Origin of the sequence: Curtobacterium poinsettiae (genome assembly GCF_047226435.1) — a bacterium.
In the GTDB taxonomy this organism is placed as follows: Bacteria; Actinomycetota; Actinomycetes; order Actinomycetales; family Microbacteriaceae; genus Curtobacterium; species Curtobacterium poinsettiae.
Genome location: NZ_CP178434.1, coordinates 114,818 through 169,084, shown reverse-complemented (window position 1 = coordinate 169,084; position 54,267 = coordinate 114,818). Strand labels below are relative to the sequence as shown.

58 protein-coding genes, 3 tRNA genes and 1 pseudogene (2 of these 62 only partly in view) are annotated in these 54,267 nt (G+C 71.0%); 28 read left to right on the top strand and 34 right to left on the bottom strand.

Annotated elements, in window-relative coordinates:
• Positions 1-264: the 5' portion of an SseB family protein gene (locus ACL00U_RS00825; protein WP_017887661.1), read on the bottom strand. Its footprint begins 120 nt before the window's first position; 264 of the gene's 384 nt are visible here — the first part of the coding sequence; it begins with the start codon at positions 262-264; its stop codon lies beyond the left edge, outside the window.
• A 280-nt stretch (positions 265-544) separates the two neighbouring features.
• On the opposite strand from ACL00U_RS00825, the gene ACL00U_RS00820 reads away from it, so the two are divergent.
• Positions 545-754, top strand: a complete 210-nt coding sequence (locus tag ACL00U_RS00820) for a transcription antiterminator/RNA stability regulator CspE (RefSeq protein ID WP_017887662.1) — start codon at positions 545-547, stop codon at positions 752-754.
• A gap of 147 nt (positions 755-901) precedes the next feature.
• Here ACL00U_RS00820 and ACL00U_RS00815 read toward each other — a convergent pair whose 3' ends face one another.
• Together ACL00U_RS00815 and ACL00U_RS00810 are read right to left on the bottom strand one after the other, a co-directional pair.
• A complete protein-coding gene (locus ACL00U_RS00815) occupies positions 902-1,603 on the bottom strand; it encodes a hypothetical protein (RefSeq protein ID WP_262118254.1) in 702 nt (233 codons plus the stop codon).
• Between the two features lie 64 nt (positions 1,604-1,667).
• Positions 1,668-2,210 carry an amino-acid N-acetyltransferase gene (locus ACL00U_RS00810; protein WP_042536938.1) on the bottom strand — a complete coding sequence of 181 codons (543 nt, stop codon included), beginning with the start codon at positions 2,208-2,210 and terminating at the stop codon, positions 1,668-1,670.
• A 77-nt stretch (positions 2,211-2,287) separates the two neighbouring features.
• Between ACL00U_RS00810 and ACL00U_RS00805 the strand changes: the two genes are divergently transcribed.
• From ACL00U_RS00805 to ACL00U_RS00785, 5 genes are all read left to right on the top strand, one after another.
• Positions 2,288-2,740, top strand: coding sequence for an SRPBCC family protein (locus ACL00U_RS00805; RefSeq protein ID WP_071249837.1), 453 nt, complete (start codon positions 2,288-2,290; stop codon positions 2,738-2,740).
• 191 nt (positions 2,741-2,931) lie between these two features.
• Positions 2,932-3,375, top strand: a complete 444-nt coding sequence (locus ACL00U_RS00800) for a hypothetical protein (protein ID WP_017887666.1) — start codon at positions 2,932-2,934, stop codon at positions 3,373-3,375.
• The gene (locus ACL00U_RS00795; protein WP_259576418.1) at positions 3,372-3,827 is read left to right on the top strand and encodes a hypothetical protein; all 456 of its coding nucleotides are present in this window, start codon (positions 3,372-3,374) and stop codon (positions 3,825-3,827) included. Before ACL00U_RS00800 ends, ACL00U_RS00795 begins: the two co-directional genes overlap by 4 nt.
• A 4-nt stretch (positions 3,828-3,831) precedes the next feature.
• Positions 3,832-4,782: a hypothetical protein gene (locus tag ACL00U_RS00790; protein WP_071249840.1), complete on the top strand. Its 951-nt coding sequence runs from the start codon at positions 3,832-3,834 to the stop codon at positions 4,780-4,782.
• Complete coding sequence (locus ACL00U_RS00785; protein ID WP_262118253.1) at positions 4,779-5,801, top strand: hypothetical protein; 1,023 nt, start codon at positions 4,779-4,781, stop codon at positions 5,799-5,801. Before ACL00U_RS00790 ends, ACL00U_RS00785 begins: the two co-directional genes overlap by 4 nt.
• Before the next feature lie 300 nt (positions 5,802-6,101).
• Here ACL00U_RS00785 and ACL00U_RS00780 read toward each other — a convergent pair whose 3' ends face one another.
• Both ACL00U_RS00780 and ACL00U_RS00775 read right to left on the bottom strand, forming a co-directional pair.
• A complete protein-coding gene (locus ACL00U_RS00780) occupies positions 6,102-8,621 on the bottom strand; it encodes an ATP-dependent Clp protease ATP-binding subunit (RefSeq protein ID WP_027467068.1) in 2,520 nt (839 codons plus the stop codon).
• A gap of 280 nt (positions 8,622-8,901) precedes the next feature.
• Entirely contained in the window at positions 8,902-9,378 is a 477-nt protein-coding gene (locus tag ACL00U_RS00775; protein ID WP_194589853.1) for a Clp protease N-terminal domain-containing protein, read from the bottom strand.
• A gap of 70 nt (positions 9,379-9,448) precedes the next feature.
• Here ACL00U_RS00775 and ACL00U_RS00770 point away from each other — a divergent pair, with 70 nt between their 5' ends.
• Positions 9,449-10,381, top strand: a complete 933-nt coding sequence (locus ACL00U_RS00770; protein WP_017887672.1) for an NAD(+)/NADH kinase — start codon at positions 9,449-9,451, stop codon at positions 10,379-10,381.
• Positions 10,382-10,531: 150 nt separating this feature from the next.
• Here the strand turns inward: ACL00U_RS00770 and ACL00U_RS00765 are convergent, their stop codons facing one another.
• The 15 genes from ACL00U_RS00765 to tilS all read right to left on the bottom strand — a co-directional run bounded on the left by ACL00U_RS00765 (position 10,532) and on the right by tilS (position 23,564).
• On the bottom strand, positions 10,532-11,590 hold the full coding sequence (locus ACL00U_RS00765) for a sigma-70 family RNA polymerase sigma factor (protein WP_017887673.1): 1,059 nt from the start codon (positions 11,588-11,590) through the stop codon (positions 10,532-10,534).
• 353 nt (positions 11,591-11,943) lie between these two features.
• The gene (locus ACL00U_RS00760; protein WP_258320880.1) at positions 11,944-12,078 is read right to left on the bottom strand and encodes a hypothetical protein; all 135 of its coding nucleotides are present in this window, start codon (positions 12,076-12,078) and stop codon (positions 11,944-11,946) included.
• 63 nt (positions 12,079-12,141) lie between these two features.
• Positions 12,142-12,330 carry a hypothetical protein gene (locus ACL00U_RS00755; protein WP_214562669.1) on the bottom strand — a complete coding sequence of 63 codons (189 nt, stop codon included), beginning with the start codon at positions 12,328-12,330 and terminating at the stop codon, positions 12,142-12,144.
• 58 nt (positions 12,331-12,388) lie between these two features.
• Positions 12,389-12,592 carry a hypothetical protein gene (locus ACL00U_RS00750; protein ID WP_042536929.1) on the bottom strand — a complete coding sequence of 68 codons (204 nt, stop codon included), beginning with the start codon at positions 12,590-12,592 and terminating at the stop codon, positions 12,389-12,391.
• 29 nt (positions 12,593-12,621) lie between these two features.
• A complete protein-coding gene (lysS, locus tag ACL00U_RS00745) occupies positions 12,622-14,148 on the bottom strand; it encodes a lysine--tRNA ligase (protein WP_071249845.1) in 1,527 nt (508 codons plus the stop codon).
• 265 nt (positions 14,149-14,413) lie between these two features.
• On the bottom strand, positions 14,414-15,106 hold the full coding sequence (locus ACL00U_RS00740; protein ID WP_031260037.1) for a Rossmann-like and DUF2520 domain-containing protein: 693 nt from the start codon (positions 15,104-15,106) through the stop codon (positions 14,414-14,416).
• Positions 15,103-16,878, bottom strand: a complete 1,776-nt coding sequence (locus tag ACL00U_RS00735; protein WP_214585185.1) for a PH domain-containing protein — start codon at positions 16,876-16,878, stop codon at positions 15,103-15,105. Before ACL00U_RS00735 ends, ACL00U_RS00740 begins: the two co-directional genes overlap by 4 nt.
• A gap of 9 nt (positions 16,879-16,887) precedes the next feature.
• Positions 16,888-17,409 carry a PH domain-containing protein gene (locus ACL00U_RS00730; protein WP_056072434.1) on the bottom strand — a complete coding sequence of 174 codons (522 nt, stop codon included), beginning with the start codon at positions 17,407-17,409 and terminating at the stop codon, positions 16,888-16,890.
• A 23-nt stretch (positions 17,410-17,432) separates the two neighbouring features.
• A complete protein-coding gene (locus ACL00U_RS00725) occupies positions 17,433-17,924 on the bottom strand; it encodes a DUF3180 domain-containing protein (RefSeq protein WP_017887681.1) in 492 nt (163 codons plus the stop codon).
• Positions 17,921-18,475, bottom strand: coding sequence for a 2-amino-4-hydroxy-6-hydroxymethyldihydropteridine diphosphokinase (folK, locus tag ACL00U_RS00720; RefSeq protein WP_159557095.1), 555 nt, complete (start codon positions 18,473-18,475; stop codon positions 17,921-17,923). Before folK ends, ACL00U_RS00725 begins: the two co-directional genes overlap by 4 nt.
• On the bottom strand, positions 18,472-18,861 hold the full coding sequence (gene folB / locus ACL00U_RS00715; RefSeq protein WP_042537938.1) for a dihydroneopterin aldolase: 390 nt from the start codon (positions 18,859-18,861) through the stop codon (positions 18,472-18,474). Before folB ends, folK begins: the two co-directional genes overlap by 4 nt.
• Complete coding sequence (gene folP / locus ACL00U_RS00710; protein WP_197068627.1) at positions 18,858-19,826, bottom strand: dihydropteroate synthase; 969 nt, start codon at positions 19,824-19,826, stop codon at positions 18,858-18,860. The genes folB and folP overlap by 4 nt, the downstream gene beginning before the upstream one ends.
• A gap of 6 nt (positions 19,827-19,832) precedes the next feature.
• Positions 19,833-21,821 (bottom strand): ATP-dependent zinc metalloprotease FtsH, encoded by a 1,989-nt coding sequence (gene ftsH / locus ACL00U_RS00705; protein WP_214585183.1) that lies wholly within the window; start codon positions 21,819-21,821, stop codon positions 19,833-19,835.
• 162 nt (positions 21,822-21,983) lie between these two features.
• A complete protein-coding gene (gene hpt, locus ACL00U_RS00700; protein ID WP_017887686.1) occupies positions 21,984-22,535 on the bottom strand; it encodes a hypoxanthine phosphoribosyltransferase in 552 nt (183 codons plus the stop codon).
• 9 nt (positions 22,536-22,544) lie between these two features.
• Positions 22,545-23,564 (bottom strand): tRNA lysidine(34) synthetase TilS, encoded by a 1,020-nt coding sequence (gene tilS, locus ACL00U_RS00695; RefSeq protein WP_056072440.1) that lies wholly within the window; start codon positions 23,562-23,564, stop codon positions 22,545-22,547.
• Between the two features lie 64 nt (positions 23,565-23,628).
• On the opposite strand from tilS, the gene ACL00U_RS00690 reads away from it, so the two are divergent.
• On the top strand, positions 23,629-24,120 hold the full coding sequence (locus tag ACL00U_RS00690) for an inorganic diphosphatase (RefSeq protein ID WP_017887688.1): 492 nt from the start codon (positions 23,629-23,631) through the stop codon (positions 24,118-24,120).
• Positions 24,121-24,233: 113 nt separating this feature from the next.
• Here ACL00U_RS00690 and ACL00U_RS00685 read toward each other — a convergent pair whose 3' ends face one another.
• Together ACL00U_RS00685 and ACL00U_RS00680 are read right to left on the bottom strand one after the other, a co-directional pair.
• A complete protein-coding gene (locus ACL00U_RS00685) occupies positions 24,234-25,700 on the bottom strand; it encodes an NlpC/P60 family protein (RefSeq protein WP_412873709.1) in 1,467 nt (488 codons plus the stop codon).
• Between the two features lie 34 nt (positions 25,701-25,734).
• The gene (locus tag ACL00U_RS00680) at positions 25,735-27,012 is read right to left on the bottom strand and encodes a M23 family metallopeptidase (RefSeq protein WP_412873708.1); all 1,278 of its coding nucleotides are present in this window, start codon (positions 27,010-27,012) and stop codon (positions 25,735-25,737) included.
• A gap of 258 nt (positions 27,013-27,270) precedes the next feature.
• On the opposite strand from ACL00U_RS00680, the gene ACL00U_RS00675 reads away from it, so the two are divergent.
• The 3 genes from ACL00U_RS00675 (at position 27,271) to ACL00U_RS00665 (ending at position 27,554) form a co-directional block, all read left to right on the top strand.
• Positions 27,271-27,343 (top strand) — tRNA-Glu (locus tag ACL00U_RS00675).
• A 60-nt stretch (positions 27,344-27,403) separates the two neighbouring features.
• Positions 27,404-27,480, top strand: a tRNA-Asp gene (locus ACL00U_RS00670).
• Between the two features lies 1 nt (position 27,481).
• Positions 27,482-27,554: transfer RNA gene (locus ACL00U_RS00665), tRNA-Phe, on the top strand.
• A gap of 140 nt (positions 27,555-27,694) precedes the next feature.
• Here ACL00U_RS00665 and ACL00U_RS00660 read toward each other — a convergent pair.
• The gene (locus tag ACL00U_RS00660; protein WP_214562662.1) at positions 27,695-28,705 is read right to left on the bottom strand and encodes an aldo/keto reductase family protein; all 1,011 of its coding nucleotides are present in this window, start codon (positions 28,703-28,705) and stop codon (positions 27,695-27,697) included.
• Between the two features lie 127 nt (positions 28,706-28,832).
• Between ACL00U_RS00660 and ACL00U_RS00655 the strand changes: the two genes are divergently transcribed.
• Positions 28,833-29,825 carry an NAD-dependent epimerase/dehydratase family protein gene (locus ACL00U_RS00655; protein ID WP_056072451.1) on the top strand — a complete coding sequence of 331 codons (993 nt, stop codon included), beginning with the start codon at positions 28,833-28,835 and terminating at the stop codon, positions 29,823-29,825.
• 107 nt (positions 29,826-29,932) lie between these two features.
• Here ACL00U_RS00655 and rocD read toward each other — a convergent pair whose 3' ends face one another.
• Both rocD and ddaH read right to left on the bottom strand, forming a co-directional pair.
• On the bottom strand, positions 29,933-31,162 hold the full coding sequence (gene rocD / locus ACL00U_RS00650) for an ornithine--oxo-acid transaminase (RefSeq protein WP_412873707.1): 1,230 nt from the start codon (positions 31,160-31,162) through the stop codon (positions 29,933-29,935).
• Positions 31,162-32,070, bottom strand: coding sequence for a dimethylargininase (gene ddaH, locus ACL00U_RS00645; protein WP_017887693.1), 909 nt, complete (start codon positions 32,068-32,070; stop codon positions 31,162-31,164). The genes rocD and ddaH overlap by 1 nt, the downstream gene beginning before the upstream one ends.
• 304 nt (positions 32,071-32,374) lie before the next feature.
• Between ddaH and ACL00U_RS00640 the strand changes: the two genes are divergently transcribed.
• From ACL00U_RS00640 to ACL00U_RS00605, 8 genes and pseudogenes are all read left to right on the top strand, one after another.
• Positions 32,375-32,812 (top strand): Lrp/AsnC family transcriptional regulator, encoded by a 438-nt coding sequence (locus ACL00U_RS00640; RefSeq protein ID WP_017887694.1) that lies wholly within the window; start codon positions 32,375-32,377, stop codon positions 32,810-32,812.
• Between the two features lie 10 nt (positions 32,813-32,822).
• A complete protein-coding gene (locus ACL00U_RS00635; protein WP_214519295.1) occupies positions 32,823-33,203 on the top strand; it encodes a hypothetical protein in 381 nt (126 codons plus the stop codon).
• Positions 33,204-33,206: 3 nt separating this feature from the next.
• A pseudogene (locus ACL00U_RS00630) lies at positions 33,207-34,039 on the top strand (nitroreductase family protein).
• Complete coding sequence (locus ACL00U_RS00625) at positions 34,036-34,797, top strand: YqjF family protein (RefSeq protein ID WP_017887697.1); 762 nt, start codon at positions 34,036-34,038, stop codon at positions 34,795-34,797. The pseudogene ACL00U_RS00630 and the gene ACL00U_RS00625 overlap by 4 nt, the downstream one beginning before the upstream one ends.
• A 69-nt stretch (positions 34,798-34,866) precedes the next feature.
• Positions 34,867-35,862, top strand: coding sequence for an SDR family oxidoreductase (locus tag ACL00U_RS00620; RefSeq protein ID WP_071249863.1), 996 nt, complete (start codon positions 34,867-34,869; stop codon positions 35,860-35,862).
• On the top strand, positions 35,859-36,203 hold the full coding sequence (locus ACL00U_RS00615; RefSeq protein WP_412873706.1) for a hypothetical protein: 345 nt from the start codon (positions 35,859-35,861) through the stop codon (positions 36,201-36,203). Before ACL00U_RS00620 ends, ACL00U_RS00615 begins: the two co-directional genes overlap by 4 nt.
• A gap of 33 nt (positions 36,204-36,236) precedes the next feature.
• A complete protein-coding gene (locus ACL00U_RS00610) occupies positions 36,237-36,779 on the top strand; it encodes a dihydrofolate reductase family protein (RefSeq protein ID WP_056072716.1) in 543 nt (180 codons plus the stop codon).
• A 10-nt stretch (positions 36,780-36,789) separates the two neighbouring features.
• Positions 36,790-36,987 carry a hypothetical protein gene (locus ACL00U_RS00605; RefSeq protein ID WP_042537971.1) on the top strand — a complete coding sequence of 66 codons (198 nt, stop codon included), beginning with the start codon at positions 36,790-36,792 and terminating at the stop codon, positions 36,985-36,987.
• Between the two features lie 98 nt (positions 36,988-37,085).
• Here ACL00U_RS00605 and ACL00U_RS00600 read toward each other — a convergent pair whose 3' ends face one another.
• Positions 37,086-40,655 (bottom strand): proline dehydrogenase family protein, encoded by a 3,570-nt coding sequence (locus ACL00U_RS00600; RefSeq protein ID WP_412873705.1) that lies wholly within the window; start codon positions 40,653-40,655, stop codon positions 37,086-37,088.
• 128 nt (positions 40,656-40,783) lie between these two features.
• Between ACL00U_RS00600 and ACL00U_RS00595 the strand changes: the two genes are divergently transcribed.
• Positions 40,784-41,263 (top strand): MarR family winged helix-turn-helix transcriptional regulator, encoded by a 480-nt coding sequence (locus tag ACL00U_RS00595; protein ID WP_017887703.1) that lies wholly within the window; start codon positions 40,784-40,786, stop codon positions 41,261-41,263.
• Here ACL00U_RS00595 and ACL00U_RS00590 read toward each other — a convergent pair.
• Genes ACL00U_RS00590 through ACL00U_RS00575 form a run of 4 tightly spaced genes read right to left on the bottom strand, consistent with a single transcriptional unit; the run spans position 41,260 to position 44,249 of the window.
• A complete protein-coding gene (locus ACL00U_RS00590) occupies positions 41,260-41,967 on the bottom strand; it encodes an anti-sigma factor (RefSeq protein WP_214562655.1) in 708 nt (235 codons plus the stop codon). The two genes, ACL00U_RS00595 and ACL00U_RS00590, sit on opposite strands and share 4 nt — an antisense overlap.
• A complete protein-coding gene (locus ACL00U_RS00585; RefSeq protein WP_017887705.1) occupies positions 41,964-42,479 on the bottom strand; it encodes a sigma-70 family RNA polymerase sigma factor in 516 nt (171 codons plus the stop codon). The genes ACL00U_RS00590 and ACL00U_RS00585 overlap by 4 nt, the downstream gene beginning before the upstream one ends.
• The gene (locus tag ACL00U_RS00580; RefSeq protein WP_017887706.1) at positions 42,476-43,165 is read right to left on the bottom strand and encodes a YceI family protein; all 690 of its coding nucleotides are present in this window, start codon (positions 43,163-43,165) and stop codon (positions 42,476-42,478) included. The genes ACL00U_RS00585 and ACL00U_RS00580 overlap by 4 nt, the downstream gene beginning before the upstream one ends.
• Before the next feature lie 43 nt (positions 43,166-43,208).
• Positions 43,209-44,249, bottom strand: a complete 1,041-nt coding sequence (locus ACL00U_RS00575) for a TerC family protein (RefSeq protein WP_017887707.1) — start codon at positions 44,247-44,249, stop codon at positions 43,209-43,211.
• A gap of 188 nt (positions 44,250-44,437) precedes the next feature.
• Here ACL00U_RS00575 and ACL00U_RS00570 point away from each other — a divergent pair, with 188 nt between their 5' ends.
• Positions 44,438-45,109: an HAD family hydrolase gene (locus ACL00U_RS00570; protein ID WP_259576446.1), complete on the top strand. Its 672-nt coding sequence runs from the start codon at positions 44,438-44,440 to the stop codon at positions 45,107-45,109.
• 12 nt (positions 45,110-45,121) lie between these two features.
• Here ACL00U_RS00570 and ACL00U_RS00565 read toward each other — a convergent pair whose 3' ends face one another.
• The 3 genes from ACL00U_RS00565 to ACL00U_RS00555 form a co-directional block, all read right to left on the bottom strand.
• Entirely contained in the window at positions 45,122-45,673 is a 552-nt protein-coding gene (locus ACL00U_RS00565; protein WP_412873704.1) for an AAA family ATPase, read from the bottom strand.
• Between the two features lie 61 nt (positions 45,674-45,734).
• Positions 45,735-47,099 (bottom strand): hypothetical protein, encoded by a 1,365-nt coding sequence (locus ACL00U_RS00560; RefSeq protein ID WP_412873703.1) that lies wholly within the window; start codon positions 47,097-47,099, stop codon positions 45,735-45,737.
• 50 nt (positions 47,100-47,149) lie between these two features.
• On the bottom strand, positions 47,150-47,482 hold the full coding sequence (locus ACL00U_RS00555) for a hypothetical protein (protein WP_412873702.1): 333 nt from the start codon (positions 47,480-47,482) through the stop codon (positions 47,150-47,152).
• A gap of 72 nt (positions 47,483-47,554) precedes the next feature.
• On the opposite strand from ACL00U_RS00555, the gene ACL00U_RS00550 reads away from it, so the two are divergent.
• Positions 47,555-48,412 carry an NAD-dependent epimerase/dehydratase family protein gene (locus ACL00U_RS00550; protein WP_412873701.1) on the top strand — a complete coding sequence of 286 codons (858 nt, stop codon included), beginning with the start codon at positions 47,555-47,557 and terminating at the stop codon, positions 48,410-48,412.
• Positions 48,413-48,498: 86 nt separating this feature from the next.
• Here the strand turns inward: ACL00U_RS00550 and ACL00U_RS00545 are convergent, their stop codons facing one another.
• Positions 48,499-49,467 carry a DNA-3-methyladenine glycosylase family protein gene (locus tag ACL00U_RS00545; protein WP_412873700.1) on the bottom strand — a complete coding sequence of 323 codons (969 nt, stop codon included), beginning with the start codon at positions 49,465-49,467 and terminating at the stop codon, positions 48,499-48,501.
• Between the two features lie 74 nt (positions 49,468-49,541).
• On the opposite strand from ACL00U_RS00545, the gene ACL00U_RS00540 reads away from it, so the two are divergent.
• The 5 genes from ACL00U_RS00540 to ACL00U_RS00520 all read left to right on the top strand — a co-directional run.
• Positions 49,542-50,570: a 6-phosphofructokinase gene (locus tag ACL00U_RS00540; protein ID WP_031260061.1), complete on the top strand. Its 1,029-nt coding sequence runs from the start codon at positions 49,542-49,544 to the stop codon at positions 50,568-50,570.
• Positions 50,571-50,797: 227 nt separating this feature from the next.
• A complete protein-coding gene (locus ACL00U_RS00535) occupies positions 50,798-51,775 on the top strand; it encodes an MDR family oxidoreductase (protein WP_042537980.1) in 978 nt (325 codons plus the stop codon).
• Positions 51,776-51,854: 79 nt separating this feature from the next.
• On the top strand, positions 51,855-52,523 hold the full coding sequence (locus ACL00U_RS00530) for a GntR family transcriptional regulator (RefSeq protein WP_017887715.1): 669 nt from the start codon (positions 51,855-51,857) through the stop codon (positions 52,521-52,523).
• A 3-nt stretch (positions 52,524-52,526) separates the two neighbouring features.
• The gene (locus tag ACL00U_RS00525) at positions 52,527-53,849 is read left to right on the top strand and encodes a hypothetical protein (RefSeq protein WP_214585270.1); all 1,323 of its coding nucleotides are present in this window, start codon (positions 52,527-52,529) and stop codon (positions 53,847-53,849) included.
• On the top strand, positions 53,846-54,267 hold the 5' portion of the coding sequence (locus ACL00U_RS00520) for an ABC transporter ATP-binding protein (protein WP_017887717.1). Its footprint extends 376 nt past the window's final position; the window shows 422 of its 798 coding nt (coding positions 1-422); it begins with the start codon at positions 53,846-53,848; its stop codon lies beyond the right edge, outside the window. Before ACL00U_RS00525 ends, ACL00U_RS00520 begins: the two co-directional genes overlap by 4 nt.

The window sequence follows — 54,267 nt, the reverse complement described above, 5'->3', positions numbered from 1 at the left end:
CGGTCCGTCGTAGACCATCACCTGCCGGATCTTCTCGTCCGGCACCATCGCCGTGTAGGCGTCCGCCGACGAGAACAGCAGCAGGATGCGCTTGTCCGACCCCTCACGGCCGAACACCCGCACCTGCATGTCCTTCTTGCCGGTGACGAGCCGGGGGACGATCACGATGTCGTGGCGGAGCGCGAACGCCACCGCGGCGACGTCCTGCTTCGCGAGGGCTTCCTCGAGCTGTTCGCTGCGGAAGCGCTGTTCCTTGTCTGCCATCAGCTCAATTCCACCAGATTTTCGACGTTCCGGGACGCACGGGTAGCCAGTCGGCCCAGAGCACGCTAGCCTGATGGAACCGCTTCGGCGGCGCTCAACGTCCGGGCGAGGTGGTTTGCCCCTCAACCCGGGCCCCAGGGTCACTGGCCGACAGGCCTGACCCCGAACCCGTCCCGCCGGCACCTGCCCGCGTGGCGCATTACCCCCGTCGACGTACGTCGGGGTCTCCGTCGGTGCATCTGCACCTTGGCGGAAGCAAGAAAGCTAAGGAAACGCCATCATGGCATCTACCGGTACCGTCAAGTGGTTCAACAACGAAAAGGGCTTCGGCTTCATCGCCCCGGACGACGGCAGCGCTGACGTCTTCGCGCACTTCTCTGCGATTGCTGGCAACGGCTACAAGTCGCTCGAGGAGAACCAGAAGGTGGAGTTCGACATCACCGAGGGCCGCAAGGGCCCGCAGGCGGAGAACATCACCGTCCTCGGCTGATCACATCAGCTTGAACAGGCCCCGTCGTCTTCGGACGACGGGGCCTGTTGCTGTTCCCGGCGCCCCTGATCGGCACAGCGCAGCCGGAAGGGAACGGATCGGAATCGCGAACCGCGAACCGCGAACCGCGAACCGCGAACCCGCCGCCTACTGCAGGATGAACTGCACCGAGGTCTTCGACTCGAGGTTCCCGACGGCGACCTGCAGGTGGTAGCTCGCTCCCCCGGCGGTGACGGCCGGCCGTGACGAGTCGCACGTCGACGTGGACGAGCGGGTGCGGTCCCACGCGATCGCGGGGGTCGTGAGCGTCTGCCCGGACTTGATCGTGACGTCCTGGTTCGTGCCGCCGGTCTGGCAGTCCTTCGACGACCAGTACTGCTCCTGGCCGGAGCTGATCGTCAGCACCTGCTGCGCCGACCCGAGGTCCAGGTGGCAGGAGTTCGTGCCCGAGTTCTTGATCGACATCGCGATCTTCGGGTCCTCGGTGGGGCCGTACGCCGACTTGTCGAGCACCGGGGTCAGGACGATCTGGTCCTTCGTGCAGGTCGAGCCGTCGGCAGCAGCGGGCTTCGTCGCAGCAGCCGAGGCGGACGGCTTCGGCGCCGCAGACCGCGAGGACCCAGAACCGGAACCGGCAGACCCGGCAGACGACGCACCGGCACCAGACCCGGCGCCGGCGCCGGCAGAGGCCGACGCGCTCGGCGCCGCCGACGTGGCCCCGCTCCCCCGCCCGACGACGATGAGCACCACGACCAGGACGACGACCAGCAGCGCCCCGAGCACGAGCGCCCGGCGACGCCAGTAGACGACCGGCTTCTCGGGTCCGACGGGGTGACGCAACGACGACATGCGCACAGGGTAGACAACGGCGCGGGCCACGCACGGCCACCCCGCCGGGCGGCACGAGAAAGCGTCAGAGGTTCTTCAGCATGCGGGTGTTGCCGAGGGTGTTCGGCTTGACCCGGGCGAGGTCGAGGAACTCCGCAACCCCTTCGTCCGACGAGCGGACCAGTTCGGCGTAGACCTCGGGCGGGACGACGCTCTCGCCGATCTCCAGGTACCCGTGCTTCGTGAAGAAGTCGACCTCGAAGGTCAGGCAGAAGATCCGGGCGACGCCGAGTTCGCGGGCGTCGTGTTCGAGCGCCTCGAGCATCCGGTGCCCGACGCGCTTGTGGATCCACTGCTCGTCGAGGGCCAGGGTGCGGACCTCGGCGATGTCGTCCCAGAAGACGGCGAGCGCGCCGCACCCGATGGGGGTGCCGTCGGGACCCTCGGCGATCCGGAACTGCTGGATCGAGCCGTACAGGGCGACGTTCTCCTTGCCGAGCAGGATGCGCCGGTCGACGTAGGGGGCGATGAGCCGCTGGATGTGCGGGACGTCCGACGCGAGCGCCGGACGCACGAGGATCCCGTGGTCGTCGCGCTCGTGGAACGCGTGCTTCCCGTGCTCTGTCATCCGCCCCACACTACTGGTGTCGCAGGGGGACAGCGCTGCTGAGTGCCGCCCAGGTCGATCGGCCTACCGTCCGGTACATGCCTCAGATCATCGAAACCGTCGACGTCAACGTCCCCGTCCGCCCGGCCTACGACCAGTGGACCCGCTTCGAGGAGTTCCCGCACTTCCTCGACGAGGTCGAGAAGATCGTCCAGGTGGACGACAAGACCACCGACTGGACCGTGAAGGTCGCCGGCCAGGAGCGCGAGTTCCGTGCCGTGATCACCGAGCAGCACCCCGACGAGCGTGTCGCGTGGACCGTGAAGGACGGCGAGACCGACCACGCCGGTGTCGTCACCTTCCACAAGCTCTCGGACGACGAGACGCGCGTCACCGTGCAGATCGACTGGGAGCCGTCCGGCTTCCTCGAGAAGCTCGGCTCCGCCGTGGGCGTCGGCGGCCACGCCGTCAAGAAGGACCTGCAGAACTACAAGGAGCGCGTCGAGAACGCGCCGACCCAGCCGGGCTGGCGCGGCGACGTGCAGGCGTAGTCCGCACCACACGACGAACGGGAGGCGCGGTGCCAGCTGGCACCGCGCCTCCCGTTCGTCGTCCCCCGTTCGGCATCCCCCCATCGAAATGCCGACCTGACGAGCGAGCGCGAGCCTGGCAGAGTGGTGACACCGGCTGACGCGCTGGATCAGTTTTATCATGTCTGAGACAGATGTGAGAGTGGGTACACGTGATCGAGTACAACGACGACGACGCACACCGTCGGGAACTGTCGCGCAAACTGCAGCTCCTGATGGACGTCGTCGAGGCCAACTCGGGTCAGCGACCCCCGTACAAGGAGATCGCCGCCGAGATCGAGGCGCAGGGTGCGTCGATGAGCCGACCGCGCTGGGGCTACATGCTCGGCGGCAACGGTCCGGCCGTCCGTGACCAGCGACTCCTGGCGGCCCTGGCGGCCTACTTCGGCGTCCCGGCGGAGTACCTGACCGACGCCGCCGGCAACACGGACGTGCCCGAGCGGGTGCAGGCGCAGCTCGAGCTCGTGCTCGAACTGCGCAAGCGCGAGGTCGTGGCGTTCGCCACCCGGCGTCTGGGCGAGTTCGCCTCGGCGGACGAGATCCGCGACTTCACCGACCACCTGCGTCGGCTCGACGAGTCGGGCGGCACCCCGTGAGCGGGAACCGCGACCGGTTCGGCGCCCTGCGCCGGCAGACCGAGGCCCGTCGTCGCGTGCAGCGTCTCGGGCTCCCCCGCCGGCTGACCCTGCCGGAACTGACCGCGCGGGCCGAGGCGGCGCTCGGCAAGCCCATCCACGTGCGCACCACCGAGCTGCCGGGCGACCTGTCCGCGCGGCTCATCCAGCGCACCGACCACGCCCTGCTCGAGACGCGCCCCGGGCTGTCCGAGCGCTCCCGGGTCGCCTGCGTGCTGCACGAGCTCGCCCACGTGTTCATGGACGACACCGGCTGCGACCACCAGGCGTACACGGGGCTGCTCACCGGCCGGACGGCGTTCACCCGTTCGCTGGACACCCCGCACGAGCAGGCCGTCGAACTCGTCGCCGACCAGCTCGCGCTGCGGATCGGGCTGCTCGACCCCGAGGGTCACCCCGGGATCTTCCGGTGATGCGATGACACTGCACGTCTGGGGATCGATCCCGGTCTGGCTCATCCTGGCGGTCCTGGTCGTCCGGCTGTTCCTCGTGCGCACCCAGTCGGCCAGCGTCACCTGGCTGATGGTCTGCTGCAGCTGTGTCGCGGTGGGGCTCACGATCAACCAGCCCGACGTCACCACGTTCCTCGCCGGCGTGACGAACGTGCCGAACATCGCCGACCTGATCGGCCGCTGCCTGATGGTGTGCGGCATGTTCGCCCTCGCGCAGTCGGTCGAGGCAGCGGCGCGCTCCGCCAAGCTCCTGCGCGCCAGCCGCATCATCGGCTGCGTGCTCGTGCTCGTCGCCCTCGTCGTGCTGTTCAGTCGCATCGACGCACCGACCCCGACGGCACAGTTCATGGTGGTCTACGGCGACCAGCTGCCGACCGCGCTGTACTCCGCCGTCGAGATGACCTACATCGCCATCGTCATCGCCCGGTCCGCCGTCGCCGTGCTGCGCGGGTTCCGGAGCGGGGACGGACTCGGCCGCCTGTACTGGCTCTTCGTCGTCGGCGCCGCCGGGCTGGTGCTGCTCGCCGGCATCGCGATCGCCCTGGACGCCGTGCACGTCGCCGGTGCCGACGGCGCGGTGGGGGTGCTGTCGAAGCTCTACACCCCGGTGTTCCTCGGCTCGATGGTCCTGCTCGCCATCGGTGCGGCCGGCGGTGTGCTGCCCGACGCCGCTCGTGAGTTCCGCGACTGGCGGGCCGCCCGACGCCGGTTCCGCGCCCTCGAGCCGGAACTCCGTCGGCTCGAGACGGCTTCGGGCAACACCGGGCTCTACTTCACGATCGTGTGGCAGCGTCGCCAGTGGCGGAGCCGGCAGCACCGGCTCTCCGTCGAGATCGAAGACCGCGCGCGCGAGGCCGGGCAGGCAGTGCCGGCCGCTGCGACGCTCACCACGGCACGACTCAGGGAGATCACATGACCGGCGCACGCATCACGGCACTCGGCACCGCAGCGGGGGCGGTCGGCACGCTCGGCCTCAGCGCCTTCGTCGCACGGCGGCTGCTGTTCCCCACGCCCTACACGGCGACCGCCACGGTCCGCCGTGCCACGGACACCGAGGTCGAGCTCACCGCCACCCGCGACACCCGCCTGCCGGGCACCTACGACCTGCAGCGGGACGGTACCCGGGTGCAGGTCGGCGCGATCACCACCGCGAGCGCCGAGGACGGGGCCAGCGGCGACGGCGACACCGTCCGACGCAGTGCGACCGGCCCCGTACCGACCGGCGAGTGGGCCTGGGACGCCATGCGGTACGACGGACCGGACGACGTGCCCGGCACCGAGCCCGAGGCCGCCACAACGCACGTGATCCACGTACACGGACAGTCCCTCGGCCCGCGCCAGGTGCTGCGGGGCGTCGGGGTCTGGCGTTCGCTCGGTGCGTCGTCCCAGGTCATCGACACCACCGACCTGCCGCTCCGCTCCCTCGATGCCGGGGCCGCGGAGCGCATCGTCGCCGCCGTCCGCGCCGCCCGTGCCCGCGGTGCCCGGCGCGTCGTCCTGCAGGGCTGGTCCGCCGGAGCCCTCGCCTGCTCCGTCGCCGCCGGCCGGGTGGACGTCGACGGGATCGTCGCCGTCTCCCCGCTGCTCGACGTCGCCTCGGCACTCCGCGGCGCCGTCCGTGGTGCACGCCTGCCCGCCTTCGTCGGGACCGTCGCCGGCCGCATCGCGACCACGAACGTGCTGTCCCGTCTCGCCGGGGCCTCGATGCCCGTCACGACGACGACCTGGCAGGACTCCGCGACGCCGACGCTGCTGATCCACTCCGAGGCGGACGCCCTGGTCGCCGCCGACGACGTCGCCACGGTGGCTGCACGGTCGGGTGCCACCGCCCTCGCCTTCCGCACGGCTCCGCACACGCTGGAGTGGAACGAGGACCCGGAGCGCTGGGAGCGCGCCGTCCGCGACTTCGCCGCACAGCTGCCGGACGCCGCCTGACGCGGCGGACGCCCGCCCGCACGGCCGACCGGCGGCACCACCCCTGAAACGTGCAACGGCCCCGGTCTGCGAACAGACCGGGGCCAGCTGCGTCTCGACCCGTTGGGGGGAACCGGTCGAGCGCGACGCGCGAGGAGTTGGGGGGAACGTCTCGCGCGTTGCCACAACAGTACCCCCGGACGGGGGCCGATGGGCGCACGACGCGCAGATCGGCGGGTGGAGATCTGGACGCGACCCGAGAACGGACAGGAGGCCCGGTGCCAGCTGGCACCGAGCCTCCTGTTCGTGGAGTGTCAGGTCCTAGGACTCGATCTCACCCTGGGGCGTGTCGGTCGCGGCCTCGACCGCGGCTGCACCGGCGAGGACCTCTTCGCGGCCCGGCTGACGCCCGGTCTCGAAGTGGAACGCACCGTCGACGAAGTCGACCTTCACGTGGTCACCGGCGTTGAGCTCACCCTGCAGGATGTGCTCGGACAGCTGGTCCTCGACCTCGTGCTGCATCGCGCGACGCAGGGGCCGAGCACCGAGGGACGGGTCGAACCCGACCTTGATGAGCTGCTCCTTGGCCGGCAGCGTGAGCTCGACGGTCATGTCGCGGTCGAGCAGACGGTCGGCCAGACGCTTCACGAACAGGTCCACGATCTGCAGCAGCTCGGGCTGCGACAGCTGCGGGAACACGATCGTGTCGTCGACACGGTTCAGGAACTCGGGCTTGAAGTGCTTCTTGAGCTCCTCGTTGACCTTGCCGCGCATGCGGTCGTAGCCGACGGCCGAGTCACCCTCGACCTGGAAGCCCACCGGGCCACCGGCGATGCCCTGCGAACCGAGGTTCGTGGTCATGATGATGACGGTGTTCTTGAAGTCGACCACGCGGCCCTGACCGTCGGTGAGACGGCCTTCCTCGAGCACCTGCAGCAGCGAGTTGAAGATGTCCGGGTGGGCCTTCTCGATCTCGTCGAACAGGACCACGGAGAACGGCTTGCGGCGCACCTTCTCGGTGAGCTGGCCGCCCTCCTCGAACCCGACGAACCCGGGAGGGGCGCCGAACAGGCGGGACACGGTGTGCTTCTCACCGAACTCCGACATGTCGAGGGAGATCAGCGCACCCTCGTCGTCGAACAGGAACTCGGCGAGTGCCTTGGCGAGCTCGGTCTTCCCGACGCCCGTGGGGCCGGCGAAGATGAACGAGCCGGAAGGACGGTTCGGGTCCTTCAGGCCGGCACGGGTGCGGCGGATCGTCTTGGACAGGGCCGAGATGGCCTCTTCCTGACCGATGACGCGCTCGTGCAGTGCCTTCTCCATGAAGACGAGACGCGACGTCTCCTCTTCGGTGAGCTTGAACACCGGGATGCCCGTGGCCTGCGCCAGGACCTCGGCGATGATGCCCTCGTCGACGGTGCCGGACGCGGCCACGTCACCGGCACGCCACTGCTTCTCGAGGCGGAGACGCTCGCCGAGGAGCTTCTTCTCCTCGTCGCGCAGGCTCGCGGCCTTCTCGAAGTCCTGCTCCTCGATGGCGGCTTCCTTCGACCCGCGGACCGTCGAGATCTTCTCGTCGAACTCACGGAGCTCCGGCGGCGCCGACAGGATCGACAGGCGCAGGCGGGCACCGGCCTCGTCGATCAGGTCGATGGCCTTGTCGGGCAGGAAGCGGTCCTGCACGTAGCGGTCCGCCAGGTTCGCCGCGGCGACGATCGCACCGTCGGTGATGGACACCTTGTGGAACGCCTCGTACTTGTCGCGCAGACCCTTGAGGATGTTGATCGCGTGGGGCAGCGACGGCTCGTTGACCTGCACCGGCTGGAAGCGACGCTCGAGTGCGGCGTCCTTCTCGAAGTGCTTGCGGTACTCGTCGAGCGTGGTGGCACCGATGGTCTGGAGCTCTCCGCGGGCGAGGAGCGGCTTGAGGATCGACGCGGCGTCGATCGCGCCCTCGGCTGCACCGGCACCGACGAGCGTGTGGATCTCGTCGATGAAGACGATGATGTCGCCGCGGGTGCGGATCTCCTTCGTGACCTTCTTCAGGCGCTCCTCGAAGTCGCCGCGGTAGCGGGACCCGGCGATGAGCGACCCGAGGTCGAGCGAGTAGAGCTGCTTGTCCTTCAGCGTCTCGGGCACGTCGCCCTTGACGATCGCCTGGGCGAGGCCCTCGACGACGGCGGTCTTGCCGACGCCGGGCTCACCGATCAGGACGGGGTTGTTCTTGGAGCGGCGGGAGAGGATCTGCATGACCCGCTCCATCTCCTTCTCGCGCCCGATGACGGGGTCGAGCTTGCCGTCGCGCGCGGCCTGGGTGAGGTTGCGACCGAACTGGTCGAGGACCTGCGAACCCTGCTGCGCGTTCTGCTGCTGCTCGCCGCCGACGGCGACCGCTTCCTTGCCCTGGTAGCCGGACAGGAGCTGGATGACCTGCTGGCGCACCCGGTTCAGGTCGGCGCCGAGCTTCACGAGGACCTGAGCTGCGACACCCTCGCCCTCGCGGATCAGACCGAGCAGGATGTGCTCCGTGCCGATGTAGTTGTGGCCGAGCTGCAGCGCCTCACGCAGGGACAGCTCGAGCACCTTCTTGGCGCGCGGCGTGAACGGGATGTGCCCGGTCGGCTGCTGCTGGCCCTGCCCGATGATGTCCTGGACCTGCTCGCGCACGGCGTCGAGCGAGATGCCCAGCGACTCCAGCGCCTTGGCAGCGACGCCCTCGCCCTCGTGGATGAGGCCGAGGAGGATGTGCTCGGTGCCGATGTAGTTGTGGTTGAGCATCTTCGCTTCTTCTTGAGCGAGGACGACAACACGACGGGCCCGGTCGGTGAATCTCTCGAACATGTGCTCTCCCTTGGCCCCTGATGAGCGGAGCCGACGCTGTGCCGGTCTCGTGTGAGTCCGGCCAAGTACTTCGAGAGTAACCAGCGCTCCCCCCGCGGGCTGCCCCTGTTCGCCGTGGGCGTGACCGACGTGCGTCTTGTGCGCAGTGAGCGAACGACGAGACGGACAGGGCCCCGCCGCCGGCACCGAACCGACGCGCCAGCGCCGCGTCGGCCGTACAGACGGGAGGCCCGTGGCGATCCCGCCACGGGCCTCCCGTCTGCGCTGTGGCCGCGCTGGGTCAGGCGCACCGCACCGCGCGACGCAGGTCACGTCGGAAGCGACGCGGGTCGACGCCGAGGGCGTCGAGGACGTCGTGCGCCGATCCGGCGAGCGGGTCGTCGACGGCGTCGAGCACGGCGAGCACGACGTGCGGCGGCCGGATGCGTTCCGATCGACCGGCGATCGTCGCGGCTCGGGCGAGCACGCGCATCGCGGCGGGCGTGCAGGCGACCCGGTCGTGCTCGCCGGGGCAGGTGGTGTGCGCCCCGACGAACGCGCGGATGCTCGCCCGGACGGCGTCGGGCGAGACCCGGTGGGCGTCGAGGACCGGCCGGAAGCGGGGCATGCCGGCACACAGGGTGACGGCCGCGAGGAGCAGGTGCTCGGCGTCGACGAACCCGAAGCCGGACTCGTGGGATTCGAGGTCGGCGAGCAGCACGATCTCGCGGCCGTGCCGGACGGAAGGGAGGGCGACGGAGAGCTGAGCGGTCTGCATGTATTCAGAATATCGCATACCTGTTCGATCGACCAGCCCGTATCGGAGGTCCGCTCGGTACGATCCGCTCATGGAGCAGCCCGTCGTCGGCCTCGTCGTCCACCCGACCAAGAACGTGCAGGAGTCCGTCACGACCCTGCAGCGCTGGAACGCGTCCGGCCAGGGCGAACTGCTCGCCCGCCGCGCGGACGCCCAGCGCATCGGTGGCGGGGTCGAGGTGGTCGACGACGACGACTTCACCGACCGCGTCGACCTGGTCGTGGCGCTCGGCGGCGACGGCACCATGCTCGGCGCGATGCGGCTCGTGGCGAGCCGCCCCGTGCCCGTCCTCGGCGTGAACTACGGCAACGTCGGGTTCCTGGTCGAGATCGAACCGCCCGAACTCGAGAGCGCGCTCGACCGGTTGTCCGCCGGCGAGTACCAGCTCGAGCCGCACCACGCGCTCGAGGCCCGGCTGTCCTGGGGCGGCGCCCGCACCGACTACCTGGCGTTCAACGACCTGACCATCGTGCGGCGGCCCGGCTCCGGGCAGGTCTCGGCCGACCTGAGCGTCGGCGGCCTCGGGTACGGGTACTACCGCGCCGACGCCATCGTGGCCGCCACTCCGGCGGGCTCCACCGCGTACAACTACGCCGCCGGCGGCCCGGTGCTCTCCCCCGCACTCTCCGGCTCCGTGGTGACCCCGGTCGCGCCGATGGCGGGGATCGACCGCTCCGTGGTGCTCTCCGCGCGCGAGCGCTACCGCTTCGACATCGCCGAGGGCACCAGGAGCGCAGCGCTCGAGGTCGACGGGCTCGTGGTCGGCGAGGTCGCGACCGGGGCGCAGATCGACATGCGACTCCGCAAGGACGCCGGCAGCGTGGTGCGCCTCGATGCCGAGCGGCACGGGCGCACCGGCCGCGTGAAACTCAGCCTGCTCGACCTGCCGGTGCGGCCCGACCAGCTGGTCGAGCTCATCCCGAGCGACCTGCGGCAGAAGCTCCGGCGCGAGATCGACGACTGACACCGCGGGCGAGTGCCCCGGGCACGTGAATGGCCCGCTCGAGCAGTGCCCGAGCGGGCCGTCCCATCACCCCACCGGATCGTCTTCCCACAGAACGACCCGGTTTCCCCGCGCCGACACGGGTGAGCGTGCCGGCCGAAGTCCACTGACCTAGTCGGTCAGGTACAGCTGCATGTCCTGCGAGACCGCCTTGGCGAACAGGCGCAGCTTGGCGCGCGACTCCACCCGGCTGACGGCCTGGCGGGTCGTGTGCACGATCTTCGAGATCTCGTCGAGCGTCATCGGCTTGTCGTCGTCCAGGCCGTAGCGCATGCGGATGACGTTGGCCTCGTCGCTCGGCAGCTCGGAGACGATGGAGCGGATGTCGCGGTGCAGCAGCGTCGTCTCGGTGAGCTCGTTCGGGCTGGCGGCGTCCTCGTCCTCGATGAAGTCACCGAGTTCGCTGTCGTCCGAGTCGCCGACGACCGTGTGGATCGAGACCGGCTCGTGCGAGCGGCCCTTGAGGTCGACGAGCTCCTCGACGCTCATGCTCAGCTCGGCCGCGACCTCTTCCGGCATCGGCGCGCGGCCGAGGTCGACGGTCAGGTCACGCTCGGTGCGCGAGATCTTGTTGATGAGCTCGACGGTGTGCACCGGGATGCGGATCGTGCGCGCCTTGTCGGCGAGACCACGCGAGATCGCCTGGCGGATCCACCAGGTGGCGTAGGTCGAGAACTTGTAGCCCTGCGTGAAGTCGAACTTCTCGACCGCACGGACCAGGCCGAGGTTGCCTTCCTGGATGACGTCCATGAAGGGCAGGCCGCGCTGCGAGTACCGCTTGGCGATGCTCACGACGAGGCGGAGGTTCGAGGTGATCATGCGCTCCTTGGCGCGCTCACCGTCGCGGACGAGCCAGCGGAGTTCACGCTGCAGGGTCTTCGCCAGACCCTTCTCGGTGGCGAGCTTCTCTTCGGCGAAGAGCCCGACCTCGATGCGGCGGGCGATCTGCGCTTCTTCCTCGGCGGTGAGGAGCGAGAGACGGCCGATGTGACGGAGGTAGTCGCCGACCTGGTCGACCGAGGCACCGCGGACACCGGCGAGCTGCTCGTCGGCCTCGACCTCGGTGTCGAGGGAGGTGGTGGCGGACTCGGCGGTCGCGGTCTTCGATGCCGATGCCTTCTTGGTGGCGGTGCGGCGGGTGGTGCTGGGTGCAGCCGTTGCGATCGTCATGGTGTTTCTCCCTGCGTTCGACGGTGATGGCTTCGTGGGGTGGTACCGGGGGGTGCTGATGAGTAAAGCGGCCCGGAGGTGTACCCCACAAATCGTTCGGAGCGATTCTCAGGGATCTCCGTGCTTCACCCTCGGCAGCATCCCCAGCGGGGTACAGCACACCGCCAGTCTGGTCCCCCATCAGGCCCCGGATCAAGCCGGAACTGCCGTGTTTCCGGCGTTGCAGACGTGTTTCACCAGCGTTTCCAACCGTGTACCCCGAGCGACTGCGTACTCCGGACATGCAAAAGGGGTACGTGCGACCCGATCAGTGCGATCTGGTCGTCGTACCCCGAACAAGGGATGGGTGGGGGTCACCAGGAGGGTTCGAGCCACCCGTCCCGGCGCTTGGACACCTCGAGGTCGGCGTCTCGGTCGAACTCGTCGTACTCGCTCTCGATGTCCCCGACGAGGCTGCGGCCCGTGAAGGGATGTGCGGTGGTTGCCATGCGGACGATGCTCACCCCGGCACGCGTCGGCGAGGTGAACGGTGTGTGACGGTCCGTCGGCGCTCAGACGTCGAGGTCGTCGACGTCGCCCTCGTCGTCGAGGGCTCCGCCGTCGGCGACGCCGGTGGCTCCGCCACGGCCGTCCGCGCCGTTGGGCGAGCCGGACGTGCCCGACACCCGGTGCCCGAAGGCGTCCTCCACGTCGAGGTCGAGGTCGTCGAGGTCGTCGACGGGATCGGGGGAGGTCGGCATGCGCGACACGATCACACCGCGCGGTGAACACGGGGTGAAGTGGATCGTGCGCGGGCGGCTACTCGCCGGGGGTCGGAGCCGGCGCGGGACGACCGTGCTCGCGCTCGAATCGGGCGCGCTCTTCGGCCTCGACCTTGGCGTACGCAGCGCGCTCGGTCCGGTCGGCACGCATGATCGCGCGCATCACGAACCAGAAGATCAGGCCGACGACGATGGTCGGCGTCAGGGCGAAGACGATCCCGCTTACGACTCCTTCAGGCACCCGAGCATCGTACCCCGGTGGACTCGGAGTTATTTGACGAGCGGGAACAGGATCGTCTCGCGGATGCCGAGGCCCGTGATGGCCATCAGCAGGCGGTCGATCCCCATGCCCATGCCGCCCGACGGGGGCATCGCGTGCTCGAGCGCCCGCAGGAAGTCCTCGTCCACACGCATCGCCTCGAGGTCGCCGCCGGCCGCGAGCTTCGCCTGCTCGACGAAGCGCTCCCGCTGCACGACCGGGTCGACGAGCTCGGAGTACGCCGTGCCGAGCTCGAAGCCACGGACGTACAGGTCCCACTTCTCGACGACGCCCGGACGGGTGCGGTGCTGCCGGGTGAGCGGCGAGGTGTCGACCGGGAAGTTCATCACGAAGGTCGGACGGTCGAGCGAGTCGATGACGAAGTGCTCCCAGAGCTCCTCGACGTACTTGCCGTGCGTGGCGTGGGCGACCTCGACGCCCTCGGCCTCGGCGAGCGCCTGCAGCTCGGACAGCGGGGTCTCCGGGCTGATCTCGCGCCCGGCGGCCTCGGACAGCGAGCCGTACATGTCGATGCGGGGCCACTCGCCACCCAGGTCGTAGGTGCTGCCGTCGGGCAGGGTGACCTCGAGCGCACCACCGGTGACGGCGCGGGTCGCGTTCTGCACGAGCTCCTGGGTCAGGTCGGCCATCTGCTCGTAGTTGCCGTACGCCTGGTACGCCTCGACCATCGCGAACTCGGGCGAGTGCGACGAGTCGGCACCCTCGTTCCGGAAGTTGCGGTTGATCTCGAACACCCGGTCGATGCCACCGACGACGGCCCGCTTCAGGAACAGCTCGGGGGCGATGCGCAGGAACAGCTCGGTGTCGAAGGCGTTCGAGTGCGTCACGAACGGTCGGGCCGAGGCGCCGCCGTGCTGGGTCTGCAGCATCGGGGTCTCGACCTCGAGGTACTCGTGGGCGGTGAAGGTCTGGCGGAGCGACGCCATCACGGCAGCTCGGGCACGCACGGTGGCGCGGGCTTCGTCGCGGACGATGAGGTCGAGGTAGCGCTGGCGGACCCGCGTCTCCTCGTTGAGCTCGTTGTGCAGGTTCGGCAGCGGCAGGATTGCCTTCGCCGCGATCGCCCAGTCGTCGACCATGATCGACAGCTCGCCGCGGCGCGAGGAGATCACGCGGCCGTGCACGAACACGTGGTCACCGAGGTCGACGAACTCCTTCCAGCGGGCGAGGGAGTCGTCCCCCACCTCGGCCAGGGAGACCATCGCCTGGATGCGTGCGCCGTCGCCGGACTGCAGCGACGCGAAGCAGAGCTTGCCGGTGTTGCGCGAGAACACGACACGGCCCGCGATGCCGACGACGTCCTGGGTCTCCTCGCCGGTCTCCAGGTGCGCGTACTGCTCGCGCACGGCCGGGATCGTCGTGGTGAGGGGGAGCTCGGCGGGGTACGCCTCGATGCCCGACTCCAGCAGCTTCGCCCGCTTGTCGAGCCGGACCTGTCGCTGCTCGCTGGTCTCCTGCTCGGCCAGTGCGGCGGCGTCGGTGATCGCGGTGTCGGGGGTGACGGTCTCGTCGGTCATGCGGGTGCGGCTCCGATGGTCGTGGGGGTCGGGGGAAATGCTACCCGCGCCACGCTCCCGCCCCGGAACCGTGCCCGCCGGACCAGGAGCCGAGGCCGCGGTCACAACACCCCGCATGCATCACGCCCGCCGGTCACGATCTGTCGGCCGGAGCGCTCGCAGCCGACAGGTCGTGACCACTCGGGGGAACTGAGCGGGGAGTCATGACCGACCGCCGACCGACCGCGACCCCGCCCCGCCCCGCCCCGCCCCGGCCCCGGTAGCGCTAGAGCGTCGACTGCCCGTCGGCCGCGGTCAGCGCGTTGTCGACGGCGGAGCGGACGAGCGCCCCGAGGACGCGACCCGGGTGTTCGACACCGATGCCGGACAGGGTGCCTGCGGACTGGTCGACGATCGCCGTCGAGAAGCTCACGGCCGCCCGCACCGCATCGGCGTACGCGGGCCGGTCGCCCTCCGCCACGACGAACGGCTCGGCGCCCATCTCGACCACCAGGGCCTGCGCGATCGGCAGCACGGGTGCCGGAGCGGTCACCGCGCAGTACGCGTCACGGAGCCGTGACAGGTCGACGCTGGTGCCCGTGAACGCCATCGCGGGGTGGATCGCGAGCGGGATCGCGCCGGCCGCCATCGCCGGGGCGAGGATGCCGACGCCGTGGTCCGGGCTGGTGTGCACGACGAGCTGCCCGGGCTGCCAGATGCCGGCGTCGGCCAACCCCTGCACGAGCGAGGCGAGCTGGTCGTCCGGCACCGCGAGCAGGACGAGTTCGCTGCGCTCGACCAGGTCGGGCGTCGCGAGCACCGGGGCGCCGGGCAGCATCGCCTCGGCACGGTCGCGGCCCTCTTCCGACACGGCGGTCACGCCGACGACGGCGTGCTCCGCGTTCGCCAGGGCTGCTCCGAGGACGGGTCCGACCCGTCCGGCGCCGACGATGCCGACCCCGAGACGCCCGGCCCTCATCGTGCGGCTCCGGTGGGCGGGACGTCGCCCCACCCCGGGCCGGGAGGCGCGGCGTCCTGCCGGTGGGCCGCGGCGGGCCCGGCAGGGGCTCCGGACCCGGGCCACGGTGCGTCCGCAGCGTGTGTGGCGGACGCGGGGCGGGCCTCCCGTTCGCGCCAGCGGTGGGTCGTGTCGACGGCGGCGGCATCGACGGCGCGCTGGGTGGTCTCGGACCAGAAGCGCTGCGCGTCACGCGCGTCGAGCGCGCCGATGCGTGCCGAGACCGGACCGGCGACGGTGTGGACGTGGACGGTCGCGACCCGCAGGGCACGCTCGAGCGGTCCCTGCTCGACCTTGACGCTCTGCACGCGGGGCAGCGGCACGATGACGAGCGACCGCCAGACGGCGCCGAGCCGCAGCAGCACCGCGCCCTGCACGAACCGGTAGCCGTTGCGCCGGAACGCGAACGGGCGGAGCCACGCGCCTCGCCGTGGGGAGTGCACGAAGCCGCCGCGGTCACCCGAGGTGGTGAGGCTGTCGTCGACGACGTCCACGGCTTCGGCCGCGCCCTCGCGCAGGGCTTCCGGCGAGGCCTCGGGGCCGGCGACGACGGTGCCGACGAGCCCCGGCAGGATGATGTCGAGGACCTCGCGGACGTCCGCCGTCGTGCCCACGGGCAGCACGATCGAGGACACCTGCTGGTTGCTGGACGCCCCGTTGCCGGCGCTCGTCGCACGGTTGATGCGGATGTCCCACCAGCCGAACGGGCGCCACAGCAGCGGCTGCGCGACGCTCACGGCGTGGATGCGCCCGGGCGGCAGCGTCTCGTTCGACGTCGAGACCAGCCCGAAGCCGATCCGGATGCCGTCACGCGTCTCGGCGATCGTGTACTGCAACGAGCGGGAGAACTTGCGGACGTAGTACCCGCCGGCACCGAGGACGGCGGGGAACAGCCCGAACAGCACCGCGAACTCGCCGGTGAGGGCGACGCTGACGATCATGCCGGCGATGACGAGCAGCAGGAACAGCGTCGTGCCGGACAGCAGCATCGACACGATCAGCCGCCCCGGGCGCACCTTGACGATGCGGGTGGCGTGCACGGCCGCCGGGTCGAGCTCGGGCGAGAACATCTCGTCGACGCGGTCCTGCAGTGCGCCGTGCGACTGCCGCGACGGACCACCGTGGCCGTCGTCGTCCTTGGCGCCGGACGCCAGCACCAGGATCCGCTGCCGCAGGTCGTCGGCGGCGCGGACCCCGAGGTAGGCGAGCTGCACGTTGGCGTCGTTGCCGGCCTGCGCGATCTCGAGCTTGGCGGTACCGAACACCCGGGGCACGAGCGGCCGCTGGATGTTGATGCCCTGGATCCGGTCGAGCCGGGCCTTGCGGTGGTTCCGGAACAGCACGCCGGAGCGCACCTCGACGATCTCGCCGGTGACGCGGAACTCGTGCATGCGCCAGGACAGGTAGAACAGCCCGATCAGCACCAGGAGCAGCACCACGATGCCGAGCAGGACCCAGCCGACGACGCCGTGCTCGTACACGTACCGGACCGGGTCACCGTCCTCCTGCTGGTCGCCGGGGATGAAGAACTCGACGAGCTGGTCCCGCAGGCTGTTCAGCACGTAGCCGAGGACGACGATGAGGAAGATCCCGCCCTTGAGCAGCGGGGTGAGCGGGTGCAGGCGGTGCCACTCGCCGTCGGTCAGGGGTGCCGCGGCGGCCGCGTTGCCCCCGGTGGGCGGCGCGGGCGGAGCGGGCGGAGCGGGCGGCGGGGTGCCGGGTCGGAAGGTCACGAACGGCCCCTACAGTCCGGCGCGACGGGACTCGGCGAGCTCGACGAGGCGGTCGCGCAGCTCGTCGGCGTCCGCTGCCGGCACACCGGGGATCCGCACGTTGGTCGCGGCGGCGGCGGTGACGAACTTCAGCTCGCTCATGCCGAGCGCCCGGTCGAGCGGGCCCCGGGCGACGTCGACGAGCTGCATCCGGCCGTAGGGCACGGCCGTGAAGCGCTGCCACATCAGCCCGCGGCGCACGACCAGGTCGTCGTCGCGGAGCGCGTAGCCGATGGCCCGGACCCGTCGGGGCGTGAGCGCGGCGGTGATCGCCGTGGTGACCGCGACCGCGATGCCGACGGAGAGCCAGACGGTGCCGGCCCCGGAACCGAAGCCGTCGTTGACGACCCCGATGAGCACGAAGCCCGCGGTGAGCACGACACCGATCACGAGCGTGGCGATGAGTTCGGTCCACACGAGCTTCGTGGACACCCGGTGCCAGGAGATCCCACCGAGGCCGAGGCCCGGCTCGTCGAGTCGTTCACGCGGCATCGCGGCCTCCTGGGGTTGCTCGGTCAGTTCACCGTCGTCGAGCCGTTGCGGGGATCGTCACGGTCGTCGTCGTCACCCGGGGGTGCGACGCACATCCGTTCCGCGACCAGTGCGCAGACCGTCAGGACGATCCCGCCCCCGACGGCGATCACGTTCGGCAGGGTCGAGCCTAGCGAAGGCGTCGCGGAACGGGTCAGCAGGTACAGCACCAGGCCCAGGGCGAACCCACCGAGCAGCGTGCCGCAGATGCTGGACGCCTTCGCGAGCACGACGACGCGGGTCGCGTAGAGCGGGTCGACGGGCCGCTGCCGCCCGGCGCCCTCGCGTGCGTGGCGGCGCACCGGTCTGGCCATCAGCACGACGGCGACGCCGATGAACGCGAGCGTGATGCCGAGCGGGAGCGAGAACAGGAACGTCGGCAGCTGGCGCGACGCCAGGACGGCGTCGAGGGCGAACCCGGCGGCCACCGTCACGACGGCGATGCTGAGCAGCGTGGAGGCGCGGGTGGGCTTCATGCGCTGGTCGCGCTCCCCGCCGGTCTGGAGGCCCGTGCCGGCTCCGCGAACAGGCGCGGCTCGTCGACGCGCTCGGTGTCGTCCCCCACGGCGGCGAGCAGGTCGGCCACCGGTCCGGCGCCGGGCAGGACGGCATCGGGGTCGGCGTCGAGCCACGGGGCGAGCACGAAGGCGCGCTCCGCTGCCCGGGGGTGCGGCACGACCAGTGTGTCCGTGGCGATCCGCAGGTCGTCCACGGCGACGACGTCGAGGTCGAGGGTGCGGTCGCCCCACCGGACCTCGCGCGTGCGGCCGTGGGCGTCCTCGATGCCGTGCAGGGCGTCGAGGAAGGGCTGCGGCTCGAGGTCGGTCTCGACGACCACGACGGCGTTCCGGTAGCGGGGCTTCGAGGTGTCGAGCCCGTCCAGGGTCACGGCGACCGACTCGACCTCGCGGCTCGAGGCCACCGGCACCACCCCGGGCAGGGCGGCGATCGCGGTGGCCGCCGCGCGGAGGGTGCTCCCCCGGTCACCGAGGTTCGCACCGAGGGCGACGACGACCCGGTGGGTCATTCTTCTTCCTCGTCCGGCACCGTGGTGCCGCGGCTGCGGTGGATGGTGATCGAGACGTCGGTGAACGGCACGGTGATCGGCGCCTGCGGCTTGTGCACCGTGACCTCGGTCGCCAGCGCGGCACGGTGGGTGAGCACGGCCGCGGCGATGCGCTCGGCCAGCGTCTCGATCAGGTCGACGGGGTCGCGTTCGATCTCGGCGACGACCTGCTCGGCGAGCACGCCGTAGTGCACGGTGGCGTCGAGGTCGTCGCTGCCCGAGGCCGCACGGGCGTCGAGCTCCACGGCGACGTCGACGACGAAGTCCTGGCCGTCCTCGCGCTCGTGGTCGAAGACGCCGTGGTGTCCGCGGGCGCGGACCCCGGTGAGTCGGATGGTGTCGTTCACGATCGAGCTGCCCTCCAGGCGTCCCAGACGTCGAGCACGGCACGGGTCGGTGCCGGGTCGTGCACGCGCACACCCCACGCGCCGCGTTCGGCGGCGAGCAGGCTGATGGCGGCGGTGGCGAGGTCGCGCTCCCTGGGAGGAGCGCCCTCGGGGCTCCCGACACCGTCGAGGAACCGCTTGCGTGAGGCGGCGACGAGCACCGGCAGGCCGATGGAGGCGAAGCGCTCGTAGCCGGCCAGGATCTCCCAGTTCTGCACGCCGTGCTTGGCGAAGCCGAGGCCCGGGTCGATGACGACCTGCTCCTGCCGGACGCCGAGCACGATGAGCTCGGCGACGCGGAGCTCGACCTCGCGACGGACTTCTTCGACGGCGTGGGTGTACTCGGCGTTGCGGTACATCCGGTCGCTGTGTCCCCGCCAGTGCATGACGACGAAGCCGACGCCCGTGGACGCCACGACGCGGGCCATGTCCGGGTCGGCGAGGCCACCGGAGACGTCGTTGACGATGGCGGCACCGAGGTCGACGGCACGCTCGGCCGTCGCGGCGTTCATCGTGTCGACACTGACCGGGATGCCCTCGGCGACGAGCTGCTGCACGACCGGCAGCACGCGTTCCTGCTCGACGGGCACGGGCACGCGCTCGGACCCGGGCCGGGTGGACTCGCCACCGACGTCGATGACGTCGGCACCGGCGGCGACGAGGTCACGTGCGTGCTGCACGGCGGCGTCGTAGGCCTGGTGCAGACCGCCGTCGCTGAACGAGTCGGGGGTGACGTTGAGGATGCCGAGCACCCGGGTGCGCTCCTCGGCCGGACCACCGCGGTCACGGCGACGGCCGGTCACGACCTCGGGCACCGGCTGGGGTGCACGGACGTCGATCGCGACCGTCGCCGGTTCGGCGGCGGCGGCGCGGGCACGACTCACCTCGGCGAGTCGACGCTCTCGTCGCGTCGGCAGCTCGGACATGCGGGCCTACGCGGGGGCGATACCCGGGTTGCCGAACGGGCGACGACGGGTCTTCGAGGTCGACTCGGAGTCCGTCGGGTCCGCTGCGGTCGCGGCGGCCTTGCCGGGCACGTCGATCGCGGGCAGGTTGCTGACCGGGCGCTTGTCGCTCGAGAGCCACTGCGGGCGCTCGGGCAGCTTGCGGACGTCCTTGAAGATCTCCACGAGCTCCGGGGCGTCGAGCGTCTCCTTCTCGAGGAGCTCACCGGCCAGGCGGTCGAGGATGTCGCGGTTGTCGTTGAGGACCTGGTAGGCCTCGTCGTGCGCGGCCTCGAGCAGGGCGCGGGTCTCGGCGTCGACCGTCTGGGCGATGTTCTCCGAGTAGTCCCGACCGGTGCCACCGCTCATGTCACGGCCGACGAACGGCTCGCTGGACCCGGAACCGAGCTTCACGGACCCGACGGCCTGGCTCATGCCGTACTCCGTCACCATCTTGCGGGCGGTGCCGGTGGCCTTCTCGATGTCGTTCGAGGCGCCCGTGGTCGGGTCGTGGAACACGATCTCCTCGGCGACGCGACCACCCATGGCGTAGGTGAGCTGGTCGAGGAGCTCGTTGCGGGTGACCGAGTACTTGTCCTCGAGCGGGAGCACCATCGTGTAGCCGAGGGCACGGCCGCGGGGCAGGATCGTGATCTTCGTGACCGGGTCGGTGTGCCGCATCGCCGCTGCCGCCAGGGCGTGGCCGCCCTCGTGGTACGCGGTGATCAGGCGTTCCTGGTCGGACATGATCCGGGTGCGGCGCTGCGGGCCGGCCATCACGCGGTCGACGGCCTCGTCGAGGGCACGGTTGTCGATGAGCTGCGCGTTCGAGCGGGCGGTCAGCAGGGCCGCCTCGTTCAGGACGTTCGCCAGGTCGGCGCCGGTGAAGCCCGGCGTCTTGCGGGCGAGCAGCTCGAGGTCGACGCTCGCGGCGAGCGGCTTGCCCTTCGCGTGCACCTCGAGGATCTGCTTGCGGCCGGCGAGGCCCGGGGCGTCGACGCCGATCTGGCGGTCGAAGCGGCCGGGGCGCAGGAGCGCGGGGTCGAGCACGTCGGGACGGTTCGTCGCGGCGATGAGGATGACGTTCGTCTTGCCGTCGAAGCCGTCCATCTCGACCAGGAGCTGGTTCAGCGTCTGCTCGCGCTCGTCGTTGCCACCGCCGATTCCGGCACCACGGTGACGACCGACGGCGTCGATCTCGTCGATGAAGACGATGGCCGGCGAGTTCGCCTTGGCCTGCTCGAAGAGGTCACGGACGCGGCTCGCACCGACACCGACGAACATCTCGACGAAGTCCGAACCGGAGATCGAGTAGAACGGCACACCGGCTTCACCCGCGACGGCGCGGGCGAGCAGGGTCTTGCCGGTTCCGGGAGGGCCGTAGAGCAGCACGCCCTTGGGGATCCTCGCCCCGACGGCCTGGAACTTCGCGGGCTCCTTGAGGAACTCCTTGATCTCGTGGAGTTCCTCGATCGCCTCGTCGGCACCCGCGACGTCGGCGAACGACACCTGCGGGTTCTCCTTGTTGTTGATCTTGGCCTTCGACTTGCCGAACTGCATCACCTTCGAGCCGCCGCCCTGGGCGCTCGAGAGCAGGAACCAGAACAGGGCACCGATGATCAGGAACGGCAGCAGGATGCCGAGCAGCGACAGGAACCAGTTGCCCTGCTGCACGGTGTCGTTGTAGCCCTTGGGCAGGTTGGAGTCGTTCACCGCCTGGATGACCTCTTCGCCGCGGGGCGTGGAGTAGTAGAACTGCTCCTGCTTGTCGCCGTCCTTGAGGACGAGGTCGACCCGCTGCTCCGTGGAGTTGACGGTCACGGACGAGACCTTGTCGTCGGCGAGCTGCTCGAGACCCTTCTGGGTGTTGATCTCTTGCGTGCTGCCCTGGCTGATGACGCTCCAGCCGATGAAGATGCCCGCCAGCGCGATCAGCACGTAGAGGTACGGGCCGCGGAAGATGCGCTTGAAGTTCATGTGATCCGGGCGCGAGTGCCCGACACCTTTCTCTGCCGAAGTTGCGTGCAGGTCAGCATACGGCCGCGATTCTGTGGCGAGAATGGGTGTCCTCTGCGGGCGAACTCACCCCCGGGCCAGAGTCGGCCGAGTGCGACCCGAGCGCAGCTGGTCGCTCGTCGGTCAGGAGTAGACGTGCGGGGCGAGGACGCCGACGCCGCGCAGGTTGCGGTAGCGCTCGTCGTAGTCCAGGCCGTACCCGACGACGAACGCGTCGGGGATGTCGAAGCCCACGTACTTCACGTCGACCTCGACCTTGGCTGCCTCGGGCTTGCGCAGCAGGGCGACGATCTCGACGCTCGCGGCACCACGCGACTGCAGGTTCTGCTTGAGCCACGACAGGGTCAGGCCGGAGTCGATGATGTCCTCGACGATCAGGACGTCGCGCCCGTGCAGATCGGTGTCGAGGTCCTTGAGGATCCGCACCACGCCGGACGACTTCGTGCCGGAGCCGTACGACGACACCGCCATCCAGTCCATCCGCGCCTGCATCTTGAGGTGGCGCGAGAAGTCCGCCATCACCATGACGGCACCCTTGAGCACCCCGACGAGCAGCGGGTCGCGGCCCGCGTAGTCGGCGTCGACGACCGCCGCGAGCTCGGCGAGCTTCTCGTCGATCTGCTCGGGGGTGAAGAGCACTTCGGACAGGTCTGCCTGGACGTCGGAGAGTTCCACCACGCCAGCCTAACCGGCGCTGAACTCGATGCGGTCGCCGGTCCGCGTGGCACGGACGCCCGGCAGGTCGATCGGGCCCTGTCCGCTCCAGTCCGTGACGAGCCGGCAGACCTCGAGCGTCTGCACGCGGGACAGCGTCACCCCGAACTCGCTCTCCACCGCCAGGCGCACGAGCCGCTGCCGGAGTGCCGGCGGGTTCGCCCCGAGCGCCCGCACCGACAGCGAGATGCCCGCCTCGGAGTGCTCGGCGATGTCCTCCGCGATCTCCTCGGCGAAGTGGTCGAGTGCCGCGGAGTCCTCGCGCAGCTGGTCGGCCGTCCGGGCCAGGGCCTCGGGGACCCCGGCGCCGAGCTCCCGTTCGAGCACCGGCAGCAGGGTGTTCCGCACCCGCACCCGTGCGTACGCGGGGTCGTCGTTCTGTGGGTCGTGCCAGGGCGCCAGCCCCGCTGCGGCGCACGCCTGCCGGGTCGCGTGCCGCCGGACGGTCAGCAGCGGACGGCCGTAGGCCGGACCGGCGTCACGCCGGGCGAGCGGCTGCATGCCGGACAGGCTGTCCGGTCCGCTGCCGCGCAGCAGGCCGAGCAGCACCGTCTCGGCCTGGTCGTCCAGGGTGTGTCCCAGCAGCACCAGGGGTGACCCGGTGGCGGCCGCGACCTCGGCGATCGACGCGTGTCGGGCCTCCCGGGCGGCGCCTTCCGGGCCACCGTCGGAGCCGACCGCGACCCTGCGGACCGTCACCGGGTCGAGTCCCAGCTCGGATGCCTGCCGGGAGGCGCGGCTCGCGACCGCCTCGGAGCCCGCCTGGAGCGCGTGGTCGACGACCACCGCCCCGGCCCGGAGACCCTGCTTGCCCGCCTCGAACGCGGTGGCCGCGGCGAGGGCGAGGGAGTCCGGTCCGCCGCTCAGTGCGACGAGGACCAGGTCGCCTTCGGCGACCACGCCGCCGTCGACGGCTGCGGCGAGCAGGTCTCGGACGGCCAGACGGGTCTCGGCGACGGCGGGGTCGAGCCGGGGACGCGGAGAGTTCACCCGGTAACGTTAGCCGCGCTTTCGCAACACACGACAGTCCCCGAAGCAGACACAGGAGCGCAACATGGCCGCGTACGACGTCGTCGTCGAGATCCCCAAGGGCAGCCGCAACAAGTACGAGGTGGACCACGAGACCGGTCGTGTCTACCTCGACCGCGTGCTGTTCACCTCGTTCGTCTACCCCACCGACTACGGGTTCTTCGAGAAGACCCTGGCCGACGACGGTGACCCCGTGGACGCCCTGCTGCTGCTCGAGTTCCCGACGTTCCCCGGCGTGGGCGTCAAGGTCCGCCCGGTCGGCGTCTTCAAGATGAGCGACGAGGCCGGCATCGACGAGAAGGTCCTCGTCGTCCCCGCCAAGGACCCGCGCTGGGCGCACATCCAGGACATCGCGGACGTGCCGGAGCAGACGAAGGCCGAGATCGCGCACTTCTTCGAGCACTACAAGGACCTCGAGCCGAACAAGTGGGTCAAGGCCGAGGGCTGGGGCGACGCCGCCGAGGCCGAGCGCATCGTGCAGGCCGGTCAGGCCGCGTACGTGCCCGGTTCGCACTGACGATCCCCTGACGACGAACGGCGCCCGCTCTCCATCCGGAGGGCGGGCGCCGTTCTGTGCTGGTGCCTGCTCCCGCAGCCGCTCTGGGAGGGAACGGGCACACCGGGAGCTGGCTACAGGGAGCCGCTCGGGCGGGCGACGTACGGCATGAGCTGGTTCGGCAGCCAGATCGCTCGCTCGACGACGCCGACGCCGGGCCGTGCAGCCTCGACCATGGTGCCGTAGCTCGTCACGATCGAGTCGTGGTACGCCCCCGACGACGTGCCGTTCGACGAGTAGAACAGGATGTCGCCGGGCTGGCGCTGGGACAGCGGGACGAGGCGACCGATCGACTTGAAGTAGTTGTACTGCCAGACGACGTTGTGCCCACCGGTCGCGATGCCCTGCGAGCTGTAGGCCATCATCACCAGGCCGGAGCAGTCCCAGGTGTTCGGGCCGGCGCCGTTCAGCACGTACGGCTTGCCGAGCTGTCCGCGGGCGAACGCGATCGCACCGGCGGCCTTCGAGGGGCTGCTGGGCGCGGGCGCCGGGGCGGGGGCTGGAGCAGGAGCGGGAGCCGGGGCCGGTGCAGGGGCGGGGTTGCTCGGCCGCGTCGGGGTGCTGGGCTTGCTCGGGGTGCCGGGGTTCGACGGGGTGCTGGGCTGGGCCGGAGTGGAGGTGCCGCCGGTGGTGCCGGAGTTGCTGCCGCCGCCGGTGCTGCCGGTGCCGCCGGTGCCGCCGGTGGTGCCGGAGTTGCTGCCGCCGCCGGTGCTGCCGGTGCCGCCGGAGGAGCTGCCGGTGGTGCCGCCACCGGAGTTGCGCGTCTGCTTCGCGATGGCCGCCGCGGCTGCCTTCGCCTGCTGGGCGCTCCAGTACGCGGTCTCCGTCGCGACGCTCGTGCCCTTCAGGTACGCGAGCTGGCGCAGGACCTCGCCCTGCTGCTCCTGCTGCTTCTGCACCCGTTCCTGGGCGCCAGCAGCGGCGGCGTTGGCCGTCGCGAAGGTGGTCTTCGTCGCCTTCGTCGCCTTGCTCAGGGCCTTCTCGGCGGCGGACTGCTGGGCTGCCAGGGACTCCACGGTCTTCTGGTCGGCGCGGGCCTCGGCCAGGACCGTCGCGGAGCGCTCGGATAGGTGCGACATCGTGCCGACCCGGTAGAGCAGGTCCTTGGAGTCCGACGAGTCCATGAGCATCGTCGTCGACAGGTCGCCGCCACCGGTGCGGGACAGCTCGACCACGAGCCCGGCCACCTGGCCGGCGGAGTCGTCCGCCCGGGCCTTCGCGCGCTTCGACTGCGCGGACAGGTCGGCGAGGTCGTCCTTCGCCTCCTGCTGCTGCGACGCGGCAAGGGCGTACGCCTGCCCGGCCTGCTGCTCGGCGACGCCGGCCTGGTCGGCGGCATCCTGCAGCGTGCTGAGCCGGTCGCTCAGCTCGTCGACCGTCTGCTGGGCGTCGGCCGCGTCGGACTTGGCGGCCTTGACGTCGTCCCAGGAGGGGCCCGAGGGCGCGGCCTGGGCCGGTCCGGCGATGACGACCGACAGGCCGATGCCGAGCACGGCGATGGTCGCGATCCCGCAGGAGAACGAGCGAGCGGAGGTGGTCATGACGTGGGACGACTCGTTCCGGTGGCGCTGATGCTCATACCGAGATCCCCCGCGCTGCCATGAAGGGGACCGGGTCGACGGCAGCGCCGTTGATCCGGGTCTCGAAGTGGAGGTGGCACCCGGTCGACCAACCGGTCGAACCGATCTTGGCGATCTGCTGCCCCGCGGTGACGTGCTGGCCGGCGGTGACCATGATCCCGCCGTCGACGACGTGGCCGTACGCGGTCGAGATGCCGCCGCCGTTGTCGAGGATGACCTCGTTGCCGTACCCGCCACCGTTGCCGGCGAAGGTGACGGTGCCGTCGTGTGCCGCGTAGATCGGGGCGTAGCAGGCCGGGGCCAGGTCGACGCCCGCGTGCAGGGCGCTGATGTGCGTGTACGGGTCGACGCGGTAGCCGTACGGGCTCGTCTGGAACCCTCCGGCGGGGCGGACCCACCCGGCGGGGTTGGCGCTGCCGCCGCCGGTGCCGCCCTGGCTGGTCGCCGCGGCCTTGGCTGCTGCCTTCGCGGCGGCTGCGGCGAGGCGGGCCTGGCGGGCCTTCTCGGCGGCGACGCCCTTGCGGTAGTCGGCCTCGACGCCGCGCTGCTTCGAGGTGAGTGCGGTCAGCTGCGCCTCGAGCCGGGATTCGTTGTCGTTCTGGGCGTCGACCGCGGTCTGTGCGGCGTCGGCGGCTCCCTGGGCCTGCTGCATCTTCGACTGCGCGGCGTCGGCGAGGTCCCCGAGGGCCTGCTTGGCACGATCGGCCTTGTCAGCGAGCCCCTGGGCCACGCCACGGTCCTGCGAGGCCTGTGCGTAGATGCCCTCGGACTGCTCGCTGAGCTTCGACATGGCGCCGAGCTCGTACAGCAGGTCTCCGGAGTCGGACGGGTGCGTGAGGATGTCCGTCGTCACGTCGTCGCCGCTGGTGCGACCCAGCTGGGCGGCGAGCTGGCCGGCCTGCGCCTCGGACTGCGCGGCGGTCTGCTTCGCATCGTCGGCCTGCGACTGGAACTTCTTCTGCTTGAGCGTCGCCTCGTCGTACTTGTTCTGCGCTGCCTGGTACGCCTCACCGGCGGCTTGCGCGGCCTTCTGCTTGGCGGTGGCCTCGCTCTTCAGTGACGAGATGAGCGACTTGATCTCACTGACCTTCGCCTGCTGGGCGCTGGTCGACGACTTCGCCTGCTGCACCTCGTCCCAGCTGGGGTAGCTCGCAGCGCTGGCGGACGACGTCGGGGCGAGGGCCGCGAGCGTGCCGGCCGTGAGCGCGACGGCGACCGCGGCGGCGATCAGGCGGCTGCGGGTGCTGAGGGAGAGCGGAGTGGAGGTCGACATGTATCTCGATTTCGTAACAGCGCGGCAAGGCTCACGCACGTAACACTGTTAACAGTTGCAACAGTAACAACACCGGTCGCAGGCGCGACAGCCCCTCGGACGAGGGGCGCGACCGCCGTCGATGCTCGCACCGACCGCTTCGGAGACCCGTGCACGGACGGCGCGAAACGCCGGGGATACACGGTTGTCGAGGTCGGATTTGTGAAACCCCGGGGGCATCCGTATGCTTGTCCATCGGTAGCGCGATGCACTGCTTGCGGCCCTATCGTTTAGTGGCCTAGGACACCGCCCTTTCACGGCGGCAGCACGGGTTCGAATCCCGTTGGGGTCACTCCTAGAGTGAGCGAGCAAGTAGTACTGAGCAACACCACAGCAAGACACAACACAATATGGCCCTGTAGCGCAGCTGGTTAGCGTGCCGCCCTGTCACGGCGGAGGTCGCGGGTTCAAGTCCCGTCAGGGTCGCCACGGCTGGATAGCTCAGTTGGTAGAGCGTTCGACTGAAAATCGAAAGGTCCACGGATCGATGCCGTGTCCAGCCACCGGTGAAGGCCCCCTGCTTCGGCAGGGGGCCTTTTCCGTTGTCCGGCCAGTGTGACCTGCTCGCAAAACACCGGTGTTCGCGCATCGAGCCGCGGCCTGCGCGTGTTCAACGGGCGAACACCGGTGTTTCGCGGAGGGCCTACGCCTCGCGGGTCTTCGGGCTGCTGTCGTTCGTCTTCGCGGGGTCGCGTTCGACCACGGCGCCCAGCGCATCGTCGATCCGCGACATGAGCTCCGCCGGGATCGTGACGCCGGCAGCGCCCGCGTTGTCGTGGACCTGCTCCGGGCGCGATGCCCCGATGATCGCGCTCGCGACGTTGTCGTTCTGCAGGACCCAAGCGACGGCGAGCTGCGCCATCGACAAGTCGAGCTCCTTCGCGATCGGCTCGAGCTCCTGCACCGAGGACAGCACCTCGTCGCGCATGAAGCGCTTGATCATGTCCGCGCCGCCCTTGTCATCGGTTGCACGGGAACCCTCGGGCAGCGGCTGACCCGGCTTGTACTTGCCGGTGAGCACACCCTGGGCGATCGGGGACCAGACGATCTGCGAGATGCCGAGCTCCTTCGAGGTGGGGACGACCTCGTCCTCGATGACCCGCCACAGTGCCGAGTACTGCGGCTGGTTCGAGATGAGCTGGAAGCCGAGGTCCTTCGCGAGCGCAGCACCGGCCCGCAGCTGGTCCGCGGTCCACTCGCTGACGCCGACGTACAGGACCTTGCCCTGGCGCACGATGTCGGCGAAGGCCTGCATCGTCTCTTCGAGCGGGGTCTCGTGGTCGTAGCGGTGCGCCTGGTACAGGTCGACGTAGTCCGTCTGCAACCGCTGCAGCGAACCGTCGATCGACTCGAGGATGTGCTTGCGGGACAGTCCGGTGTCGTTGTGGCCCTTCGGACCGGTCGGCCCGAACACCTTCGTGGCGATCTCGAGGGACTGGCGCCGCTCCCCCTTGAGCGCTTCACCGAGGACCGTCTCCGCGCCGGTGTTGGCGTAGACGTCGGCGGTGTCGAACGTCGAGATGCCGACCTCGAGGGCCGCCTTGACGCAGGCGATCGCAGCGTCGTTCTCGACCTGGGATGCGTGGGTGAGCCAGTTGCCGTAGGTGATCTCGGAGACCTTGAGGCCCGAGTTGCCGAGGTAGCGGTACTCCATGTGCGTGTCACTCCTGTCGTGGGGCGCGTCGGTGCGACCCGAACCGTGACGGTAGTCGGCTCGGACGGTGCAGGATCACATGGGACGACGGCGCGACGCTGCGCCGCATCGAAGCGAGGGAGCATCCATGACCGGAGCGAGCGTGTTGTTCATCGGCGGGAGCGGCGTCATCAGCGCCGCCTGCGTCCGGGAAGCCGTCGAGCAGGGGTTCGACGTGACCGTGCTCAACCGGGGGACCACCGGGGGCAGGCCGATCCCGGAGGGTGTGACGCGCCTCCAGGCCGATGTGTCGGACCGCAGCGCCCTGGCGGACGCACTCGGCGACCAGCGGTTCGACGTGGTCGTGAACTGGATCGCCTTCACGCCGGACCAGGTGCAGGCCGACGTGGACTTCTTCGCCGGGCGGACGCGGCAGTACGTCTTCATCAGCTCGGCCTCGGCGTACCAGACGCCGGCGACGCACCTGCCGATCACGGAGTCGACGCCGCTGAAGAACCCCTACTGGCAGTACTCGCGCGACAAGATCGCGTGCGAGGAACTGCTCATGCAGGCGTACCGGGAGCAGGACTTCCCGGTGACGATCGTGCGGCCGTCGCACACCTACGACGAGACGAAGCTGCCGCTGACGGGCGGCTGGACCGCGGTCGCTCGGATGCGCGCCGGCAAGCCGGTCGTCATCACCGGCGACGGCACGTCGCTGTGGACGCTGACCCACAGCCGCGACTTCGCGGTCGGGTTCACGGGGCTGCTCGACCGGGCCGAGGCGATCGGTGAGCCCTTCACGATCACGAGCGACGAGGCCCCGACGTGGAACGCCATCGCGCACGAGATCGCGGCTGCGGCCGGGGTCGAGGACCTGCGGATCGTGCACGTGCCGGCGGACGCGATCAACGCGGTGGACCCCGAGTGGGGCGCGGCGCTGCTCGGCGACAAGGCGAACAGCTCGGTGTTCGACAACAGCAAGATCCGGTCGCTCGTGCCGTGGTACCGGCCGCGCACGACCTACCGGCAGGGTGTGCGCGAGGTCCTCGCCTGGTACGAGGCACACCCCGAGGAGCAGGTGATCGACGAGCGGCTCGATGCCCTGATGGACGAGCTGGCGGCGCGCTGGGCCGTGTGAGCCGCGCTCGGTGACGCGCGCCGGCGCACGCAAGACACCGGTGTTCGCGCTCCGCACCGCGGGATGCGGGGGTTCAACGCGCGAACACCGGTGTTTTGCGGATCAGGTCAGGCGCGCGCGGCGAGCACGTCGGCCAGGGTTCCGATCGCGAAGCGCACCTCGTCGTCGGTGACGACCAGGGGCGGTGCGAAGCGGATCGTCGACCCGTGGGTGTCCTTCACCAGGAGCCCGCGGTCGGCGAGGTCCTTCGAGATCGCCTTGCCCGTGCCGAGCGCGGGGTCGATGTCGATCCCGGCCCAGAGTCCGGCGACCCGGTGCGACACGACACCCTTGCCGAGCAGGTCGTCGAGCAGGCCGCGCAGCAGCGGCTCGCCCTCGAGGGCCCGCTGCTGGAACGTGCCCTCGCCGAGCATCGCCACGACCTCGGCGCCGACGGCCGCCGCGAGTGGGTTGCCGCCGAAGGTCGATCCGTGCTCCCCGGGACGCAGGACGCCCAGGACATCGCGCGAACCCACCACCGCGGACACCGGCACGATGCCGCCGCCCAGGGCCTTGCCGAGTGTGATCAGGTCGGGACGCACCCCGACGCGCTGCACCGCGAGCGTGTGCCCCGTGCGACCGAGGCCGGACTGGATCTCGTCGGCGATGAACAGCGCACCGAACTCGTCGCAGACCGCGCGGACGTCAGGAAGGTACGACTCCGGCGGGATGACCACGCCGCCCTCACCCTGGATCGGCTCGAGCAGCACGGCGACGACGGTCTCGTCCATCGCCTCGCGCAGCGCCGCAGCGTCGCCGTACGGCACCGTGCGGAAGCCGGGCGTGAACGGCCCGAAGTCGTCGTGGGCCGACGGGTCGTCGGAGAACGAGATGATCGTCGTGGTGCGCCCGTGGAAGTTGCCGGACGCGACGATGACCGTCGCCCGCTCGGCCGGCACGCCCTTGACGCGGTAGCCCCAGGCGCGGGACACCTTGATCGCGGACTCGACGGCCTCGGCACCGGTGTTCATCGGCAGGACCATCTCGGTCTCCGTCAACGCCGCCAGTGCTGCCGCGAACGGCCCGAGCTGGTCGTTCACGAACGCGCGGCTGGTCAGCGTCACGCGGTCGAGCTGCGCCCGCGCGGCGTCGAGCAGTCGCGGGTTGCCGTGGCCGAAGTTCACCGCCGAGTACGCGGCGAGGCCGTCCAGGTACTGCTTGCCGTCGACGTCGGTGACGGTCGCTCCCTGACCCGACGCGATGACGACGGGCAGTGGACTGTAGTTGTGCGCGAGGGCGCGGTCCTCGACGGCGAGCGCCGCCGCGGTGTTGACCCCGAGCGACGCTGCCGCAGACATCAGCTGACCCCGAGCGAACGCGCGACCGAGGTGCCGGTGCCGACCGGGTGCAGATCGAGGGTGCAGCACTTCACGCCACCACCGCCGAGCAGCAGCTCGGACAGGTCGACGCCGATCGGGTTGTAGCCCTTCTCGCGCAGCTGCTCGGCGAACCGAACGGCCCGGGCGGCGATCACGACGTTGTACCCGTCGGAGTACGAGTTCAGGCCGAGGATCGCGGCGTCTTCTTCGGTGGCGATGATCGCGTCCGGGAAGCGCTCGCGCAGGATCGCCAGCGACGGCTCGTCGAAGGCGCTCTCCAGGTAGGCGATGTTGCTCGTCCCGTCGACGGCGGGCTCGGGGTCGAGCACGGCGATGGCGGTGTCGAGGTGGTAGAAGCTCGGGTTGATGAGCTTCAGCGTGACGACCTCGCGGCCGTAGATCGTCGCGAGCTCGTCGTGCGAGGTGCTGTCCGACCGGAAACCGGTGCCGGCGAAGATGGTGTCACCGATGAGCAGGAAGTCGCCCTCGCCCTCGTTGGTCTGCTCAGGCTCGGCGACGGTCAGGCCGGCCTGGCGGAACCAGTCCATGTACGCGGGGCCCTCGGGCTGGCGCTCGGGGTACTGGAACTTCGCGCCGTACGCGATGCCGTCGAGGACGAACCCGCCGTTGGCCGCGTAGACCATGTCCGGCAGGCCGTCGATCGGGTCGATGTACGAGATGTCGAAGCCGAGCTGCTCGTAGACGGCGACGAGCGACTCCCACTGCTCGACGGCCTTCGACGTGTCGGTCGGCTCCTCCGGGTGCATCCACGGGTTGATCCGGTAGCTCACGGTGTAGAAGTCCGGCTTGCACATCAGGATCGTGCGCTTCGTGGCGACACGGGCCGGGGTGGCGACGGACTCGGGGGCGGGTGCGGTGTTCGACATCAGTCCTCCTGGAAGGGACCGGGGCCCGAGCCTGCCAGGAACCGAAACGGAACGAGGAGAAGAGCTCCGGTGAGATGCAGGCTCACTCACCGCAGCGGACCAGGTCGACGCCGGGTCGATCCTTCCACAGACTCACCGCAGCGGAACAGTGACACTCAAGCATCGACGCCACTCCGATCCTGACACACACCGTCCAGCAAGTGCAGTACGGGGGCCCCGACAGCGTGACACCCGTTCGGGTGACGCACGTTTCGTGCGCGAGACCCACCGGCCTCGCAACAAGTCCGCGTACGATAGGGGACAAATGGACACGCTCGACCACCGCATCCTGGATCAGCTCCGGGACAACGCCCGCGCCGGCTACGGCGACATCGGGTCGGTGGTCGGACTCTCGGCCTCGGCCGTCAAGCGCCGCGTCGACCGGCTGGTCGGTGACGGTGTCATCCAGGGGTTCACGATCAAGGTCGACCCCGCCGTCGAGGACCGCGGCACCGAGGCCTGGGTCGAGCTCTACTGCCGCGGCACCGTGTCACCCGACGAGCTGCGTGCCCTGCTCGACACCGTCCCCGAGGTCATCGACGCCGGAACGGTCACCGGCAGCGCCGACGCCGTCGTGCACATGCGTTCGAAGGACCTGTCCGCGCTCGAAGAGGCGCTCGACAAGGTCCGCCTCGCTCCCCAGGTCGACCACACCCGCTCCGCGATCGTGCTCTCCAAGCTCGTCAGTCGAGAGACCGCGTAACGTCCCACGCATGGGACGGAAGACGGCCGGGAGGCGCGGATCACCGCCCGCGGGATCGCGTCCGGCCCGGCAGCTGGTCACCGCTGCGGGCCTCGCCTACGTCGCGAACTGCCTGTGGGGCACCGCGGTCGCCGTGCGGCTGATCCGCACGAAGAAGCTCCGCGTCGTGCACCACGGGCTGTTCGTCGTGACCGCGACCCTGACCGGTGTCGCCGCGACGACCCCCGCGTGGACGCGCGACCGGACCGCACTGTTCCTGCTGCCGGCACTCGTGCCGCTGGCGGTCGCTCCACGCACGAACCCGCGCTCCGGAGCACACTGGAGGGTCGCGGTCGCCGCCGCACCGTCCTACCTGGGGGCCGTGCTCGCCCGCAGGCGATCAGAGAGGTGAGCAGTGGAGCTGTTCGAGGCCATCCGACGACGACGCACGACGAACGGGCCGTTCCTGCCCGATCCGGTGTCGGAGGAGCACCAGCGGCTGCTCATGGAGCTCGCCGGACGGGCGCCGTCGCAGCTCAACAGCCAGCCGTGGCGCTTCGTGCTGGTCGAGGAGCGCGAGACGATCGACCGCGTCGCCGAGATCAGCGGCAGCTCGATGACCCGCACCATGGCCGCGGGCACGTTCTTCGAGCGGTACAAGCCGTACTTCCGGTTCTCGAAGGCCGAGATGGACGAGCGGCGCGACGGGATGCTGTTCGACAAGCTCCCCGGGCCGCTGCGGCCGTTCACGAAGCAGGTGTTCACGAAGCGCGGGCAACTGCTCATGAACACGCTCCGGGTGCCGCAGACCCTGGGTGAGGAGAACCGGAAGCTCGTCGCCGGGTCGCCGCTGCTGCTCGGCGTGATGCTCGACCGCCACGAGTACCGGAAGGAGGAGCTGTCCGGCTTCTACTCGGTGTTCAGCATGGGCGCGGCGATGGAGAACATCTGGCTCGCGACGACCGAGCTCGGCCTGGGGATCCAGTTCGTGTCCTTCCCGATGGAGACCCCCGGCGCGTGGGAGGAGATCGAGGGACTGCTCCGCGTGCCCGAGTCGCTCGAGCTGATGGCCGTCTACCGGATCGGGTACCTGCCCCGGAACGACGACGGCCGGCCATCGACTGGACGTCGAGCGAGCGGAAGCGTCCCTCGCAGTACGTGTTCCGCGGCACCTGCGACACCCCGCAGCGCGGTTGGGACGACGCACCCGTCGCAGCCCACATCGAACCGGAGGCGACCACATCGTGACCGACACCCGACCCACCCAGAGCGCCCCGGGCCTCCAGCCCGTCGCCCCCGGCCTGCCGGGCCGTCCCTGGATCTCGCAGGACTGGCTCGACGTCGTCTTCGTGCACTGGCGCGTCGACGTGTCGGCGGTGGCGCCGCTGCTACCGGCCGGCACACGGCCCGACACGATGGCGCTCGACGGCACCGACGATGGCGTGACCACCTGGGTGGGCCTCATTGCGTTCCGGTTCGAGGACACCCGGTTCCCGCCGTTCTCGACCGGGAGCATCGGCGACTTCGTCGAGCTGAACGTCCGCGTCTACACGGTCGACGAGCAGGGACAGCGCGGGGTGGTGTTCCTGTCGCTCGACGCCGGCAAGCTCCTGCCGACCATCGGGGCGCGAGTCGCGACGGGTCTGCCGTACCGGTGGGCGGTCGCGGAGTCGCGCAGCGGTGACGGCCGCGTGGGGTACGCGATGCGGCGGCACGGCACCCACCTGCGGTCGATGCTCGACGTCCGGATCGGTGAGGCGCTCGACGAGCCGGGGCCCCTCGAGACGTTCCTGACCGCGAGGTGGGGCATGCACGTGCACCGGGCCGGACGGACGCGGTTCTGGCCGAACGAGCACGAGTCGTGGCCGTTGCACCGGGCCTCGGTGGTGTCGCTGCGGGACGACCTGGTCGGAGCGGCCGGGCTGCCCTTCGGGCTGACCGAGCTCGAGCCGGACTCGGTGCTCTACTCGCCGGGGGTCACGACGCGGTTCGGTCGGGGGCGCTGAGCACGGCTGCTGCCGCGTCGGGGGACAGCGGCTGAGTGGTGCACGGGCGACCGCAGGTACAAGGGAGCCATGACTCGAGTGGCAGTGGTGACCGGTGGATCCGCAGGACTGGGACGGGCGACCGTCCGGGAGCTCGCCGCACGGGGGTGGGACGTGGCCGTCCTGGCCCGCGGGCAGGAGGGCGTCGACGCCGCCGTCGCCGAGGTCGAGGCCGCCGGGCGACGCGGGCTGGCCCTGGTCGCCGACGTCTCCGACCGCGACGCCGTCGAGGCCGCGGCCGACCGGGTCGAGCGGGAACTCGGACCGATCGACCTGTGGGTGAACGGCGTGATGGTCGGGGTGTTCGGGAAGTTCCTCGACACCGCCCCGGAGGACTTCGAGCGGGCGCTGCACGTGACCTACCTCGGCTTCGTGAACGGCACCCGGTCGGCGTTGTCACGGATGGTCCCCCGCGGTCGTGGGCACGTGATCCAGGTCGGTTCGGCGCTCGGGTTCCGCGGGATCCCCCTGCAGGCCGCGTACTGCGGCGCGAAGCACGCGATCGTCGGGTTCACCGAGTCCGTCGTCTCCGAGCTGCGCGAACAGGGCAGCAAGGTCAAGGTGTCCCGTGTGGACATGCCGGCGCTCAACACGATCCAGTTCCAGTGGGTGAAGTCGAAGCTGCCGCACCACCCGCAGCCGGTCGCCCCGATCTACCAGCCCGAGGTCGGTGCCCGGGCCATCGCCGCGGTGGCCGAGCGGCCGCGCAGCCGCACCTGGGTGGGCGAGTCCACGGTCTACACGATCCTCGGCAACCGGATCAGCGGACGCTTCGCCGACTGGTACGCCGCCAAGACCCTGGTCGACGGGCAGCAGGCTCCGGACAAGGACGGCCTCGAGATGCGGGACAACCTGTACGAGCCGGTGCCGGGCGACCACGGTGCACACGGGGTCTTCGACGAGTCCGCGCACGCCTGGTCGCCGCAGACCTGGTGGGTGGAGCACCGCCGGGTCGGCAACGGGATCATCGGGGCGGTGCTCGGTGCCGCCGGGGCCGTCGCACTCGTCGCGGGACGCCGACGATGAGCCGCCGGTCGTCGACCGTGTCCGGAGCAGCCGTCGTCGAGCTGGCCCGAGCTGGGCTCGGCCTGTGGCACCTGAGCCGTGCGGCCCGAGGGTCGGACCAGGCGGCGCTGCACGGCGTGCTCGGGATCCGGCAGCTCGCACAGGCCACGCTCGTCGCGCGGGCTGGTTCCGGCAACGCGCACACCCTGAGCGCCGTCGTGGACACCATGCACGGCGTGACGATGGTGCCGCTGGCCGTCGCCGATCCCCGTCGCCGCCGGTTCGCGCTCGACCAGCTCTGGATCGCCGCCGTCCTGGCGATCGCCGAGGCAGCGGTCGTCGGTCGCGGAGGACGGCGCTGAGTGCTGTCGGGGGTGCTCGGTAGCGTCCCCGGCATGAGCACGATCTACTCCGTCGCGTCCTCGCTGGACGGCTTCGTCGCTGCGCCCGACGACGACCTCGACTGGCTGCTGCGGTTCGGCTTCGAGCCGTTCCAGGAGCACCACGACCGGTTCTACGCGGGCGTCGGCGCGATCGCGATGGGGTCGACGACGTACGAGTGGTTGCTCGAGCACGACGACACGTGGGCGTACCCGGACCTGGCGACGTGGGTGTTCACCACGCGAGACCTTCCGGTGCCCGACGGCGCCGACGTGCGCTTCGTCTCGGGCGAGGTCGGCGACCACCAGGCCGACCTCGAGCGCGTGGCCGCCGGCCGTGACGTCTGGGTCGTCGGCGGCGGACTGCTCGCGGCGCAGTACCAGCAGGCGGGCATCCTCGACGAGCTGCGGGTCACCGTGATGCCGATCGCACTCGGTGCCGGAGCCCCACTGCTGCCGGTCTCCGCACCGACGCCGGTGTACGAACTCGTCGGCACCACGCAGTTCGACGGCGGGGCGGTCGAGCTCCACTACCGTTCCGCAGCAACCGCGGCGTAGCGTCCGGAGCATGAGCGACAACGAGCAGACCGAGCCCGTCATGGACGGTGCCACCGATGCCACGAACCACGAGAAGCTGCAGGGTCTGATCGAGCAGGTCGACCACGACCACGCCGGTGAAGGCGCCGGCGCGATGGCAGACCACCTGCGGGACCGCATGGCCGAGACCGGCGTCGAGGACGAAGAAGCGGGTGACGCCGAGGACTGATCCTCGGGGCACTTCGTGAGCAGAAGAGGTCGGGTTCCCACACGGGACCCGACCTCTTCTGCTCACGAAGCGGAAACGCTCGAAGCGCAACGCGCGGCTCAGACGCGCAGCTCGGAGAACTCGCTGTCGACGTCGCCGAACCGGTGCGCGGTGATCGACACCGACTGCTCGCGCAGGTACGGCAGCATCTCGATCACGCCGGCCTCGACCACGGGGGCGTCGTGGATCGCGACGTCGATGCTCGCGCCCAGTGCTTCTTCGAGAGCCTGGGAGTCGCCGCCGAGTAGCCGGATGCGGGCCCCGGGACCACCGAACGCCGTGTGTGCCGGGCGGTCCTGCCCCTGTGACAGCACGGCCTCGAGCGCGTCGACGGGCTCGTCGTCCTGACCGCTGGACCAGTCCGCCTGGAACACCGCCCCCGACGACGCGCGGGCGTGGAACTCCTGGTCGGACTCCACCAGGTGGTCGACGACGTCGAGCGGCGACCGGTTCCCCGCCAGCAGCTGGGTGAGAGGGCCAGGCAGCGGCCGAGCCGTGCTCAGCAGGACGTGCGCCCGTGCCGAGGTCGCGGCGACGAGCGTCCGGACGAGGTCCACGGTCGAGGCGTCCTCGGCCTGGCGCACGATGACGGACTGGGGACGGTGACGCAGCACGTTCCGCTGCACCACGAGTCCCGCCAGGTCCTGCGAGCGGAACAGGGTCTCGCGTGCACGGACGTCGCTCAGGGCACCGGCGCGCACACGGTCGAACTCCTCGAACGACAGCCCGCTGCGTGCGGCCTCGATCACCGCGGTCACGCGCGGGGGCAGGCCGTGCAGCTGGATGCTTCGGTGCACCGTGCGGGGCGTGGGCAGCCACCTGCCGAGTGTCGCGACGTACATCGGACCGCCGGCCTTGGTGCCGGTACCGACCGCCGAACCCTTCCAGCCCCCGAACGGCTGGCGCCCCACGACGGCACCGGTGGTGCCGCGGTTGACGGAGAGGTTGCCGGCGCGGACACGGGCGAGCCACTCGGACACCTCGTCGACGTCGAGCGAGTGGATGCCCGCCGTGAGCCCGAAGTCGGTGCCGTTCTGGATCGCGATGGCCTGCTCGAGGGTCTCGGCCCGCATGATGCCGAGCACCGGGCCCGAGTACACGGTCTGGTGGAAGTCGCTGCCGGGGCGGACGCCGTCGCGGATGCCCGGCGACCAGAGCCGACCGGAGTCGTCGACCGCCTCGGGCTGCACGAGCCAGGACTCCCCCGGGCCGAGCTCGGTCAGACCCTGACGGAGGGCGCCCTGCGGCTCCGTGATGAGCGGGCCGACCTGCGCCGTGGGGTCGTCGGGCCACGCCACCCGGAGCGTGCGGGTGGCGTCGACGAGCTGCCGCTGGAAGCGCTCGCTCTCGCCCACCGACCCGACCAGGATCACCAGCGACGCCGCCGAGCACTGCTGTCCGGCGTGCCCGAAGGCGGACCGCACGATGTCCTGCACCGCCAGGTCCAGGTCGGCGCTCGGCGTGACGACGATGGCGTTCTTGCCGCTCGTCTCGGCGTTGAGCGGCAGCCCGGCGCGCCACCAGCGGAACGAGCGGGCGGTGTCGGACGAGCCGGTCAGGATGATGCGGTCGACCGTGGGGTGGCCGACGAGGTCGCGGCCGAGTTCGTCCTCGGCCAGGTCGACGAGCTGCAGCAGCGAGTGCGGCACCCCGGCGTCCCAGAGCACGTCGGCGAGCACGGCCCCCGAGCGCTTCGCTTCGGGTGCGGGCTTGAACACGACACCGCTGCCCGCGGCGAGCGCAGCCAGCACGCCCCCGGCGGGGACCGCGACGGGGGAGCTCCACGGTGACACGACGACGGTCAACCGTGGCGGCACGTACTGCGCGCCCTCGACGTCCCCGAGGCGCCGAGCGCGCTCGGCGTAGTAGTGGGCGGCGTCGACGGCGTCGGTCACCTCGGTGTCGGCCTCGGTGAAGGTCTTGCCGGTCTCGGCGGCCATCACCTCGATCAGGTCGGCGCGGCGGGTCTCGAGTTCGTGTCCGATGAGGTCGAGGAGCTCGGCGCGGTCGGACGGGTCCTGTCGGCCCCAGTTCACGCCGGCCTGGGCGGTCCGGGCCATGATCCGCTCGAGCTTGGAGCGGTCGGCGACCTTCGCACCACGGATCGTCTGCGCACCGAGCTGCGAACGCGGTACCCGGCGCAGGACGTCGAGCGCCCAGGCCCGGTTCGCGGCGACGGACGGGTCGGTGTCGGGGGCGTTCCGGAACGCGTCCCGCAGGACCGGTTCACCGAGCGCGCGGTGGCGGTCCTGTGTGCGGTGGCTGGCGGGGACGGGTTCGTCGAGTTCGGCGACGGATGCCAGGAACCGGCTGTGCTCCCGCTCGAACACGCTGGCGTCGTGGTCGATGTCGGACGCGGCGGCGAGGAAGTTCTCGGGGCTGGCGCTCTCCTGCAGGCGGCGCGCCAGGTACGCGATGGCGGAGTCGAACTCGTCCGGCTGGACGACGGGCGTGTAGAGCAGGATCTGCCCGACGTCGGCGCGGACGGCCTGTGCGTGGGTGGACGCCATGCCGAGCAGCATCTCGACGTCGACGGCGTCGGTCACCCCGCGCCGCTGGGCGAGCACCCACGCGGTGGCGAGGTCGAACAGGTTGTGCCCGGCGACCCCGATCCGCACGGCGTCGGTGCGTTCCGGCGTCAGCGCGGCGTCGAGCATCCGGAGGTAGGCGGTGTCGGTCTCACGCTTGCTGCCCCAGGTGGCGAGGGGCCACCCGTGCACGATCGCGTCGACGTGTTCCATCGCGAGGTTCGCGCCCTTGACGAGCCGCACCGTGATCGGGGCTCCGCCGCGCGACCGGCGTTCCTGCGCCCACTCGGTCAGCGCGTCGAGCGCTCCGGCGGCGTCGGGCAGGTAGGCCTGCAGCACGATGCCGGCCTGCAGGTCGGCGAACTCGTCACGGTCGAGCAGCGTCCGGAACACGGCGAGGGTGACGTCGAGGTCGCGGTACTCCTCGATGTCGAGGTTGATGAACTTGGCGGGGCGTCCGGCGGCCGTCGGCGCCGCGGCCAGGCGGTACAGCGGGACGAGCCGGTCGACGACGCGCTCGACGGTCTGGTCGAAGGCCCACGGCGAGGTCTGCGGCACGACGGCGCTCACCTTGATCGACACGTGGTCGACGTCGTCGCGGGCGAGCAGGTCCATCGTGCCCTGCAGGCGTCGGTCGCTCTCGGCGCTGCCGAGGACGGCTTCGCCGAGCAGGTTCACGTTGAGGCGGGTGCCCGGTCCGCGGAGCTTGGCGAGCGCGGGACCGAGCTTGCTCGTGCTCGCGTCGATCACCAGGTGCCCGGTCATCCGTCGCAGGATCCGGCGCGCGGTGGGGATCACGGCCCACGGCGCCATGGTGGCGAACCCGCCACCCAGCGTCACCGCACCGCGCAGGTACCAGGCGAGGAAGTCGGGGACGTCACGGCTCAGCTGCTCGAGGTTGCGCGCGGCGACCCGGGGGTCTTCGGGGCGGACGACCTTGTCGACGAAACCACGGGTGAAGTCGAGGCCCTGCTCGTCGCGCAGGACCTGGGCCAGACGGGCCGCACCCGGGTCGGGCTTCACCCCGGCGGACGCCGCCAGCCACCGGCGCACGAGCGCGACGGCGTCATCGGTGGTGTCCTGGAGGCGAGCACTCGGCATCCCCCGATCGTATGCCGCACGTCCGACGCGACCTCGGAGCACGCCGTACGTCGGCCAGGAGTCATCCGAGCGGATGAAAGCACCCGTGGCGCGGTCCGATGCCCCGCCCGGTGGATACGCTGGTCGGCATGTCGACGGAGGGCAACGGTGGCCACGACTGGGTCACCTGGGACGCGTACCACGACGCCTGGCGACGGCTCGACCGGGCGCTCGACCGGGCCGTCCAGGCGGGAGCCGGCATCTCGGTCCCCGAGTTCGAGATCCTGATCGGCCTGCACCGCGACCCCGACCACCGTCTGCGCGTCCGGGACATCGCCACGGGGATCGGCTGGGAGAAGTCGCGCGTCAGCCACCAGGTCACGCGGATGGTGGCCCGCGGCCTGGTCGAGCGCGCCGACTGCCCGAGCGACGCGCGCGGCAGCTGGGTGGTCATGACCGCGGACGGTCGGCGAGCGGTGCTCGCCGGCATCCGCGCGCACACCGGTGCGCTGGAGGACCTGTTCTGGAGGCCCGTGGGGACCGACGCCGAGACGCTGCGGTCCGTCAGCGCGCGCGTCCAGGACGCCATCGGCCCCGACGACGCTGCGGACGAGGCCGACGCCGGCTAGAGCGTGACGACGGCGAGCGCGCCGCGCTCACCGCGCAGCCGCACCTGGACGCTCCTGATGTCGTCGCGCGGGATGTCCGTCGAGGCCGACAGTCCGCGCGCATCCGCACCGGCAGCCGTCCACGAGCCGACGGTCTGCGTCGTGCCGTCGTTCCGGACGACGACGAGGTCGTAGAGGATCGACCCGTCGGCGGACCACGCCTTGCCGCCGTACGAGCACCCCCAGTCGAAGCGGGTGCCCCACTGCTCGCCGCTGACGGCCAGCTTGACGTCGAGGCCCTGCACGCCGCTCATGTCGTACCGGTCGGCTGTGGCCGCAGCGGTCGGCGCGGAGCCGGCCTGCACCGTGGTGCGCTCCCCCGCTGCCCCGACCGCGAGCCCGCCCAGGACGGCGGCGACCACCGCGAGCCCCGCGGTGGCGGCGACCCAGACCCGGCGACGGCGGCGACGGTGTCGGACGCGGTGCGCGACGGAGGCGAGGTCGCTCTCGGAACGGGTGTCGGGCCTCCCGTCCGGTTCCGCGATCTCGATCGCCTGGTCGGCCGGCAGCTTGCCGAGCAGACCCGGCAGACCGACCAGCTCGGCGACGGCGGCCGCACAGCGGTCGCAGTTCTCGATGTGTCGTTCGTACTCCAGGCGCTCGCTCGCCGGGAGCGACCCGAGGACGTACGCCGCATCCCACTCTGCGTACTTGTCGTCGCTCATCGGGTCACTCCTCGTTCCTGCAGTGCGAGCCGGAGGGCGCGCAGCCCGTAGTGCAGCCGCGACTTGGCGGTGCCCTCCGGGATGTCGTGTCGTCGTGCGATCTCCGGCACCGTGTGCCCGAGCCAGTACGCGTCGACCACCACGCGGCGGTGGTCCGGGGTCAACGACGCGAGTGCGTCGGCGACCACGATCCGGTCCAGCACGGCGTCCGTGCTGTCCGACTCGATCCGTTCCACCTGGTGTTCGGTGCCGTGCTCGCGCCGGTTGTGTGCGGAGCGCGCCTCGTCCACGACCAGGTTGCGCGCCACCGTGAACAACCACGCCCGTGCGCTGTCAGGTGCCCGTTCGAGCACGGCCGGGCGCTGCCAGGCGCGGACCATCGCCTCCTGCACGACGTCCTCGACCGTCGAGCCGTCCCGCGTGAGGTGCCGGACGTACCGCGTGAGCGCGTCACCGTGCTCGCGGTACAGCGTCGCGAGCAACTCGTCCGCGGAACGGCTCGTCACGGTCACTTCCCGAGGTCGAGGGAGAACTCGACGGAGCCCTTCCCGTCCACGGTGACGAAGCCGAGCGAGGGGGCCTTCACGCCGTAGTCGGCGAAGGTGATCGGCACGGTGCCGGCGACCTGGACGGTGCCGCCCTTGCCGACCGCGACCTGCGCGTCGGCCGTGACCGGCTTCTCGACGCCGTGCAGCTCCATCGTGCCGGTCAGGGTGACGTCCTGCGTGGAGCCGTCGAGCGCCTTCGTGACGTCGACGGGCTTGGTGAGCTCGAACGTCGCCGTCGGGTACTTGTCGGTCTGCAGTGCCGTGGAGCGGAAGTACTCGTCGCGTGCGGCTTCGGGGGTGCTGATCTTGCCGACCTGCACGGTGACGGACGCCTTGGTGAGCGAGCCGCCGTCGACGACGGCGGTGCCCTTGACGTCCTTCGTGCGACCGACCACGTTCACATCATTCCCCTGCAGGACCTCGTGCACCCGGTACCCGGCGTACGAGCTGCTCTTGCTGGTCCAGGTGCCGTCGGCGTCCTTCGCGTCGAGGGTGCCGGACGAGGACGCCGACAGCGAGGGTGCTGCGGCGGCCTGGCCGTTGACGGTGTTCGCGTAGATGACCGGGCCGGCGATGACGGCTGCTGCCGCCACGACGACGACGCCGGCGGAGATCCCGATGATGACCTTGGTGCGTTTGCGGAGTGCCATACCCAGACAACGAGGGAGCGGAGCGGATCGTTCAAACGGGTTTTCAGTCGGAGGTCCGGGCGGGGTCCTGGTCGGCTCGGTCCTGGTCGATCTCGGCTGCGCCGTCGTCGGTCGCGGGGGTCTCGCCGCGCATGCGCACGAGGCTCGCCAGCGTGGACACGGCCATCGCGGCGACGATCACGAGCAGGGACACCCACGTGTTGATCTCCGGTGCCCACTCGATGTGGTGGCCGCCGTTCAGGAACGGCAGCTCGTTGTCGTGCAGCGCGTGCAGGACGAGCTTCACACCGATGAAGGCCAGGATCACGGCGATGCCGTACTTCAGGTAGACCAGGCGCTCGAGCAGGCCGCCGAGCAGGAAGTACAGCTGGCGCAGGCCCATCAGGGCGAAGACGTTCGCGGTGAACACGATGAAGGGACTCTCGGTGATGCCGAAGATCGCCGGGATCGAGTCGAGCGCGAACAGCAGGTCGGTGGTGCCGATCGCGATGAGCACGACGAGCAGCGGCGTGAAGTGCCGGACGCCGTCGTGGTGGGTGCGGAACTTCATGCCGTCGAACGTGTCGGTGAGGCGGACCCGGCGGCGCAGCAGCCGGACGATGAAGCTGTCCTTCTGGTCGTCCTCGTCCTCGCCGCGGAGCTGCTGGATCGCCGTCCAGATCAGCCAGGCACCGAAGATGTAGAAGATCCACGAGAAGTTCTCGATGAGCTGCGCGCCGACCAGGATGAAGATCCCGCGGAGCACGAGCGCGATGATGATGCCAAGCAGCAGCACCTCTTGCTGGATCTTCTTCGGCACCGAGAAGCGCGCCATGATGATGACGAACACGAACAGGTTGTCGATGCTCAGGCTGTACTCGGTCAGCCAGCCCGCCAGGAACTGCCCGGCCGAGTCGCCGCCGGCGAAGACCAGCATCAGCACCGCGAAGACCAGCGCCAGCCCGACGTAGACGCCCACCCAGATGCCGGATTCGCGCAGCGTCGGCACGTGCGGGCGACGCGCGACGATGAGCAGGTCGGCGAGCAGGATCGCGACCAGGGCGATCATCGAGCCGACTTCGAACACGACGGGGAGCTCGGGCATGCGGAGCCTTCCTTGCTGGTGGTGGGGCGGGCCGCTTCGTGAGTGGCCCGGACCAGTCTCCGGCATGATCCGGGCGGTGGCGAACCCCGGGGCTGCGTGCGGCGGACAGTGCTGTTCACCTCGCGGGGGTCCGCAGCTGTTCACCTCGCAGGGTCCGCACGGACCGGGAGCGGCCCTAGCCTGGGCACGTGGGGACTCCGCGAGCGATCGGCTTCGACCTGGACGGCACGCTGTTCGACCACCACGGGTCGGCTCGGGCAGGCGTGACCCGGTTCCTGCAGGGCTTCGGCGTCGAGGCCACGGAGGCGGTCCTCCGCGACTGGTTCACGGCCGAGGACGAGCAGTTCGAGCGTTGGCGGTCCGGGGCGATCAGCTTCCAGGAACAGCGACGCGCACGGCTCCGCACGGTCCTGCCGCCGCTGGGTGTCGTGGTCCCCGAGGACGACGCCGGCCTGGACGCGGTGTTCGACGACTACTCGGGTGCGTACCGGGAGGCATGGCGGCTCTTCCCCGAGAGCCTGCCGCTGCTGCACGAGCTGCGCGAGCACGGACACCGCCTCGGGCTCCTGACGAACGGCACGGAGACCCAGCAACGCGACAAGCTCGCACGGACCGGGCTGGCCGACGCGTTCGACGTCGTCTGCACCTCGGAACGCATCGGGTTCCAGAAGCCGGACGTCCGCGCGTTCGGAACCCTGGCGCGGGAGCTCGGCGTGGACCCGGCGGACTGTCTCTTCGTGGGCGACGACCCCGAGCGCGACGTGGTCGGTGCCAGGGCGGCCGGGATGCGGGCGGTGCTGGTCGACCACGGGCAGCCGGAGCGCCCCGGCATCCGGGAGCTCGTGCTGTCAGCGCTCTGACGTCACCGCCGGTCAGCGCTCTGACGTCACCGCCGGCCAGCGCTCTGACGTCACCGCGTCCGCGACGGCGCGGGCGACCTCGCTGGCCGGGGTGTCGGTCGCGTCGATGACCTCGGCCTCGGCGTGCAGCCAGCCGCGCGCCGCATCTGCGTAGGCGTCGACGTACGCGAACCGGAACGTCGACGGGCCCACGATCGGGTCGTGCTGGATCCGGTCGCGGAGCGTCGGCTCGTCGACGTGCAGCACGAAGTGCCGGACCGGGATGCCGTGGGCGGCGAGTCCCGCGGCGATCTCGCGCCAGTAGGCCTCGACCAGGACCGTCATCGGCATGATGAGCGGTCCGCCCACGTAGTCGTGCACCCGGCGGGCGGTCTCGACCACGAGCGGCCGCCACGGGTCCCAGTGCTGGAAGTTGTCACTGGCCGGCAGCCCCGGCGTGACGTCCATCAGCACCTCGCCGACCTTCTCGGCGTCGAGGACCCGCGAGCCGGGCAGCAGCGGCTGGAGCAGTCGGCTCGTCGTGGTCTTGCCCGCCCCGTGTGTTCCGTTCAACCAGACGATCACACCAGGACCCTAGCCGCCGACCACCCCGTGGGGCGGTCGGCGGCCGGTCAGCGACTGTCGGTCAGCGACCGCTGAGGTCGTACGGGCTCATCGTCGAGTCGACCGTCGTCATGTACCCACCCCCGGCGAGCGCCGTGGGCAGCGTGATGGTGCGGAGCACCGACGGCGTCGCACCGGCGGTGTCGATCTGGGTGATCTTCCCCTCGTCGCCCCGCGTCACGAACACACTGCGGCCGTCGTCGGTCGCGGCGGTGAACCGCACCGACGCCCCGGTGGCGGGCTGTCCGGCGACGGGGCCCTTGCGCAGCGGCGTGAGCGCGACCGAGGTCGTCCGGCCGGAGTAGACACCGTCGGCCTGCTTGCGCACCAGGACGAGCGAGTCTCCGGTGCCCGACGTCAACGCGACGGCGGCGAACCGCGCGGTCACGGCGACCCGGGTGAAGGAACCGGTGCCGAGGTCGACGCTGCTGATCCTTCCCGACGACGTCGACGAGGTGGTCAGGTAGGCGGGGACGGCGTTCCACGGGGTCCCCGCGGCCGTGGTGCCGGCCTGGGTGCCGACCACGGTCGTGCCGTCCGGTGCCATGCGGGGCCGGTAGCTCTGCACGCTCGGCTTCGGGTAGGCGACGGACCGGGAGCCCGTGAAGCCGGTCCGTGTCACCCGGACGATCTGCACGCCGGCGGCCAGGTCGGAGCCGATCACCGTCCCGGTGGCGTTGACGATCGGGCCGTGCGGGTAGGCGCCGAGGGGCGTGGTCGCGACGGGGCGCGGGTGGGTCGCACCCTGCATGATCGCGGACACGGAGTAGGCGTCGAGTCGTCCGCCCGCGGTGACCACCAGGCGCAGGGGGCTGCCGACCAGGAACGTCTCGACCTCTTCGGTGCCGCGCTTGCCCGTCGTGGCGAGCTGCACGGCCGAGGTGTCAATCCGAGCGGTGTGCTCCGTCTTCCGCCGCAGGTCGATCACCGTGACCCGCTGGCGCTCGGAGCCGTCGAAGTCGGACCCGACCGCCAGGTGACGCCGCGCCGTGTCGGTGGACAGCCAGCCGGCGCGCTCCCACCGGCCGTCGCCGTTCGGGATCGCGTAGTGCTGCGCGATGCGGGCCGTACCGCGGGGGCCGATGGCCAGGACGTCGAGCTGCGGCTTCGACTCGTCCATGAACGCGATCTGCCCGTGGCCGAGCTGCACCGAGCCCGCGTGGGTGCCGAACTCGATCCCGCTCAGGGTGGCGGTCCGCCTGCCGGTCACGGCGTCGTTGACGTACACGCGCTTCGCGGTCGGGTCGGCCGTGACGAGCCAGCTGTGGTGGGCGGTCCGGGTCACGGTGGGTGCAGCCGAGGCGGGGACGGCGATCGCGGTGGCGACGAGCGGGACGAGCCCCGCGATGACGAGTGCCGGGAGTAGACGTGGAGGTCGAGCGGACATGGAGCTCCTGAGTGCAGTGCGGATGAGGGTCATCTAGACGATAACCGTTCTCATCTAGGCGAGATGCTCCAGAACTGTACGAAGACGCTCAGCATCCCGACGAAGGGGATGGCACCCACGGCCACCGACAGGGCAGCGAAGCAGATCGCCGGCGTCCTGGCTTCGAGTCCGCGGAGCCGCACCGCAGCGACGAGCGCGCCGACCGCGAACGGGAACGTCCCGAGCACGGCGTACAGCGGCCACGACAACGGCGCCCACGACGCAGCGCTCTCCCCCACGGCTCCGACGGAGACGATCGAGCCGGCGACGACGAGCGCGATCTCGACGAACGGGGGCACGGCGATCGCCACGTCACGCACCACCCGTCGCCGCTGCCGCCCCATGCGCCGACCCTAGTGATCCGTGATGTGCGCGCCTCCCCGCCTTCCACCAACCGGCCGTGCCAGTGTCGAGCCGTGCAGAACTCCACGACAGTCGTCATCGCCGGATGCGGCGACCTCGGGACCGAAGCCGGCCTGCGCTTCGCCGACCAGGGCCACCGCGTGATCGGACTCCGCCGCCGCGCCGAGCTGGTCCCCGCGCCGATCACCGGCCGGAGCGTCGACCTGCGCCACGAGGTCCCCGAGATCCCCGCCGACACGAGCGTCGTCGTCGTGGCCTTCGCCGCCGGCAGCCGCGACGTCGACGAGTACCGCGCGACCTACGTCGACGGTCTGCGCAACGTGCTCGACGGCATCGACGCCTCGGACGCCGACCCCCGGGTGCTCGTCGTGTCCTCGACCGCGGTCTACGACGTCGACGACGGCAGCGAGGTCACCGAGGAGACCCCGGCGCGAGGTGCGACCCCGACCGCCGAGGTCCTGGTCGAGGCCGAGGTCCTGCTGCGCGAACGGGCTCCCGGCGCCGTGCTGGTCCGACTGTCGGGCGTCTACGGCCCCGGCCGCGAGCGACTCATCGACCAGGTCCGGTCCGGGTCCGCGCGACTGGCGCCGGGCACCTCACCGCACACGAACCGCATCCACCGCGACGACGCTGCCGCCGCACTCGTGCACCTGGCGGCGCTGCCCGACCCGGCACCGCTCTACCTGGGTACCGACGACGAGCCGAGCCGGCTGGACGACGTGCTGCGGTTCCTGGCCGACGAGCTCCACGTCGCCGAGCCGTCGACCGGCGACGGCGATGCACGGCAGGCCGGCGGCGACAAGCGCCTGTCGAACGCGCTGCTCCGGTCGACGGGGTGGACGCCGCAGTACCCGACGTTCCGCGAGGGCTACCGCGCCGTCCTGGCGGGCGAGGGCGCCCGCCACCCCTGACACCCTGCGAGACACCGGTGTTCACGCTCCGAACACGCGCGTGCCGGTGTGCGACGCGCGAACACCGGTGTTCTGCGGACGACCGCTCAGTGGCCGCGGTGGTCCTGGATCGTGATCCGCGGCCCGAACGACGGCTTCCGGAACCCCGAGCCGGCGATCAGGCGCACGATGCGCTCCCGGTGCCCGCGCCAGGGCTCGAGCAGCTCGAGCATCCCGTCGTCGTCGACCGGCGAACCGGTCAGCGCCCACCCGACGAGCGCCGGCACGTGGAAGTCCCCCACGCTCGGTGCGTCCGGGTCGCCGTGGGATCGCTGCGCCGTCTCGGCGGCGGTCCACCGGCCGACCCCGGGGATCGACTGCAGCTTCGTGGACACGGCCTCGCCGCCGCGGCCGTGCGCCAGGGTCCGCTCGAGTGCCGGCGCGAGCTGCACGGCGCGCATCACGGTCGCCGAGCGCCCCGGTTCGATGCCGGCCCGGTGCCACTCCCAGCTCGGGATCCGAGCCCACGTCCGGGCGTCGGGCGGCACCATCATGCCCGCGGGTGCCGGGCCGGGCGCCGGGGTGCCGTGCCGACGGAGCAGGTACCGCCACGCGCCCCGCGCCTGACGCGAGGTCACCTTTTGCTCCATGATCGCCGGCACGAGCATCGCGACGACGGTGTTCGTGCGGAGCAGCCGGAGCCCGGGCTGCCGGTGTCGTGCCGCGGCCAGGAACCCGTTGCCGGAGACGTCGAACGACGACCAGTCGTCGCCGCGACCGAGCAGCTCAGGAGCGTGGGAAACGGCCCAGGGCGCTCCGCTCCCCCACGCCGAGACCGCGATGGTGTCGCCGGCCCGCCGGATCGCGACGGAAGCGGGGCCGGAGGGCGTCTGCAGCGCGAGCCACACGACACCGCCGGCCACCTGGAAGGCCGGGTCGCCGGAGCCGCGCTGCAGGGGCCGCAGGGTCGACGCGACGTCCACCGCGCCTCCAGGCCGGTACACCGTGTCGACGCGCGACGCGTCACCGGACGCACCAGCGTCGTCGACGGCGGCGGCGGAAGCGAGCAGGGACACACGGGGATGGTAATGCTGAACCACCGTCAGTCATGATGGGCAGTGATCCCCACCACCCGACGACGGAGTTCACCATGCGCATCGGCATCCTCACCTCCGGAGGCGACTGCCCCGGCCTGAACGCGGTCATCCGCGCGATCGTCCTCAAGGGCATCGCCATCTACGGCCACGACTTCGTCGGCTTCCGCGACGGGTGGCGCGGCGTGGTCGACGGCGACATCGTCCCGCTCGGCCGCAAGGACATCCAGGGCATCGCGAAGCAGGGCGGCACCATCCTCGGCACCAGCCGCACGAACCCGTTCGAGGGCCCCAACGGCGGGGTCGAGAACATCGAGCGGATGCTCGAGAAGCACGGCATCGACGCCATCGTCGCGATCGGCGGCGAGGGCACCCTGGCCGCCGCGAAGCGCCTCACCGACGCCGGGCTGAAGATCGTTGGCGTGCCGAAGACCGTCGACAACGACCTGGGTGCGACCGACTACACGTTCGGCTTCGACACCGCCGTCGCCATCGCGACCGAGGCCATGGACCGCCTGCGCACCACGGGCGAGTCGCACTCGCGCTGCATGGTCGCCGAGGTGATGGGCCGGCACGTGGGCTGGATCGCGCTGCACTCCGGCATGGCAGCGGGCGCGCACGCGATCCTCATCCCCGAGCAGAAGACGAGCATGGAACAGATCGCGAAGTGGGTGCGGGCCGCCTACGACCGCGGTCGTGCCCCGCTCGTGGTGGTGGCCGAGGGCTTCGTCCCCGACCACGAGGACACCGCGCACACCGAGCGTGGCCTCGACGCCTTCGGGCGCCCGCGGCTCGGTGGCATCGGCGAGCGCCTCGCGCCGCTCATCGAGGAGATGACGGGCATCGAGACGCGGGCCACGACCCTGGGGCACATCCAGCGCGGCGGCACGCCGACGGCGTACGACCGGGTGCTGTCGACCCGGCTCGGCCTGGCGGCGATCGACTCCGTGGTCGAGGAGCGCTGGGGCCGGATGGTGGCGCTCCGGGGCACCGAGATCGAGCACGTCTCGTTCGAGGAGGCGCTCGGCGAGCTCAAGACGGTGCCGCAGGCGCGCTTCGACGAGGCCGCCATCATGTTCGGCTGAGCGGGCTGGGCCGGGCTGGGGGCTGGGGGCTGTTTCGGGCGCACCTGGTCGAATCGGGCGTACCCCGTCGGTTGTTCCGCCCCGGTACGCCCGATCCCACCAGCCATCGCGCACGTTCTGGGAAAGAGCGGGCAGACCGCCGGGCGCGACCGGCTCGGCGATGACGCGCCAGCGGCATGCCAGGCGCGCCGACCGAGCCTGCGAGGGAGGGGGGTAGCGTCCGGCGCATGACCCGCGCCGTCCTCGTGTCCAGTGCAACCCCGCCCACCGTCACCGACGTCGACCTGCCGGATCCGGCCGAGGGCGAGGTCCTGGTCGACGTCACGTACTCGAGCGTCAACTACAAGGACGGGCTGGCCCTGGCGCGGAACCCCGGTGTCGCTCGGCTCGACCCGCTCGTTCCGGGGATCGACGTCGTGGGCACGGTGTCCGGGCTCGGTCCCGGCGTGCACGAGGTGGCGATCGGCGACCGGGTGGTGCTGAACGGTGCCGGCCTGGGTGAGAGCAGGCACGGGGGCTGGGCGGCGCAGGCGGTCGTGCCGTCCGGATCGCTCGTCGTGCTGCCCGAGACGATCGACGACTCGTTCGCGGCGGCCATCGGCACGGCGGGGTTCACCGCGATGCTCAGCGTGCTGGCGCTCGAGCGCTTCGTCGCGCCGGACGACGGGCCGGTGCTCGTGACCGGCGCGTCCGGCGGGGTCGGCACCGTGGCGATCGCCCTGCTCGCGGCCCGCGGGTACCGGGTGACGGCGTCGACGGGTCGCTCGGCCAACACGGACTCGCTCCGCCGGCTCGGTGCCACCGAGGTCATCGAACGCGGCACACTGTCCGAGCCGGGCAAGCCGATGCAGCGTGCCACGTGGGCCGGAGCGGTGGACAGCGTCGGCGGGGCCACCCTGGCGAACGTGCTGGCCTCGACCCGGTGGGGTGGCGCGGTGACGGCCTGCGGGCTGGCGCAGGACTCCGCGCTGCCGACGACCGTGCTGCCGTTCATCCTGCGGTCGGTCTCGTTGCTCGGCATCAACTCCGTCGACGCCCCACCGGAGCTCCGCCGTCGAGCGTGGGACCGGCTGGCGACCGACCTCGACGCGGCGCTGCTGGCCGACGTCACCCGCACCGTCACGCTCGAGCAGGCGATCACGGTCGGCGCCGAGGTGGTCGCAGGGCGGGTGCACGGTCGCACCGTGGTCGCCGTTGCGGGCTGAATCCCGGCGTTTTTTAGCAAACGTTTGCATATTGGCACGCTAGGATTTCGAGTGTCGATTTCGTCCTCGAGGAGATGACATGCCGGTCCCCAAGTCCACCGTGGAGAGCTCTCCCCGGAAGCTCCTGCGCGACGTCGTCTACGACAAGATGCTCGCGGCGCTCCGTGACGGCACGCTGCAGCACGGCGAGCGCCTGAACGACGACGAGCTGGTCCAGTGGCTGGGTGTGAGTCGCACCCCGATCCGTGAGGCGATCGCGAAGCTCGTCGACATCGGCCTGGTCGAGATGGAGGCGAACCGGTACACCCGCGTCGCCACGCCCACCTTCGACGACTGGGTCACCGCGACCCGCGCGACCGCAGGGTTCTTCGAGCTCAGCCTGCGCTGGGGCGTCCCCGAGTACAGCGACGAGGACGTCGAAGCCCTCACCGCGTTGCTCGACAAGGCCGACCGCATGCGCAAGGTGCGGGACTACGGCTTCAGCGGCGCCCTCACCGAGATCATCGAGTTCGCCGTCGAGCACTCCGGCAACCCCCTGGTGCAGAACGCGGCCGTGGGTGCCATGGAGCGGGTCCGCTTCACGCTCAACCCGACGCCGCCGTTCGAGCAGTACGGATCCGAGGCGTTCTTCTCGATCCTGCGCGAGGCCCTCACCGAGCGTGACGGTGAAGGGGCCGCCGAGGCCGGTCGAGCCCTCACCCGCAACTTCGAACAGCACATCGAGGCGGTCCGCGCCGACCGCGGCTGACCCGTGGTCGTCGGCGAGTGGGGTGACGCCGACCCCTGGGCGGCGGCGAACGACGACGCCTACGCGTCCCTGCTCGCCCACGTCCGCACCGGCCCGCGTGGACCGGTGCCCGTCGACCTCGACGCACTGGGGTGGGAGTGGGGCACGCCTCGCGGCCGGGTCCGTGCAGCGGCGGCTCGCCTCGAGGACCTCGGCATCCTGTCCCGGCGCCCGGACGGCTCGTGGTGGTACGACGAACTGTCCGACGCCGACCTCTCGGACACGCTCGACTTCTGGGTCGCGCTGGTCGGCCCGGCCCTCCGCGCGACCATCCCGGCGCTCACCCCTCAGCTCCACGCCGAACTCGACCGCCGGGTCGCGCGGGCTCGCACCACTGCGGCACTCCGGTTGCCGGAGTACCCGACGGTGTTCTCCGCCGCCTGCCAGTTCTGGTTCGAGCACTCCCCGAACACCCTGGTGCGCAGCCTGGGCCTGCGTGCGTTCGAGCGGATGCGGTGGGCCCGGGTCCCGACGCAGCTCTGGTCGGTCCACGAGGTGCACACCTGGTTCGCCACCACGTCCCGCGCGGTGGAGTCCGGTGACCCGGCCGTGGCGACGGCGGCGGCCGAGGTCATGGACGGGCTGTTCGAGGTCCACCGGCGGAACGTCGGGATCCCGCGGACGCACCGCCCGGCGGACGACACCACCGAAGACCGCGTCGGTCCGGTCGGCCGTACCCTGCTGCGAGACGTCCGCTCCGGCGCGTTGGCGGTGGGGTCCACACATCGGCTCGAGGACCTCGTGACACGGACCGGTGCCACACCCGAGCAGGTGCACGGAGCACTGCGCTGGCTGCACGACCTGGGGCTCGTCGACGACGACGACGGCCGGTACCGCGTCGGGCAACCGTCGCTCGCAACCTGGCGCGACACGATGGAGCTGCTCACCGGCGTCTTCACCCACGGCGCCGTCCACGTCCTGCCCGGCCTGCGGGGCCCCGCGCTCGAGGAGTTCCGCACGCTCGTCGCACGGGCACGCGCGGACGGCCAGGTGCGCGATCACCGGTACACGGAGAGTTCGTTCGCGGTCACACGCTTCCTGTCCGAACAGTCCGGCAACCGCTGGGTGCGTGAGGCCCTGCGCCTCGCGATGGCCCGGCTCGCCTACGCGTTGCCCGAGGCACCCGCGTTCCGGCAGTGGGACGCAGAAGCGCTCTGGCTCACGCTCGACGCGGCCGCCGGCAGCGGCGACGTCGAGACCGCCCGAGCCGCTGCCCGCCGGTTCGTCGACGTCGCACGAGCCCACGTGGACGACGTCACGGCGCGGTGGGGCACGATGGGGTCATGACCGACGCGCGCGACGACGTCCTGATCCACGCCACCGGGGTCCGCGTCACGCGCTCCGGCCGCGACCTGCTGCACGACATCGACCTGACCGTCCGCCGCGGCGAGCACTGGGCGCTGCTCGGACCGAACGGTGCCGGCAAGTCCACCCTGCTCGCCGTCCTCGGCGCGACCGGACACCCCACCGCGGGCACGGTCGAGGTCCTCGGTCGCCGACTCGGACGCGTCGACGTCCGCGAACTCCGTCAGCACATCGGCCACGTCGACCCCCGACACCGCATGCTGTCGCCGCTCACCGTCCTCGAGACGGTGCTGACCGGCCTGACCGGCACGACGGACCTCATGATGCGGTGGGAACCCTCGGCCGAACAGGTCGCCCTGGCCGAGCAGCACGTCGCCGACGTGGGGCTCACGGCGCGACG

Excerpts from the sequence above, each read along its gene's own strand:
- ACL00U_RS00820 (WP_017887662.1), top strand. The coding sequence starts at position 545 with ATGGCATCTACCGGTACCGTCAAGTGGTTCAACAACGAAAAGGGCTTC.
- ACL00U_RS00815 (WP_262118254.1), bottom strand. The coding sequence starts at position 1,603 with ATGTCGTCGTTGCGTCACCCCGTCGGACCCGAGAAGCCGGTCGTCTAC.
- ACL00U_RS00810 (WP_042536938.1), bottom strand. The coding sequence starts at position 2,210 with ATGACAGAGCACGGGAAGCACGCGTTCCACGAGCGCGACGACCACGGG.
- ACL00U_RS00805 (WP_071249837.1), top strand. The coding sequence starts at position 2,288 with ATGCCTCAGATCATCGAAACCGTCGACGTCAACGTCCCCGTCCGCCCG.
- ACL00U_RS00790 (WP_071249840.1), top strand. The coding sequence starts at position 3,832 with ATGACACTGCACGTCTGGGGATCGATCCCGGTCTGGCTCATCCTGGCG.
- ACL00U_RS00785 (WP_262118253.1), top strand. The coding sequence starts at position 4,779 with ATGACCGGCGCACGCATCACGGCACTCGGCACCGCAGCGGGGGCGGTC.
- ACL00U_RS00780 (WP_027467068.1), bottom strand. The coding sequence starts at position 8,621 with ATGTTCGAGAGATTCACCGACCGGGCCCGTCGTGTTGTCGTCCTCGCT.
- ACL00U_RS00775 (WP_194589853.1), bottom strand. The coding sequence starts at position 9,378 with ATGCAGACCGCTCAGCTCTCCGTCGCCCTCCCTTCCGTCCGGCACGGC.
- ACL00U_RS00770 (WP_017887672.1), top strand. The coding sequence starts at position 9,449 with ATGGAGCAGCCCGTCGTCGGCCTCGTCGTCCACCCGACCAAGAACGTG.
- ACL00U_RS00765 (WP_017887673.1), bottom strand. The coding sequence starts at position 11,590 with ATGACGATCGCAACGGCTGCACCCAGCACCACCCGCCGCACCGCCACC.
- ACL00U_RS00760 (WP_258320880.1), bottom strand. The coding sequence starts at position 12,078 with ATGGCAACCACCGCACATCCCTTCACGGGCCGCAGCCTCGTCGGGGAC.
- ACL00U_RS00755 (WP_214562669.1), bottom strand. The coding sequence starts at position 12,330 with ATGCCGACCTCCCCCGATCCCGTCGACGACCTCGACGACCTCGACCTC.
- lysS (WP_071249845.1), bottom strand. The coding sequence starts at position 14,148 with ATGACCGACGAGACCGTCACCCCCGACACCGCGATCACCGACGCCGCC.
- ACL00U_RS00740 (WP_031260037.1), bottom strand. The coding sequence starts at position 15,106 with ATGAGGGCCGGGCGTCTCGGGGTCGGCATCGTCGGCGCCGGACGGGTC.
- ACL00U_RS00730 (WP_056072434.1), bottom strand. The coding sequence starts at position 17,409 with ATGCCGCGTGAACGACTCGACGAGCCGGGCCTCGGCCTCGGTGGGATC.
- ACL00U_RS00725 (WP_017887681.1), bottom strand. The coding sequence starts at position 17,924 with ATGAAGCCCACCCGCGCCTCCACGCTGCTCAGCATCGCCGTCGTGACG.
- folK (WP_159557095.1), bottom strand. The coding sequence starts at position 18,475 with ATGACCCACCGGGTCGTCGTCGCCCTCGGTGCGAACCTCGGTGACCGG.
- folP (WP_197068627.1), bottom strand. The coding sequence starts at position 19,826 with ATGTCCGAGCTGCCGACGCGACGAGAGCGTCGACTCGCCGAGGTGAGT.
- ftsH (WP_214585183.1), bottom strand. The coding sequence starts at position 21,821 with ATGAACTTCAAGCGCATCTTCCGCGGCCCGTACCTCTACGTGCTGATC.
- ACL00U_RS00690 (WP_017887688.1), top strand. The coding sequence starts at position 23,629 with ATGGCCGCGTACGACGTCGTCGTCGAGATCCCCAAGGGCAGCCGCAAC.
- ACL00U_RS00685 (WP_412873709.1), bottom strand. The coding sequence starts at position 25,700 with ATGACCACCTCCGCTCGCTCGTTCTCCTGCGGGATCGCGACCATCGCC.
- ACL00U_RS00680 (WP_412873708.1), bottom strand. The coding sequence starts at position 27,012 with ATGTCGACCTCCACTCCGCTCTCCCTCAGCACCCGCAGCCGCCTGATC.
- ACL00U_RS00660 (WP_214562662.1), bottom strand. The coding sequence starts at position 28,705 with ATGGAGTACCGCTACCTCGGCAACTCGGGCCTCAAGGTCTCCGAGATC.
- ACL00U_RS00655 (WP_056072451.1), top strand. The coding sequence starts at position 28,833 with ATGACCGGAGCGAGCGTGTTGTTCATCGGCGGGAGCGGCGTCATCAGC.
- rocD (WP_412873707.1), bottom strand. The coding sequence starts at position 31,162 with ATGTCTGCGGCAGCGTCGCTCGGGGTCAACACCGCGGCGGCGCTCGCC.
- ddaH (WP_017887693.1), bottom strand. The coding sequence starts at position 32,070 with ATGTCGAACACCGCACCCGCCCCCGAGTCCGTCGCCACCCCGGCCCGT.
- ACL00U_RS00640 (WP_017887694.1), top strand. The coding sequence starts at position 32,375 with ATGGACACGCTCGACCACCGCATCCTGGATCAGCTCCGGGACAACGCC.
- ACL00U_RS00635 (WP_214519295.1), top strand. The coding sequence starts at position 32,823 with ATGGGACGGAAGACGGCCGGGAGGCGCGGATCACCGCCCGCGGGATCG.
- ACL00U_RS00620 (WP_071249863.1), top strand. The coding sequence starts at position 34,867 with ATGACTCGAGTGGCAGTGGTGACCGGTGGATCCGCAGGACTGGGACGG.
- ACL00U_RS00615 (WP_412873706.1), top strand. The coding sequence starts at position 35,859 with ATGAGCCGCCGGTCGTCGACCGTGTCCGGAGCAGCCGTCGTCGAGCTG.
- ACL00U_RS00610 (WP_056072716.1), top strand. The coding sequence starts at position 36,237 with ATGAGCACGATCTACTCCGTCGCGTCCTCGCTGGACGGCTTCGTCGCT.
- ACL00U_RS00605 (WP_042537971.1), top strand. The coding sequence starts at position 36,790 with ATGAGCGACAACGAGCAGACCGAGCCCGTCATGGACGGTGCCACCGAT.
- ACL00U_RS00600 (WP_412873705.1), bottom strand. The coding sequence starts at position 40,655 with ATGCCGAGTGCTCGCCTCCAGGACACCACCGATGACGCCGTCGCGCTC.
- ACL00U_RS00595 (WP_017887703.1), top strand. The coding sequence starts at position 40,784 with ATGTCGACGGAGGGCAACGGTGGCCACGACTGGGTCACCTGGGACGCG.
- ACL00U_RS00590 (WP_214562655.1), bottom strand. The coding sequence starts at position 41,967 with ATGAGCGACGACAAGTACGCAGAGTGGGATGCGGCGTACGTCCTCGGG.
- ACL00U_RS00580 (WP_017887706.1), bottom strand. The coding sequence starts at position 43,165 with ATGGCACTCCGCAAACGCACCAAGGTCATCATCGGGATCTCCGCCGGC.
- ACL00U_RS00575 (WP_017887707.1), bottom strand. The coding sequence starts at position 44,249 with ATGCCCGAGCTCCCCGTCGTGTTCGAAGTCGGCTCGATGATCGCCCTG.
- ACL00U_RS00560 (WP_412873703.1), bottom strand. The coding sequence starts at position 47,099 with ATGTCCGCTCGACCTCCACGTCTACTCCCGGCACTCGTCATCGCGGGG.
- ACL00U_RS00555 (WP_412873702.1), bottom strand. The coding sequence starts at position 47,482 with ATGGGGCGGCAGCGGCGACGGGTGGTGCGTGACGTGGCGATCGCCGTG.
- ACL00U_RS00540 (WP_031260061.1), top strand. The coding sequence starts at position 49,542 with ATGCGCATCGGCATCCTCACCTCCGGAGGCGACTGCCCCGGCCTGAAC.
- ACL00U_RS00535 (WP_042537980.1), top strand. The coding sequence starts at position 50,798 with ATGACCCGCGCCGTCCTCGTGTCCAGTGCAACCCCGCCCACCGTCACC.
- ACL00U_RS00530 (WP_017887715.1), top strand. The coding sequence starts at position 51,855 with ATGCCGGTCCCCAAGTCCACCGTGGAGAGCTCTCCCCGGAAGCTCCTG.